A 57,671-nucleotide genomic window follows, 5' to 3' on the forward strand; every position below is an offset into this window, starting at 1 on the left:
GTACTGAAAGTAAAGCAGAATAGCAAGTATATCAACAAGTGCATTTACCTGGTTATTGGCCTGAAAAACGATGGACTGAAAGAAGTGTTGGGCATGTGGATGGCCGAAACGGAATCAGCTTCTTTCTGGATGAGTGTACTGACTGATCTGAAAGCCCGGGGTGTGGAAGATATCCTGATCGCCTGCACTGACAATCTCAAAGGTTTTACAGACGCCATCAAAGGAGTCTTCCCTCAGACCGTAACCCAGCTCTGTGTGGTGCACCAGATCCGCAACTCCTGTAAATATGTGGTGTGGAAAGACAGAAAACCCTTCTGCGCCGATTTAAAGGACGTTTATGGGGCTGTAAATCGGGATGGAGCAGAAACTGCACTGGAAAGACTTTCCGAAAAATGGGGCCATAAATACCGCCACGCCATTGAATCCTGGCGCAACAATTGGGATTGTCTTACCAGCTATTTTGACTTCCCACTGGAAATCCGCAAAATCATTTATACCACCAATACCATCGAAAATCTGAACCGGGGTATCCGAAAATACACAAAAACGAAAGTGCAGTTCCCCGATGATCAGGCAGCAACAAAGGCGGTTTACATGGCCATCACTAATATTGAAAAAAAATGGAGCATGCCCATCCAAAATTGGGGGTTCATACTTCATCAGTTCTTAACTATCTTTGACAACAGGTGCCGGCTCTAAATGCAGTTACTTAACCTATTTACACAATTTATTTTACACTCTCATTAATAGCTGTCTGAAATATGGGGTACTTACATATTTATTATTTCATCCAACTACAACCTACCACTGTAGCCACTGTAGCCCATTGCACTTTTTCAGGGGGACCCTACATATTATAGATATTCAATTATTATCATTCCAATAAAAGAGTGTGTATTACCGGTACGCTTAATATTCAATGTGCCATCCCAAACAGTCTCATCAACCAACAAGCTGTTCATCGACTTATCTATTGGGAGTGTTAAGGGTATTTCAATGCAACCACCTTTATTTGTTGCTGATAAGACTCCTAACTCTTTAACGCCAGCCGTCGTAATAGCCTCTATAGAAAACGTGGCAGCAATTTCCATATTAAAGGCATTTCGGATTATTATAACCTTATAAGGCCATGTCCCTATAGGCATTTTTACCTTTAATTCACCAGGATCAATGCCTGACCAAATACCTGTATTATAAACAGGCTTATAAACCATCTGTTTAGCAGCAACACCTCCAAAACCTGGCTGGTACTGATTAGTAGTATAATTCACCGGATTTATCACGTCGTTTGTTGACGTTAGAATATTACGAAACGCTCTAAAATCGTTTTCGGTCGGTATGTCCACCTGCATATTAGATGCCATACCAGCAGAACCATACTCAGGCGATGATGGTATATATCTCTTATATGTTAAACGGGGTGAATCCTTTATCGTAATTCTACCTAAATTATAATTCATCGTAACATTAGAAGTAATAGCTGCTCTAACATACATCACTTTGTTTAGCATGATATTTTCGAAATGATAGTTCATGCAACCTCCGGTTTTAGCAAATAATATTTCATCACTTCCTGTATAAGAATTGATAACACTCATTTCTCTTATACAAACATCAAAAGCATTAGAAATAACAATGGATGACGTTTCTGCATGATAGATAAGCGGAGTAGCTGAATTTCTATGTTCCACACGAACTCCATAAGAATTAAATTTAGAGGTTTCTTGAAAATCGTTTGCTCCTGTGACCTCAATATATAAATAAGGACCGGCGCCTATTATAGAGCCTCCAAAATGATTAACGAATGTTCCTCTTTTAAAATAAAAATGTTTCCATTTCTCGGAAATATCTGCTATTTCATCATTCTCTGAATCCGTTCCGATGAATTGATGATTGACAGACTGTATGTTTTCATAAACAAAACTCGTTTCGTTATTTTTGAACTTATTATGTAACCAAAGAACCTCTGATGTATGAGCATCATCGTTATAACTTGATGCACCTGCAATATGCGCTCCAATTTTGAACTGATTAACCCTGCAATTAAATACCCTCATTTTCCAGTGCGCTGGTTGTGAATTGATGCTTATCTTATCATAAAAGTAAAAACATGTGCAAGTTCGTACATTGGCATTAACCAACTCAACTCCTTCTATTGCAAAGTAACCCTGTGCTCCTGTTGCAAACGAAAACATAGGAGTATTAATTGTCGTATTGTAGAAATATAATGTAGTGAATACCGAACTGCCTGTACCTCTTAAGATGTACGGCTTAAATTCAACGAGGCTTATGTATGGGAAATTAAGTGTATTAGTTATCAGATATTTTTTTTGAGGGATAATAATATCCAATCCTAGTCTTGCGGCCCATGTTATACAATTTTGAAATGCCTCCGTATCATCGGTTGCCAGTGTAGTATACCCGCTATCAATATAGAGTTGATTGTTGGATGGATTCTTATAATTGGCATTACCAGTTGCACTAAACATCTCAGGTGTTAAATAATCATCTTTTGTTAAACACCTTTTTTTATATAGCTCTCCATCTTTTTTATAGATCACGCCATCTATTTTGCCATCGTCCATTGCGGATCCATCCCAATGTGTCTCAACAATTTCGTAGGTTACTGCTTTCTTTGAAATTGTATTGATCGCTAAAGTTATATCTGTTGCTGGTGTTGCCATATTTTTTTAATTAAAATCGTCATAAGTCAATATTAGAGAGCAGTGTTCACATTTTGGATCATCTCGTATATCGTCCATTATTTCATTGAGTATATCGGCTAACTCACCTTTCGTTATGCTATTAGCCTCTATCGCTTGATGTATTATGTTCTGTATTTCTGACTTAGTTATTGCCTTGTTCATAGATTTATGTTTAAATTTTATAGCAAAATTTCTTCCGTTAGTGTTGGATATGTATAGATTATATCACAATATTCAATTTTTGCATATTCAAATGTATGGAATGTATCCGCCAAACAAACCCGTATAATACGATCTCCGTCTATCCATAAGTGATTTCCTCTTAATTAAAGTTTATCGTACTATTTGGCGTACAGATAATAGGTTTTAGGTCACCATCTACTGTGACATAAAAAACAAATTTTTTACCTGTCAAATCTGGCATTATTCAATTACTTTAAAAATTTCTAACAAATCATAAATCATGTTAGGAGTATTAGGAAGCACTATAAATAATTTTTTCAGATTTAAAGCAAGAAGATAAGTCAATCCTTTTATACCTTGAATTCCTCCTTAAGGTCCTTTTGGCGTTTAAACTCATTGTTATCTGAAGAAGACATGGAGTGAAATTACCCAGCCCTCGTTAGCTTACAAGATACTACATAAACTAAATAATAACAAACAAAAGTAATAATTATTTGGAGATCATTTATTCCCTTAAATATTGTCTAAAAAGTGCACTATCAAAAATTGTTTTTTGTTGTATCTATAGGGACGACAATGAAATTTATATTGAATAGAACTTACGATAACCGTTTATAAACTATCATCCTCAGCATTATGATTTCATGTTACTTATGCCCGGTAAAATAACAGGCCTTACTTTAACGAGCCCTTTCTATAGATGCGTATAATTAGCCAGTAATGGATGCGCTTCCTGGAAACTTTTAATTCAAAGTCATAAGGGCACGGCTGAACTGCATCGTTAAGATGGTTTAATTGTTTTATTATTAGTATCTTTATTAAAACACCAAATTTGCACGGAACAGTTCACTTAAAGGTGAGGGGTGATTAGAAACATTTTTAAGAACTTTCTAATATATTTTTATGACTAGCAGCGAAGAACACACCAGCACACCAGGCCTTACAAACACGGCAGGGATGCCTAATACATTCAGTGAAGATGAAGCACCAGTTACTAATAATACAGATGAGCCGGAGCCGCCCGGTTTCCTGCTTTGGGAAGATGGCGGGCGGATAATGCTCGAAGATGGCAGTGGTTTTATTTTATTAGAAAATAGTTAAGAAATGGCAGACAAAAAAATTTCTGAGGGAAACAAAAGAAGTGCGGCGGAATTGACAGGTACCGACCGGATACCTCTTGTGGTACCTGGTAGTACGAATAATTTTTATGTAGAGTACGGGGATCTTCAATGTCAATGGTCGCTTCTTTTTGTTACAGAGATCTACAATGATAAAGCGTTAAAAAAGTTATTTGCTTATGTAGGCGGAACAGGAACAGCGCCTGATGCCCATATAGGAGAATATTTGAAAGCTGATGGAACATGGACTGCAGATAAGGACCAGGCCGGTAATTTTCCTGAGCTGATAGGGGTGGAATATGATGATGATTTTGATATTTAAATGATAAGATATGGGAACTATCGCAAAAGATATTATAAAAAATCAGAGGATTGGTATTGGCTTACAAATAGATTACAAAGAGACCGAGACCTGGTTTGACGGCACGGCTATCACAGATGAAAAATGTACCTTGACAAGTCCCATATATCGAAAAAAGGGAACAAAATATTATGTAGATACAAACTACTTAGCTGGCGGTACAGTGGCACCTGAGCGATTTGGTGCCGTTGGCAACAATATAACCGATGATACGATTGCTTTTAACAGAGCTATCACCTTTCTTGCAATCACAGCAGGAGGGCAATTGGTATGCGGAGCTGGGAAAAAATATAAGATAACTGGGACATTGCTACTTCCTTCTAATATAATAATAAACTTGAATGGGTCTTATTTGATTGGAGATGGAACTAATGTTATTTTAAAAACCGCTTATTTGAATGGCAATGTTGTTGAAGATAATACATCATCAATACCCAAAACACAGATTGTTCAAAATGCAGGTATTAAGAATGGTCACATACAGAATGCCGCAAGAGGGCTGCATCTTTACAATTTTGTAATGGGCTGCGTAGTTGAAAATATTAGATTTTTTAATGTTGAACAAAGTTGGTACTCAAAACGATGTTTTTATACAATATACAGGGGGTGCTGGTCAAGCGGGGCTAATACAGCATCTTATTGCTATCACTTCGATGAGCAGACAAATGCTGTGTTAATTGATCGCGTTACAGCCACAAAAAATTATTGTTTTTTATTTGAAAACGGTACAACTGCATTGACGATCGTATCTCCAACGACAGAAGGGGGAACGACTGGATTTAAATTCAAAGGAGACTGTCTGGGAATTACTATCAATGGGCATTATGCGGAGGCTATTAAGGATGTGTATGATTTCAGTGAGATATCCACAGGATTTTTTAAAATATCTGGAGGATATTACAACATTACAGATAGGGTGATTGTACCTGCACCCGCATCGGGCATACTATTTGGAACATTCGATGAGACAAATTCGATAGTGAATATCGGTTCTGTTTTGAACAGCTACACTTACCGGGGATTAATAGACCTTACGGGCGGAAGGACACTGATAAGAACCACTAAGCAAGCTTCACATGATAACACGCTCGATTTTCCGAGTAACTATATCACAGATGGTGTATCATTACTGGAAAGCATTGACAGAGTAAAGATAACGAGCACTTCAGTTGCGGGAGCTAATCTGCTAAGCAGAGGAACAATACCTTTGCGAAGATCAGGAGATACGGGGTTAGGATATGTTTCCTGGGTGTTAGGGGCTACATCAAGCCTGTACTCCGGCACATCAGCCGCATTTACAATAAAGATCCAAACAAAAATAAAGTATAGCCCATACACATTGTTTGCTAAGTTTTTAATAAGAGTAACTGTTAATTCTGCTAATTACGATTTTTACGGAGATATCTTCGGAGAGCATGTTAAGAGAAGTGATACCAATGGCAAAACGATGACGCTTTGGGCGGACGGCGATACGAATGTGTATTTTTTATTAGGTGATTTTAATGGATCTGATACGTCATTCACGGCTACCGGAAGTATTCAAATAGTGGGATAAATGAAAAAAATTATAAACATGATTGCTATTCATTTTTCTGCCCAGTTTTATTTGAGCTTTTGTTCCCGTTCAGCTTCATGTAAGTATTCTTTAAAAAACGGCAGTTTAAAATCAGAGGGAATTATTAATTTTTAACTATAAAAGAAGGAAAACGAAATAGCGGGAGGCTTACAAATGTCCATCTGTCCTAAAAACACGGAAGACTACACTAAGTATTGCGAATACTTTTAAATAAATGAATCATTTTATGAACTACAGAAACTTTCACAGAGCGTCAATTGCGGAGATAGGTTTGGGTACCTGGCAGCTGGGCAGCGCCGATTGGGGTATGGTGGATGAAGATAAAGCCTTTGAAATTTTAGAAACCTATACTGCCGGTGGCGGGAATTTTATAGATACTGCCGATGTATACGGCATGGGTGTAAGCGAAACAATCATCGGGCGCTATCTGAAGCAATCCGGCAAAAAACTGTTTGTTGCTACCAAGCTGGGACGCAGGCAGGATGCGCCTAACGGCTGGCCGCAAAATTTTACCTATGATGCTATGCGCCGTCATGTGGAAGACTCACTTCACCATTTGGATATGGACCAGTTGTTCCTGGAGCAGCTGCATTGCATACCTTCAGCCGAGCTGGAAAGAGGAAAGGTATTTGACTATCTGCGCCGCCTGCAGCAGGAGGGGCTGATCCGGCATTTTGGTGTAAGCGTGGAAACTGCCGACGAGGCGTTAATTTGTTTAAAGCATAAAGATGTGGCTTCCCTGCAGATCATATTTAATTTATTCAGGCAGCATTTGCCCGGTTTATTTTTTGAGCAGGCCAGGGAGCAGGGAACCGCGCTTATCGCAAGAGTACCCTTGGCCAGCGGCCTGTTGAGCGGGAAGTTTACGGCACGCACCGTATTTGATAAAAACGACCACAGGAATTATAATGCCAACGGGGAAGCATTTAATGCAGGCGAAACTTTCAGCGGTATCGAGTTTGGCAAAGCCCTGGAGCTTGTTGAAAAGATCAGCAACATATTACCTGCAGCTCACCTGGCGCAGTATAGTTTAAAATGGATTTTACAGCATCCCGAAATCACCACGGTTATACCGGGCGCTTCCAGTGCTGCACAGGTAAGCAGTAATGTGCAGGCCGCCACGCTTCCCCCTATAAGCCATGAAATCATGGCACAGCTAAACGACTTGTATAGCCAGGAGATTTATCCCTCCATTAGGGGCCGTTTTTAAAAGCCCGGTTACCTGACTGAGAAAAATTTTATGGACCTTTAATTTTTGCACCGGCAAAAGGATGTATGGCATCTTTGTTGTGCCTGCCTGTTGGGTAGCTCCCCTATACACACATCTCGAAGAGATGTCATATTTATAGTTTAAGCAATCATTCAGAAGGGTACGACCCCTACGGGGTCGAATCGTAAAATGGACATGATTGTCTATAAACATGTGAATCCTACAGATTCCATAATGATATTACAGACTTGTGTGTACAGCGTAGCTGTCGGGTAGACAGGGCTCTCACTTTTTTGTGTTACATGTCCCGGCCTGCATATTCGCAGCAAAATGGGTAATCAAAAAACCGTCAATAAAAAAGTACACGTATGTTTAACGATGCCACCCTACAACAGGTAGATGAATCTTTAAAAGCTGCATGGAATGCCTTTCACGTTTACAGAAAATGTTCGCTAAAAGAACGAGCCGGCTTTATGCGTTCCATTGCCAAACAAATAGATCGGTTAGGTGATGATCTGATAATAACAGCGGGCAAAGAAACCAACTTACCAGAGGCAAGGTTGAGAGAGGAGCGTGCAAGAACGGTATTCCAGTTAAACTCTTATGCAGATGCCTGCGAAAGAGGGGTGTGGCTCGAAGCTCGCATTGATACAGCAATTCCCGGTAAGTCGCCGCCCAGGCCGGATATCAGGAAAATGTTGGTTCCATTAGGGCCGGTAGCTGTTTTTGGTGCCTCCAATTTCCCGTTTGCTTATTCTACCGCTGGTGGTGATACGGCGACCGCTTTTGCGGCCGGGTGCCCGGTAATTGTAAAAGCACATCCTGCCCATGCCCAAACCAGCGAGCTGGTAGCAAATGCAATAGCAAAAGCCGTGGAAGCGTGTCAACTGCCTCAAGGTGTTTTTACCCATCTGCATGGCCGGTCGTTTGAAATAGGCAGGGCGTTGGTCACGCATCCCTATACAAAAGCAGTCGGATTTACGGGTTCCTTTGCCGGAGGCAGACAGTTGTTCGACTGGGCCAGCCGGAGCAAAGAACCGATCCCGGTTTTTGCAGAAATGAGCAGTATCAATCCTGTTTTTTTGCTTCCCCGAAAAATGAGCGCTTCGGCTGCAGCCATTGCAAAGGAATATGCGGGCTCCATTACATTAGGGATGGGGCAGTTTTGTACCAATCCCGGTTTACTGATTGGCCTGGAAGGAGCAGATCTTAACATATTTACAGCAACGCTGGCAGCCGAAATAAAAGCCATTGCTCCTGCAACTATGCTGCATGAGGGTATTTATAAGAATTATACAGAAAAAAGAAACCAGGCCTTGTCTCAGCCGGAAGTGGAAATAGTCGCTGTTTCGGAAATAGCACCGGAAGCACAACAGGGGCTTCCTACAATAGTTGCTGTTAATGCCGATACTTTTATCAATAACCCGCTGCTGCACCAGGAGGTGTTTGGCCCTTATTCCTTAATGATAAAGTGTAAAGATATGCGGCAAATGATCAATGTCGCCCAACATATCGAAGGCCAGCTGACCGCTACATTAATAGCAACAGCAGCAGATATACAAAACAACCAGGAACTGGTAGATGCTGTTCAGGATCTTTGTGGCCGCTTTATTTTAAATGGTGTGCCCACAGGTGTTGAAGTATGCCTGAGTATGCAGCATGGCGGTCCTTTCCCTTCTACAACTGATGCAAGGTTTTCTTCGGTAGGAGCCGATGGTATTAAAAGATTTGCCCGCCCGGTAGCATATCAGAACTGGAGTAATCAATTATTACCTCATGAGCTAAAAAATGAGAATCCTTTGGGTATCTGGAGAACGGTGAACGATGTGCTGACAAAAGAAGCAATCACCTGTTTTTTACCGTCACACTGACCGAAGTCCCGACAACTGTACGGGACGGAGCGGAAGTGTCTCCTGAAATTCTGGAGAGAGGTTACGATTGATAATCAGCCTGTAACAAACAGGTCATTGGTGTTAGAAGAGAGATGTTTTGAGCCCGACCACCGAAAAAAAACCTCCCAATGTTAACCACTAAATCGTACTCATTGTCTGGCGCCAGGCTGCCATTCTTTTGATACACCGTTTATTCTTATCCGCGGTATGCATATACAAAAAAGCCGACTGAAGATATCAGCCGGCTCTTTATAGCTAATTAGTAATTGCTCTTATTTTTTCAGAGAATCCACAGCAGCAGCAGCAGCAGAATCAACTGTAGCAGCAGCAGAATCAATTGTAGCATGTGCAGAATCTGCAACAGCTTCCACCTGAGCGTTTAAAGAATCTGCAGTAGCTTCAGCACCTTCTTCAGTTTTAGTTTCACCACTGTTACAAGCTGCGAAAGATACAGCGATCAGAGCAATTGCGAATAATTTTTTCATGATTGTCTTTTTTGTTTTAAAATTATAATTTGAAGATTAATACCTAAAAGACAAAGAGGTAACCCAGCGTATGGGATTTTTTTTTAAAAATTTGTTTTTTATAATCAGCTGATTACATATTTGTATAAAAAAAATATTATTTTTTCTCCAAAAATTCAGGACTTAACGCATCAAAAATGGTGTTTTTATTGTCATTTTCGGTTACCAGGTCTAGTAAAGTAATCCTTTCCAGTAAATTATTTACTGTTAGCTGAATCATTTGCCATAGCGATCGGGAAGAGCAATCTACAGAATTGGTGCAAAAGCGCATCACTGCACCATTTTCATCTGTAAATTCTTTATCCAGCGGAGTTCCTAAAGCTTCCAGAACGTTTTTAATAAAAATTTCATTTGCCGGACGGGCTAAAATGTAGCCGCCTTTATTACCTGGTGTACTACGGATTAAATGAGCCATGCGCAGCAGCCTGGTAAGCTTGGCAATATAATGCTGGCTGAGTTGCTCCGTTTCGCTTAATTGAGGGATGCTCATTCCGTCATGGTCTTTGCAGGACGCAATGCGTATCAAAATCCTTAAGCCGTATTCTTCCTGTGCGGTAATTTTCATTTTCGAGAATTCTTATTTAACGATAGTTATAGGTGGTATTTTTGATCCTGCATTTAAGCAGCCATCTTCAGGCTATTCCAATACCTGTTTATATTTTACAGGAACCCTAATTCTAACTGAGCAGCTTCGCTCATCATTGTTTTGTTCCATGGCGGGTCCCAGGTTACGGTAACCAATACGTCGTTAACGCCTTCTACCTTCCTTACTTTTTCATCCACTTCCAGGGGCAACGATTGTGCTGCCGGGCATCCTGGTGCTGTAAGGGTCATTAGCACAAAAACATTTCCCCCTTCGTTTACCTCTACTTTGTAGATCAATCCCAGCTCATAAATGTTTACAGGTAGCTCAGGGTCAAAAACGCTTTGCAGCACTTCAATTACCTTATCTCTTATTTGTTCCATGTTACTAGTTACTGGTTGCTGGTTATTCTGATTCGAAATTGTTCCAATTGCCTTCAACCCAGTCGATAAATTTGTTTATTTGTTTACTCAATTTTATGTAATCGTCCTTTGTCTCATTGTAACGAATTTTATCTTCAAGAGATTCTGTTTCAAATAAAAAATCAAGATGTTCAACCGTTTCATCACACTCCGATTAAGCATAAGTAAGAAATCTAAGAAAATCTGCCTTGTACTTTTTTCTACCGTAACCTTCTACAATAGCTGTTGATATAGCTTTTGAAGATCTTCTAATTTGACTTCCTTCTTCATACATTTCAAACCTGGGCAATAATAGACTAAGTGTATGTACAACGATCGCCAGGCGGTGAGCATCTTTATAAATATTCAAATCCCTGTAACTTTTCATTTTCAAGTTTTGTATTAACCTGTAATATGAAACCTGTAACGAGGAACTTGTAACAGCACCTCAACTTGCCATGGCCTTAAACGCCAGCGCATAATGCTTCATTTGCCTTACCATAGCCAGTAACCCGTTAGACCGTGTTTGCGCAAGATGGCTCGTCATACCTATTTTATTGATAAAATCCATTTGAGCGTTGATGATCTCATCGGGTGTATGACCACTTAGTACACGAATCAGCATACTGATCAGGCCTTTCACTATTACAGCATCACTTTCTGCTTTGTAATATACTTTTCCGTCGCTATAATCAGCTGTAAGCCAAACGGTAGATTGGCAGCCCTTTACTTTATTTTCCTCCGTTTTAAATGCATCGGGCAGGGGCGCCAGTTTTTTGCCCAGGTCAATAATATATTCATACTTATCATCCCAGCTGTCAAACAGCGAAAATTCATCTATTATTTCTGCTTCCGTTTGTTCTATAGTCTGTGTCATTATTTATTAATCATCCGGTTTGACATTAATTATTTGTTTATGAGGTGCATAACACTATCTCAAAATTTTTACGGCTCTATTCAATGCTCCTACCATGATATCCACTTCTTCAATGGTATTATACAAGGCAAAAGAAGCTCTTATGGTTCCGGGAATGCAAAAACGGTTCATTAATGGCTCTACGCAATGGTGGCCGGTACGCACTGCAATTCCTTTATTATCCAATAAGATCCCTACGTCCTGCGGGTGAACGCCTGCTATAACAAAAGATACTACGCTTACTTTATGGTCATTATCTCCAATAATTCTTAATCCGTCAATTTCTTTCAGTCTTTGCGTGGCATGTGCCAGCAGCAAGTCTTCCTGTTGGCGAATATTGGCCTTACCCGTTTTATTAATATATTCAATAGCTGGCTTTAAGGCAATCGCATCAGCAATATTGGGGGTGCCGGCTTCAAACTTGTAAGGTAGCTCGTTGTAGGTGGTTTTTTCAAAAGTGACTTCTTTAATCATTTCACCACCACCATTAAACACGGGCATCGCTTCTAATAAAGCTTTCCTGCCATATAAAATACCCATGCCGGTTGGTCCCAGCATTTTGTGCGATGAAAAAGCAAAGAAATCGCAATCCATATCCTGCACATCGATATCCAGGTGCATTGTGCTTTGTGCACCATCTATCAATACAATGGCTCCTTTTTCATGGGCCATTTGTGTAATATCTTTAACAGGATTTACGGTACCCATTGCGTTGGATACATGGTTTACGGCTACCAGCCGGGTACGGTCACTGAGCAGCTTTCTGTACTCATCCATCAGTAATTCACCATTGTCATTCACAGGAATTACTTTTAGCGTGGCATTCTTTTCTGCACCAACAATTTGCCACGGAACAATATTGGAATGATGCTCCATACCAGAAACAATGATCTCATCTCCTTCATTCAGGTTTTGCCGGGCCCAGGTGTAAGCCAGCAGGTTAATACTTTCGGTAGTACCTTTTGTATAGATGATTTCTTCCCTGGCTGCGGCATTAATGAAGTCTTTTACGGCATCGCGGGTAGCTTCAAAATCGGCCGTGGCCTCTTCCGCCAGCGTATGGATACCACGGTGCACATTGGCATTATTGAAACTATAATAATGCACCAGCGCATCGATAACCGTTTGCGGCTTTTGCGATGTGGCGGCATTATCAAAGTAAACCAGCCGGTGACCTTTTATCTCCCGGTTCAGGATGGGAAAGTCCCGGCGGATGGCTTCAACATCAAAAGTATGCTTTGTATTTAAAGTAGCTGTTTTCATGAACGTCCCATTATTTTTTTAAGCCCTTCATTGGGCGCTTTACAGGGCCAGCTTTTTTGTAATGAACGCTTCTACAAAAGTTCTTACTCTCTCGTGATGGATCTTTTCTAAAATATCCAAAGCAAAGCCGTGCAGCAGGAGGGAAGTGGCTGTTTTTTCTTCAATACCACGGGAGCGCATATAAAATAACGCGTCTTCATCAAGGCGTCCCACGGTACAGCCATGTGAGCATTTTACGTCATCTGCAAAAATTTCCAGCTGTGGTTTGGTATTAACACTTGCGTTCTCCGAAAGCAGGATGTTGCGGTTGCTTTGGTAAGCATTTGTTTTCTGAGCTACCTGGCGTACAAAAATTTTACCATTAAACACGCCGGTAGCGCTTCCATTCAGCACCCCTTTGTATAGTTCATTGCTCAGGCAGTTGGGTTGCCTGTTGTCTACCACCGTATGGTTATCAATATGAGTATGCCCGTCTCCTAAATATAAGCCGTACATATTGGCTTCGCAAAACTCTGCCGACATTACCATGTTCAGGTTATTGCGGATCAAACCGCCATTCAGCGAAACGGTTACTACATTGGCAACACTTTTCCCTACCTGATGAACATGTGTAGTGCTTACTACTTTTGAATTGGGTGCATCGTTCTGGATCTTATAGAAATCCAGAACCGCATCTTTTTCTACTATCAGCTCAATTACCTGGTTGGTAAAGCTCTCGTCTGCACCAATCGTTGCAAAGGTTTCTGCTATCTGCACCTGTGCATTTTGTGCTACATGTACCAGGCAACGGGGTTGTGCAAAAATATTACCATTACGGGCATCGGTAATATTGTATAAATAAACAGGGTGGCTGGTAGTACGGCTTTTAAACACATGTATAAACACGCCTTCCTGTATGAAAGCGGTGTTTAGTGCGTTAATGCCGTCTTTATGATAAGCGGCACTATGCCCCAGGTGTTCTTTTACAATAGCACTATATTGGGGATGTGCTGTGGCTTCCTGCAAAGAAATAATTGCTAATTCTTCTGAACGGGTATGCGATAGCTCAGGATGAAAATGGCCGTTCACAAAAACTACCAGGTTCGCCTCTTCATGCCCCGGAAGCTGTAAAAGCTCCAGGTCGGGTACAGTAAAAGCTTTTTCTTTCAGATCGGCAGTAAAATGATAGTCTTTACCGAAAAAGTCGTTAATGCGTGTATATTTCCACTCTTCATGCTTTACAGTAGGAATGCCGGTTTGCGTAAATTCGGTAAACGCTTCATCCCTTATCAGCTTAATATGCGGGTTTACAGGATTGGCCTGCAGCTGTTCAAAACGTTCTTTTAAATATGCGATTGTGTCCATTTGTTTAATGTGCTAATATGCTAATGTGATGATATGCTAATAGGATTACACCAAAGCGCTTTTGATAAAATCGTAGCCTTTTTCTTCCAGCTCGTACGCCAGTTCTTTAGTGCCCGATCTTACGATCTGCCCGTTATACAGCACATGTACAAAATCCGGAACAATATATTCCAGCAGGCGCTGGTAGTGCGTAATAACCAGTGTAGCGTTTTCCGGTGTGCGTAATTTATTGACACCATTAGCTACAATGCGTATGGCGTCGATATCCAGGCCTGAGTCTGTCTCATCGAGGATGGCCAGTTTAGGTTCCAGCATTGCCATCTGAAAGATCTCGTTGCGCTTTTTTTCACCACCCGAAAACCCTTCGTTCAGCGATCGGCTGAGCATGGACTGGTCAATTTCAACCAGGGCCATTTTTTCTTTCATTTTTTTAAGAAAGGTAACAGCGTCCAGCTCTTCTTCTCCACGGTATTTCCTGATCTCATTAACAGCCGTTTTCATGAAATTTGTGGTGCTTAAACCCGGAATTTCAACAGGATATTGAAAACTAAGAAATATCCCTTCTCCTGCACGCTCTTCCGGAGCCAGCTCCAGCAAATCTTTGCCCAGGAACTCAACTGAGCCGCCCAATACCTCATAATCTGCTTTTCCGGCTAAAACAGAAGCCAATGTACTTTTACCGGCTCCGTTAGGTCCCATGATAGCATGTACTTCTCCCGGATTTATCTGCAGGTTCACACCTTTTAATATTTCTCTGCCTTCAATACCTGCACGCAGGTCATTAATTGTTAACATAATTTATTTAAAATTTCTTATTTAATTTTAGTATTCTAAACTTTAATTTTATCCAACACTTCCTTCTAGGCTGATAGCCAATAATTTTTGTGCTTCAACAGCAAATTCCATTGGTAGCTGGTTCATCACTTCTTTAGCAAAGCCATTAATGATCAGTGCCACTGCTTTTTCGGTATCAATACCACGTTGGTTGCAGTAGAATATCTGGTCTTCACCTATTTTTGAAGTAGTAGCTTCATGTTCTACGATGCCGGTATTATTTTTCACCTCGATGTAAGGGAAGGTATGGGCGCCACACTTATCTCCTAACAAAAGGGAATCACATTGTGAGAAGTTCCGGGCATTGCTTGCATTTTTACCCACACGTACTAATCCTCTATAACTATTATTGCTGTAACCTGCTGATATTCCTTTACTTACTATCCTGCTTCTCGTATTTTTACCGAGGTGTATCATCTTCGTACCAGTATCGGCCTGCTGGTAGTTGTTGGTAACGGCAACCGAATAAAATTCACCATTGGAATTGTCACCCTGCAATATTACACTCGGGTATTTCCAGGTAATGGATGAGCCGGTTTCTACCTGCGTCCAGCTTATTTTAGAGTTCACACCTTTACATATTCCACGTTTGGTAACAAAATTGTAAATACCGCCTTTGCCTTCTTTATCTCCCGGATACCAGTTCTGAACAGTAGAATATTTCACTTCTGCATTATCTAAAGCGATTATTTCTACAACTGCTGCATGTAATTGATTTTCATCTCTCATTGGAGCTGTACATCCTTCCAGGTAGCTTACATAACTTGCTTCTTCTGCAACGATCAGTGTACGCTCAAACTGCCCTGTATTTTCTGCATTGATGCGGAAATAAGTGGAAAGTTCCATAGGACAACGCACCCCTTTGGGAATAAAACAGAAAGAACCATCGCTGAATACCGCTGAATTTAATGCTGAAAAGAAGTTATCGGTTACGGGTACAACGCTTCCCAGGTACTGCCGTACCAATTCCGGATGCTCCTGTATGGCTTCGCTCATAGAACAGAAGATGATACCCAATTCTGCCAGCTGTTCTTTAAAAGAGGTTCCTATAGAAATGCTGTCAATAACTGCATCTACAGCAACACCTGTAAGGCGCTTTTGCTCTTCCAGTGAAATACCCAGCTTTTCAAAAGTTTTGATTAGCTCAGGATCCACCTCGTCAAGACTTTTGGGCTTTATTTTTTGCTTGGGAGCCGAGTAATAAATTACATCCTGATAATCGATGGGGGGGAAGCTAATATTGGCCCAGCCCGGTTCTTTCATTTTTAACCAGTGATGGTAAGCTTTGAGCCTCCACTCGAGCATCCATTCCGGCTCATTTTTTTTAGCGGAAATGAACTTTATAATATCTTCATTAAGGCCTTTAGGAGCAGATTCTGACTCAATATCTGTGACAAAACCATATTTATATTCGCTATTAACATGACTTTCAATCGGGTCAAGCTCAACCTCCGGAACCTCCAGGTTATCTATTTGTGCAGTATCCGTATTCATTAAGCGAAGATACGCTATTTATACTAAAAAGTATAAATGAAAAGGGGGTTCATTTTATAAAATTTTCCGATCAGTCTATAGAAAAAAATGATAAAGCTGTTTTAATCTATTTGTATTCGAAAGCGTTACATTTCTTTGTTTATTCAGAAGTTATTGGCTTAATAATTGCGGATATCCTGATTGCCAGAAGGCAGCATTTTAGTTATACAACCGAAAACTATGGGATTTGATCAGTATCATGAACCACCGGAAGAGCTTTCACAGCCGGTAAGAACTTTTGCAAGAATGGTCCGTTCTTTAATTGAAGAAGCAGAAGCAATCGATTGGTATGAACAGCGTATTTACGTGGAGAAAGACCAGGATGCAAAGAAAATCATGACACAGGCCCAAAAAGAAGAATTCATTCATTTTGCCATGGACCTTGAATTTCTGCTGCGGAAGAAAAAAGAATGGCGTATCGTTATGCAAAATGTATTATTTAAACCGGGCGATATTGTAGAAAATGGGGAAAAAGCAGAAGACAAGATAGAGTAGGAGTTATATCTCATAGTTATTACATATTACAATAAGAAAAAGGGCGATTACCTGGTTCTTATTTCCCAGAGTTGCGCATTGCTTTTATCTTTTTGACATCCGGAGCTGCTACCAGTTTTTTATATTCCTCTGTTTCCATGGCATATAAGGCTATTTTCCCTTTTTCATCTGCATGTATGCCAAAAATAGCGCTTGGTTAACGGCGAAGCCCTGAAACAAGGTTGGCCTTTGGAAAAAATAGCTCCCGTTCTTTATGGGCTGCTTCGCTGAGGCCATTTTCTTTGCATATACAAGAAACAATATATCGTCAGACGTATATTTCCTGGCCGCGCCGGTTCACATCCTACACAAGATGTTAAAATGAAATCCCCGCTCGGAAGGGGGAGCACTACCTTAAGCTTTTGCCCTTCCTGTTTACAGGCAAAAAAGAAGCTGCCCTGGAGGGACAGCTTTGGTTAAAAGAGTTGTCATTATAAAACTTTAATAATGCCATCTAACAAAGGCTTCTATTGCGGCATAATGAGTAAGCCCGAGATCTGCATAGATTTTTGCCGTGGCCGCGTTGCGCTCTTCTGCGCGCTGCCAGAATTCGCGGTCATCGCTTCCCTGGAAAGGCACGCTGTCTTTTTGAGACTGGTGAATAAAAATACCAAAACGTTTTTTTAAAACCTGCGACGGGCTCATCGGAATAGCCATTTCAATATCCTCAATATCCCATTCCTGCCATGCGCCTTTATACAGCCATAACCAGCAGTCGTTGATCCACTCATCACCATCGGCTTTTATCCGCTGTAATGCCTTCAATACTGCATTAAAGCAAACCAGGTGGGTTCCATGCGGATCGGCAAAATCTCCGGCGCAATAAACCTGGTGCGGTTTTATTTCGCGCAACAGGTCAACAGTAAGTTGTATATCTTCTTCTCCCAAAGGATTTTTTTCAATAGTGCCTGTTTCATAAAAAGGCAGGTTTTGAAAATGTATATTCTGAGGATGGATGCCCACATAATTACAGGTGGCTTTAGCCTCGCCTCTTCTTATCAGTCCCTTAATGGCACGAATAGCGGCTGTATCAACCTGACCGGGCTTTTTGTCAGCGATAAACTTCTGGGCTTCACTGAGCATCTTTCCGGGTATATCTGAATGGATATGGGCTATTTCATTAAAACCTACGGCAAAATCTAAAAAGCGGGTGACGAACTCATCGGTTACAGCAATATTGCCCGATGTTTGATAAGCTACATGAACATCATGCCCCTGGTCGTGCAGGCGCAGGAAGGTACCCCCCATACTGATGATATCATCGTCCGGGTGGGGAGAGAAGATCACCACTCTTTTGGGATAGGGCTCAGACCTTTCAGGGTGTGTAGGGATTACAGCATTAGGTTTGCCGCCGGGCCAGCCGGTAATGCTATCGCGAAGCATATAATATACTTCGAGATTTATTTCATATGCATCGCCTTTTTCTACTAAAAGATCGCTTAACCCGTTATCATTATAATCTTCATTGGTGAGGCTTAAAACAGTTTTGCCCAGCTGAAGCGCCATATTGATTACCGCCTTTTTTACCATTTTAGGCGTCCATTCGCATTCACCTGTAAGCCAGGGCGATTTAAAGCGGGTGAGTTGCGCAGCTGCAGCTTGATCAATAACAAAGCTTACATTATCGTGGTTTTGCAGAAACGATGCCGGAACCAATTCAGAGTCCTCATCTTCCACTGCTTTTTTTACTGCCATTGCTTTTGCAGGTCCCCAGGCCATCAATATGATCTGTTTTGACTTTATGATGGTACCAATGCCCATAGTAATAGCCATGCGCGGCACTTCAGATACTTTTGCAAACTCATAGGCATTGGCCAGCCGGGTACTGTTACTAAGGTTTACCAGGCGTGTTCTGGTATAAATGCCCGAGCCGGGCTCATTGAAACCAATATGTCCATTGTTGCCGATACCTAATATCTGAAGGTCAATGCCACCGGCTGTCTCTATCTGTTTTTCGTATTCGGAGCAGGCTGTTTTAATATCATCTTTTGCTATTTCACCATTGGGTATATGAATATTTTCAGGGTTAATATCAACATGGCTGAACAAGTGCGTGTGCATAAAGCTGTTATAACTTTGAGGAGCCGTTTTGCTTATCGGGTAATATTCATCCAGATTAAAAGTAACTACATTCTTAAAGCTTAACCCTTCTTCTTTATGCATACGAACCAGCTCGGCATACAGGGTTTTAGGACTGGAGCCTGTTGCCAGGCCTAAAACACATGGCTGATTCTTGGATTGCTTTTTTCGTATAAGATCAGCAATGGTTTGGGCAATAGCCAGCGAGCCCTTTTTAACATCAGGATAGATATTCACACTGATCTTTTCAAGGCTGTCCAGCTTACCTGTAGAATCCTGTTTTTTGCTCATAAGATATATAGATTTTTTGTTATCAGCTTAGGTAATAGTAATTGAATCTTATTGTTTGGTTTATGGTGCAATTAGACGTTATTATTTGCCATAATAACTGGCTCCCCAGAGATCATAGCGTTTTTTTTGTATGTCCAGCCTTTTGCTAAAATCGTTCCAGTCTCTTTTGTCCTGGGGCGACCATAAAGATTCACAAAGTGCTGCTACACGGGGGAAGATCATATATTCAACTTTTGAAGGATTGGAAATATATTCAGTCCATAAATTGGCCTGACCACCCTGTATATATTGCCGGTATTCTGCTCCAAGCTTTTCTGGCATTAATTGCCAGCCATATACTTTTTCAACAGGCAGGAAGCCTCCTTCATTATTGGTAATGGTGAGTGAATCGTCCTTTTTTACCTGTTGGTAGTCAAAGTACGCATAAGTATTTGGTGTCATAATCACATTGTGCTTCTGGCTTGCAGCCTCAATGCCACCCTTTTCGCCACGCCAGCTCATTACCCAGGCATTAGGAGCCAGACCACCTTCAAGTATCTCATCCCAGCCTAAGAGTGTTCTGCCCTTGCTGTTAAGGTATTTTTCCATTCTTTGTACAAAATAGCTTTGCAGGTAGTGCTCTGCTTTATGTTGCCTGTCGCCTTTTATATTCAGTTCTTTAATTCTCTTCTGGCAATTAGGGCATTGCTCCCAGTTGTCTTTGGGAGCCTCATCGCCGCCTATATGTATGATTTTGGATGGGAAAAGTAGTAGTACTTCATCCAATACATTCTGTAAAAACTCAAAAGTACTTTCTTTACCGGCGCAGAAGATATCATCATATACTCCCCAGCTTTGGATTACGGCTTTCCCTGTAGTATCACCAGCCCAGTTTGCAGCTTTATTACCTTCTCTCATAAAAAACTCAAAGGAAGATTTTTCAGGAAAGCAGCTTAAAAACGGATAGGCTGCAATAGCTGCGCTTCCATGTCCGGGCATCTCTATTTCCGGAATAACCGTAATAAACCGGTCTGCTGCATATTTAACTATTTCTTTTACCTGCTCCTGAGTATAAAAGTCCCCATACCGTTGGTTTGTATTGCCTGTGCCAGGGAATTTTCCAATGATGGTACCACTGCGCCATGCCCCTACTGATGTGAGTTTAGGGTACTTTTTGATTTCTATACGCCATCCCTGATCTTCAGTCAGGTGCCAGTGAAATGTATTCATTTTATGCAGCGCGATATAATCTATATATTTCTTCACAAAGCTCACCGGGAAAAAATGGCGGGCTACATCCAGGTGCAGGCCCCGGTACTGGGTAGCGGGAGCATCGGTAATGGTTACTGCAGGAACTTTAAGTACTGTTGACTTTTGTACAGGAAGCAACTGTATAAGCGTTTGTATGCCATAAAAAGCACCCGGCCCCGTGCTGCCTTTTATAATAACTGCATTTTTATCGGCATTTAAGGTATAGCCGTCTTTGCCGGTGTTTGCAGCAGTAATAATAATACCTTTGCTACCGGCTGATTTTACAGGAAGCTTAAAACCATAGATGTTCTTTAAATAATCGTTTAAGAAGTTTGCTGATTTTATTTCATCTTTGGTTCTGGCAACAATAACCGTTTTATTGTTTATAGTAAAGGTGCCGGTTTTTTCGCTAATACTGGTTGGTTGAGGGATGATATTTACGTTTTGCGCTGTTAAAAACTGATAGCTCAATAACATAGCAAGTAAAAACGGAACTGACTTAAGCATAGCAAAGATTGTTTTATGAAATGCCAAGATAGGTATTTTTACAATACCGAAATATCAGAAATACAGTGCAAACGATTGCTTTTTAAAAAAAACGTATATGACAAATAAGCAGATAGTTGAAAATTTTTATGAGGCATTCAGCCGCAGGGATTTTGAGGCAATGAATAGTTTCTATGCCGATGATATTGTTTTTAGTGACCCGGTGTTTGGATTGCTGGAGGGCTATGAAGTGAGGGCCATGTGGCAAATGTTATGTACTGGAGCCACAGACCTTATACTGACCTTCGATGATATTACAGAAATAGATCATGAATATATCACCTGCAAATGGGTAGCTTCTTATACGTTTAGCAGCACAGGTAAAAAGGTGGTGAACCATGTAAAGGCATTCATGAAAATTAACGATGGAAAGATCATTGAGCATAGCGATGGTTTCAGGCTTAGTACATGGCTGGCCCAGGCCTTGGGGCTAAAGGGAAAGCTGCTGGGCTGGACTAACTTCATGAAGCGGAAAGTGCAGAAGAACGCCAGGAAGAATCTGGATGGATTTATTGAAAGAATGAATAAAAATAAAGGGTGATGAGTAGTGAATTATGGCCGGATATATTAAGAACAAAGCACCGGCTATTTGATGCCACCGAAAGCTGAAAAGCACAGATTTTTGTGTAATACTTCTATTTTACTGAATCCTACCCGCTGCATAAGGCCCAACTGGTAAGTTACAGAGCGGGGAGAGTCTTCTTTATCAATATATTCCAGTACTTTTTCCCGGTAATCTTTCCCTCCCAGGCTCTCAAGATAGTTGGCGTATTGACCCCAGATATAGCTGTTCAGTTTTTCATCATCCTGCGTTACGAGATCGCTTATCATTAAACAGCCACCGGGCTTAAGAATATGATACAGTTTTTGAAAAACGAACCCCCAATCAGCATCATTACGTAAATGGTGCAAAACAGCTCCTGCTAAAATGATATCAAAATGGTTTTCGGGTAAAGATATTTCCCTGATATCCCCCTGGTATGTTTGCACCAAATTACCTGTTTGAGCAGTTACTCTTTCAAAAGCTTTATCCAGCATAGGCTGGCTAAGATCTGCCAGTGTGCAGTTGAGGTTTGGCAGCTTGCTCAGCATTTTTAAAGTATAATTGCCGGCGCCGCATCCTATATCTAATAACTGCGTTGCGCCGGGAACGATACATTTGGCCGCTTCTGTTATCAGTTCCAGAGAAATAGTCGCATCGATGGTTGATTGCTGGCCGGTTTCGAGGTTTGAAAAGCGTGCTACGTCATTATCAAAGCGTTTTCGTATTTCTTCAATGGTTGATTTCATATACACGGTCATTATTAATGAGAAAAACAGGTAAAGTGATGTTGCTACTGCTTGGCGATTCTTTCGGCCAGCCACAAATATTCTGATGCAAAATTATGAATGCTTTTTTCAAAAGCAGGATCTGTTAAATCCCCGTTTTCGTCAATTTTTTTGTCAATAGCGGGTATTACAAGCATTTGCGGGCAAACTACTGTAAATAATCCCGCACCTAATAAAATTAATTGCTGGGCCGCCCTCATACCTCCAAAACCACCATTAGATGCCGTAACCACACCCAGTGTTTTATGCAATTGTTTCGGGAAATGGTCTACCAGGTTTTTAAGGGACGGCGAATAGCTGCCATTATACTCGGGTGTAACAAAAATGAATGCGTCTGCTTTAAAAACGCGTTCAAACAGGGGTTTCCATTCATCCGGCGTATTATCAATAGAATTGAATACCCGCTCTACCCAGGGTAACTGGTATTCTCTGCAATCAATGATGCCTACATGATGCGATGAGTTTTTCTGAAACCATTTTTGAACCGCGTAAGCTGCGCGCACTGTCAGGCTTTCTTTCCTGGGGCTACCGGATATTATTTCGATATTCATTTAGTAAAGTTTAAAAAATAACAGCGAAATAAAACATTTGTTTTTAAAAGTTCTGAACTTATTAAAAATCGGGTTGCAGGCTTATATTTAAAATCTTATTTTCGATTGATAAACCCCATGACGATGAATCGTAGACGTTTTTTACAAACAGGAGCTTTAACCGGTATAGCTGCTGCTATTACAGAAAAAGCCCGTTCACAGCATTTTTCTAAAGTAAGCGGGCCTGTTGTGGTTTCAACCTGGGATGCGGGGCTAAGAGCTAATAAAGGGGCATGGGAGGTGTTGAGTAAAGGTGGCAGCGCTCTGGATGCGGTAGAAAAGGGTGTAATGGTTACAGAGAATGAGCTCAACTGTTGTGTGGGCCTGGGCGCTAATCCCGACAGGGATGGATTTGTTACATTAGATGCCTGCATTATGGATCATCAGTTCAATTGCGGAAGCGTGGCTTTTTTGGAACGTATAAAGCATCCGGTTTCTGTGGCCCGGCGCGTGATGGAAAAAACACCACATGTAATGCTGGTTGGAAGCGGCGCCCAGCAGTTTGCTCTGGCCGAGGGTTTTCAGCTGGAACCGCAGGAGCTTTCTCCTGATGCCCAAAAGGCGTATGACGAATGGAAAAAAAACTCGAAGTACGAGCCCAAAATTAACAGGGAGAATACAGGGAACAGCGCGCACGGACCTTTTGCCCCCGCACAGATCAATGGAGAATGGAACCACGATACCATAGGTATGGTGGCGTTAGATGCTCACGGACATTTGAGCGGAAGCTGTACTACCAGCGGTATGGGATTTAAAATGCGCGGCCGCCTGGGCGATTCTCCTATTATCGGTGCAGGGCTTTATGTAGATGGTGAGGTAGGTGCCTGTACTGCAACCGGGCAGGGTGAGGATGTTATAAGAGTGGCCGGTTCACACAGTGTAGTAGAATATATGCGTCAGGGTTTTGGGCCCGAAATAGCCTGCCAGAAAGTAATAGAGCGTATCGTGAAAATTAAAGGTGATGATGTGAAAAAGATACAGGTGGCTTTCCTGGCAATTAACAAGAACGGGGTAGTAGGTGCCTGTGCTATTCATAAAGGATTTAACTATGCATTAAAGACCGCTACTGCTGAAAGACTGGTGGAAGCAAAGAGCTGGTTTAGCTAGGCAGGATGGAAATAATCAATATATCAATGTTCATTTTAAGGGAAACCATTACAAATTGGAACAAGTAATAAAGTAATACCTTTTGTAAAAGTATATATTCATTTTGTGCTCCAGAAAAGGGATATTTATAGATTTTGTGAATGGATATACAGACCATTGTCATTGTTTGGTTTCTATGGGAGTTGATCAAACTATTCAAGAAGTGATGCAATTAATTAAAGGCGAATCCTCTTTTTGGATAAACAATCAAGGTGTGCTTGCTGAATTACCTCCTGACTTAAGAATAGAAAAGTTTGAATGGCAGGATGAATACTTTGCTGTGTCTGTTTCAGAATCAATGATAGATAAGGTAAGAAACTATATAAAAGAACAGGAAGAACACCACTACAAAAAAACATTTTCTGAAGAATATGAAGAATTTATCAGCAAATATGGATTTGAGAAACATAAAGAATAATATTGTTTGGCTAAAGCCAATATTGAAATTGAATTTATTAGTCCTCCAGATAAATCTGGAGGCAATTCAAAAATGAGAAAACAGTTGTGAATAGGGATGTGGCTTAATCCCATCTCCGCAGAAATATAACAGCCATTGGCTTTATCCAAAAGCAGGAACAAATTACAATCACCTTTACAACATCATACAACTTGGGCCAGACATTTACCTTAGAAATTGCAACATCTGATTTTGAATCGACCAAAAGTGCAGTTGCCGGTGGCGCCGACCGGATAGAGCTTTGTGCGAATCTGGGAGAAGGAGGCACCACACAGTCGTATGGCGTTATAAAGAAATGCCGCGAAAGTTTTAATGTAAAAATATATCCTATCATCCGGGTAAGAGGTGGCGATTTTTTTTATACCGATGAGGAATATGATTGTATGTACCAGGACGCTTTGATGTGTAAGGAGCTGGGCTGCGATGGTGTAGTGATCGGCTTTCTGAATAAAGATGCTACTATTGATATAGAGCGAACGGAAAAGATTGTAGAAGCGGTAAGCCCACTGGGCGTAACTTTTCACCGGGCTTTTGACAGGTGCGCTGCACCCTTTAAGGCGCTGGAAGATTTAATACATATTGGCTGCGAAAGAATACTAACGAGTGGGCAGGAGCTGACTGCTACAGATGGTGCGGGGCTGATAGCTGAATTGAATCTAATAGCCAACGGGCGGATTGTAATCATGCCTGGTAGCGGTGTAAGGGATAACAATATACTGTCTCTCGCTGCTCAAACAAAATGTCATGAGTTCCATGCTTCATTACGCGAGCTTAAAAAAAGCGTTATGAGCTTTTTCCCGCCTGCATTTGAGCAGAATGCAGAAAATGATCATTACAGCATAGACGAAGAGAAGGTCAGGCAATTAAAAAACAGGCTGGCCTCAGGGCTTTAAGCGATCATTTGATCTCGAAGGTAGTTTCGGCATAGCAGGGAGAGCCCTTTTCCGATAAGCCATTAAATACCACCCTGTATCTTCCTTTAAAATCGGAGGAAGTGGTTTCAATAAGGTTGGTACTGTTTTCTTTCAAAGCAACATCCGGCTTCCATAGTAGTGTAGTTCTGTAATCGGGAATCCGTAGATCGCCTTTATTACCGTTTTCATAGCGGGGTATGAAAAATTCCCTGTTAAGCTGGAGTCCGTCGTATTCTACCGGCACCACAGCAGGATCAAGATCAAAGGCATCAAATCTGGAATTATAGGTTTCAAAACTTGCAATACCTGAAAAAGCAGTGTTTCCTACCAGGTATCTTCTGGGGACAACGTCCAGCTTTTTAATTTTCAGAGGGTCGTACCGGAAAATGTTATTATAATCTGAAAGCGGTACACCGTTAAGTAAAACCAGGATATTCTCATCGTATATACGCTGAAACTTTTCATCGAGGATCGTCATACGGAGTTTCGAATTCCGGAGGTTTACATTAATATTGGTTACGTATTCTCTCAGAACCTCTTCCATTGTGGAAAACCGCTTATAATCATCTAAAAGATAACTAAACTCGGCTTTACCAAAAAAGGGTAATGTATCGTTAAAAACCGGCGTTTGAAATGCATTAACCTGTTCCGGATAATAGCTGTTGGTAACCTGCATTGCGATGCTTCTTCTTATAAGTTCAGCACTATCTGCTTTGTTCAGCCATACTTTGTTAGCAGAAGCATGACAGGTCGCAAAATTTGCAAAGGGATCTATTACTTCCATTTTGTAGCTGGCGGTATTTTTTTCAGGAAAAACCTTCATAATCAGATCACCGGCCCCATAGTATTTCTTTACGTTAAATCTTACAAAACCGTTTGAGTCACTGGTACCCATGTAAAAACCAAACGGGATAGCAGATGGTACGGATAGTACGCATCTTATGCCTGCTGCAGGCTGCCCGTTCCACGAGCTGGTTACCCGGGCTGTTACAATATGCCCGTCATACTCTGGTACAAAATCATCATTAGTGCTGACGCCGGCCTTAATATTGTTTGAACCATATACCAAAAGTAAATTTTCCATTTCTGTTGCACTGTAAGAATTCCTGCTATCAGTTAGTGCGGTTGTCCAATCTTCATTGGGAGTTATACCAGCTTCCGGAAAATAGCTAACTGAGAGGGAACCTTTAATCCTGTCTGAGGTATTATTGTTCCCGATGCTAATATTAATTTTTTCCCGGGAGGAGTAAACAGTTTTATCTGTGCTAAGCTGTAATTTTTGTACTGAAGCGTTTCCGGGACTGAAAATTAAGCGTTCGGCAACGGTTTCGTTATGATTATCCATTAATATCAAACGGGTAAATCCGCTTTCGAGCCTGGATTTTGCGATGTCAATACTTTTTTTATTTGAATGAATCGTAAAACTGTCTGAAAAACTTAAGCCACTCTCCGCTGACACGACCAGGAGTGAAACCTTGCCGGCAACAATGTTAGCTGATGTGATATTTATCCTGAACAGGTCTGTTTCTTCAGTTACCGACAGGTGGTACCCTGCATTTTTAACTGCGGGCAACATTTGCACAGTGCTTACTGTTCCTGCGTAACTTATGATACCCTCATATTGCTTATCTGCCCGGGGCATGAACATAAATTGCCCGAGCCCGAGCTGGCCTGTTAAAAAACGGGCAACAGTATCTTTTTTGTTTTCGATAATATATCCGTTAGTGTTTTCAAGAGGGTGGCCTGTGTTGGTTTCTGTAACCTGCACACCTACTTTTGTCAGTACATTGTTCAGTATAACGCCACTTTCAGGAAAGAATTGGATGCGGGCTGTTTCATCTGATAAAGAATCCGTTGGAGGGCTGTTTCTGATAGTATTGATAACCGTTATTTTTTTGTAGAAGAAATATCCCGAACCGGCATTTTTAAGCTTTGAGCTATATGCAGCGAGAGTATAAACTCCGGTAGAAACATTTAAGGGTAAATAAAAGCTGCCTTCTCCACCACCATTGGTAAGACCAATTTTTGCCTGTGAAACAGGTTTCCCTGCATCATTTAGCAATTCAACATATAGTATACGGCTGCTATTAAAGTTGGTTGTAACGGTATCTGTTTTCAGCAGGGCACCAAACCATAATATTTCACCTGCCAGGTAAGAGGATTTATCTGTATATACTAATATACTTTCTTCTTTAACCGGCTCAAATGATGAAGTGGTTTGCGCACTGCTATCGGTACATACTATTATAAGTATGCATAAAAATATGCTACTTAACCACCATTTCATATATGCCAATTTATTCAACATGCTGTTTTAAATCATTTTTAGTTACCAATAAGCAGGTTGCTGAAGATTGCCTCCTCTCTGCCGGCAGTCCACGCATGCCGCCGTTGAAGAGGCATAGTCCAAAATTGTAGGAGCATTTTCCCTAGGCTCTTCCCATAAAGGGATGAACGCTCCATTGGCAAAATAAGCGACTATACTATCCCGGTTGGGAGGCACTAACTTAATATCACAAAGCTGCCTGAAATTCCATCCTTCAGGACGGCTGATAAATATGCGCTTACGGGTAACTGTACTCGCTGATATATACCCGATCACTATTTCGTCCGGATCAGTAATACACTTAATATTTCCTCTTATTTCAGAAGGCTGAGCGTCAAAAACACTACCTAATGATTCTGTATTTTTTTTCATAAGGTCAAAAAATTCATAAGCATCTTTATCCATGGCATGTTGTTTTAAAAGAATGCTATACCTTACTGATAAGCGTTCATCACCATTTGGTATCATGTTTAGCGGTTGTTCAAAAATAATGTCAGAAGTAAGTTTTGCAGAGCTTCCAAAGAGGATCCTGTTGGATTTACTATATTTCCAACATCTGAATATAAGATCAGACGGTGTTCTTTCCCTTACTAATTTGGGATGATCTTTATCGTAAATAAGTGTGGAGTTATAGTAGCTATTAATTTCCCAGGTTTCCTCATAGCTCCATTTATAGTAACGGGTATTATTTGCCGGGTCGTGCGTATTTACATATAGCTGCATGTCGCCATCCAGGCGCTTATAGGTGACGCTATCAATTTCGGGCGAAGTCTTCACTTTTACATAGCTGGAAAGATATTCTTTGCCATCAATGGTTTTGATCCTTAGCCTGTATTCATTATTTGCTGACAAAAACAGGTTGTCGCTTTGATAAGTTCCCGGGCTGATCATAGTTAATGGCCTGCTTGAATTGTCGTTGCTTTCAACGGTTACTATAGCATTGGGTTCCCCCCTTAAATTACCTGTATTCTTATCTATATCATACGTTCTAGTAATTGTTATAGTAGTAGGCTCATTTCCTGCATTTAAAACTCCTTCCACAACCAGGAAGTTAGTTGCACTTGATGGAATTTCGGGTAAATAAATGTCCTTACAGCCTGTAAAAAAAACTGGCAGCAGGAATATCCAGATCATGCTAAATATTTTATACATTTTAAAAACGGATATTATAATTAATAAAAGGTATAGCGCTTCCGAAAATAGAGAGCTGGTACCCGTTTACACGTCCACTTTCTGTGACGAAGTATACTGAATACGGATTTCTTCTACCCAGCATGTTATACACACCAAGGGTCCATGAATTATGTGTTTTTTGATGCACTTTATGGTTGCCCTCTATATTTATTGCAAAATCAGTACGGTAATAATCGGGGATACGGTATTGGTTCCTGTCAGAATATAAAACACGTTCCGCACCTTCATAATAAAACTTACCTATCGGATAGGTTATCGGCCGTCCGGTGCTGTAAGTTGAATTTAAAGAGAGACTAAAGCGATGGTTTACACGAAAATTGCCCGCAAGAACAAAATCATGCGGTTTGTCATAATTAGCAGGATAAAAGTCACCATCGTTTATTATATTTCCCAAACCTGCTTCAGCTGATCTTAACAAAATACGGGAATAGGTATATCCCAGCCATCCGTTAAGTTTACCCACCGGCTTTTTAATTAACAGCTCAATACCATACGCCTTGCCCTTTGTTCTTATAACGTCTGTTTCAATATTATGATTCATAAGCAAAGTAGCGCCCGGCTTATAATCGAGATAATCTTTAATATTTTTATAATAAGCTTCTACAGATGTTTCAATGGTATTGGAACGGAAGTTTTTATAGAAGCCCAGGGATAGCTGATCGCCTTGCTGCGGCCTTATATTAGGATCGCTTAGCTTCCATACATCGGTGGGAGAGATGGCGGTTGTATTAGACAACAGGTGGATGTATTGCCTTTGCGTATTGTAACCGGCTTTTACCGAAAAATCGTGTGTGAATGCATATCTTACAGTGAACCTTAGCTCTGGCCCGTGATAATTATTGATGATTTTGCCTTTACCATAATTGACTATGCTTTGCCTGGTATCATCGGTTACAGGCTGGCCTTCGGTATAATAGGCAACTGATTGAGGGCCCATATAAGAATACAAGGAATAACGCAAACCGGTGGTAAACGACAGCTTATTGGTAGGAGTAAAGCGGTGGGTAAAGTATAAGGCATTTTCGAGCGCCCTTTCAGTACTTACGGTATCGGGCTTTACAAATGAGCTGGAATTTAGAGGTTCAAAAGTGCCGGGCTGCAACCTGTAAACAATAGTGTTCAATCCAAAATCAAAGCCATGCTTTTGGCTATGATAATATACAAAGTTGATCTTCCCAAAATACTGTCTGATGTCAAAGAATAGTTTAAAGGCATTTACATAGTTCTCGCCGCTTTTTATATCATATTTATAATAATCATAACCTCCTATTATTTCGCCCTGTAATCTTCTTGAAAAACGGTGCTGCCATTTTAAAGAAAAGTTACGGTTGGTATAGCCATAAGTGGTATCCTCGTTCAGCTTAAACTGATCGCGGCTATAATATCCGTTCAGGTAGATGTTGTCATTGCTGTCTATATGGTGTGTAACGCCCAAATTAAGATCCTGGAATGAGGCCCTGCTTTTATCATAATTATCAGGTAACAGGTCGATAAGCCAGTTGGCGTAGGTAGTACGGCCCCCGAAAATGAAAGATGTTTTATCTTTTGCAATAGGCCCTTCGAGCTGCAACCTGCTGGTAACAAGTCCTATGCCTGCGGATCCGGATATTTTCTTTTTATTTCCTTCCCTGCTGTTGATATCTAAAACCGATGAAAGCCTTCCGCCGTATTTTGCCGGAACAGAGCTTTTATAGAGCTCTACATCTTTTACAATTTCTGGGTTAAAAGCCGAGAACATGCCAAAAAAGTGTGAAGGATTGTAAATGGTGTTTTCGTTAAACAATATAAGGTTCTGATCGGCCGATCCCCCACGTACATTAAATCCTGTACTGGCTTCGCCTACTGTTTTCACACCGGGTAAAGTAGTAATAACCCGTAAAATATCGGTTTCGCCAAAAACAGTGGGTACCTTTTTTATTTCGTCAATAGATAAGCGGGAAACGCCCATCTGTGCAACTCTTATATTTCTTGTTCTGGCAGATGACACCACTACTTCTTTAAGAGTAGGTATTTGCTCCTGCATATCAATATCCATTCTTCCGTCTGAGTAAACCATCAGGTTTAAGTTAGTCTCTCTTATCCCAAATCCAACAATATTAAGCAGGTGTTTGCCAGGCGGTATATTTAAAGAGTAGTTACCGTAAGTGTCAGATATGGCAGAATATTTATCATCTACCAAGACTGAAACATTAGGAAAGGGCTCGCCGGTCCTTGAACTTCTTATCGTTCCATTTAAAAGTACCGTAGCTTGCATGGGGGCATTTTTATTACCTATTTCATGTATTTTATTCTCTGCTGTCACTTTGTGGTCTTTACCCTCAAAACCGTAATCAGCAATAGCTTCAGCAGCTGATACCGGAACGTTTTTTTTGTCATAGAACCCGGTGGGCAGCGTAGTAAGCAGTTTTATTTGCGTTGTTATATATATTTTTTGCTCTGCTACATCTATACCAAATTTTAAAAGCGTGGATTGCAGTGCCCTGTTTAACGCCCTATCCAGCGGTTCTTTTTCTATCAATACATCTATATGTAAAGAATCCAGCTGTGTTGTATCGTAGTAAAAATAAAAACCAGTCTGCTTTTCGAGGTCTTTAAAAAAATCTTCGGCTTCTGTTTTTTCATATTTGCCCGAAACCAATGGCAGTTCTTGTCCTTTTGCAGAACTAAAGCACAACATTGCAGTTAGAAGTGATACAAAAAGATATACTGTTATACGCATTTATGGTTGCTGGTTGTAAATATAAATACCGGTTGTTATAAAGTCCTCGAAGTTTTTCTTAAACGTCAGGTTTTGAGATCTTAGCTGCTTTGCAATAGCCTGTTTTTTTTCCTTAACCAGCTTATAGAATGCTCTTTTTGAGGTTACAGGATAATATTGATCATTTTTTAATATGTAAAACCTATCTGTAACTATAAAATTGCGTTCAACGGTCATGCCGTCTATAGTTTCTTTTATTACTTTTTGCCGTTTACAAAACAGCGATAAGGCTCCACGCTCAATTATTTGATAAAATCCGGTTGGAACAGCGTTACTGTCGATTCTTATAAAATAATAATTTTTGAATGTAAAGGCGGATATCCTGTTACTGAACAGAAGATATGGCAAATTATCATTATTTCGTACAATCAGCTCATCGGTGTAGATGTCGTAAATAAGCGGCAGGTCTTTATATGCTACCCCATCATAAACAATGGTTCCGATTTCTCTTTGTACATCATTGAAAAATGCCGTGCCTTTAATATTGGATGAGTAGCCACCGAAAAGGCGGCCGTTATATATGGGTAAATCCTGGCCAAATGTTTTATAGAAGACCGAAGGTAAATAGGTCGGTGCTTCAGCAAAAACAGCTTGCTGCCCCAATACTTTACCACGAAAAAACAGGAGTACCCAAAGGAATACCAGATATTTAATTTTGAACAGCACTGTCATGGTTGGATAAAGATAGGAAACAGAAGCATCTACGCAAAAAAGCTTTACGTTTCTTAATAATCCAGGGCGATTTTAATGGCTGTACCTTCTTCTGATGCACTTTTAAGCTCATAGCTGGCACCGATGGTTTTTGCCCTGCTCTTCATATTGATCAAACCGATACCAGGCGCCTGCATGTTTTCGGGGAAGAAGCCCTTCCCATTATCTTTGATCGATACCGTAAGGGCGCCGGGTTTGGGCTCTATACTAATTTCGATATGGCAACCGGGTGCATGTTTGGTGGCATTACTGATGGCTTCCTGGATGATCCTGAATAAAATGATTTCTTTTTTAGGATCCAGGCACACCGGCTGGTCTGTGGTTTGAAGTGTGGCAGTGCATATTCCCAATTTATTTATTTTATCAATTTCCAGCTGAACAGAATGGATAATACCGCTTGTTCTTACTTTTTCGCCTAACAAGGTTTGAGATATATGCCTCAGATCCTGCAGGCTGTCTGTAATAATATCCCGGCATGACCGGAGTTTTTCATTGCCGGCATTTTCTTTTTCCTGTAGTAAAAGATTCAGATAGATGGATGCAGCAGACAACTGCTGACCAATATTGTCATGCAGTTCCCTGCTGATTTCATCAAAAGCTTTTTCCTGTATTTCAATGGTACTCTTTAACAGATCTTCATTAAATTTTGTTTGTAATAAATGTTTTTCTTTTGCGTTTTCCTGCTGCTTTTTATAGTATGTAATGATAAAGAAGATAATAAATCCTGCAAGAATTCCAAACAAAAGAATACCTGTTATAATAAAAACATATATTTCAGAAATATTATCCTGCATTTATAGTTCTTTTGTTGCGCCTGCTATTCATATAAATTGCAATGCCCACGATAATATAGTTTTGCAATGTCAGATAATAAATAATACTGTATACTGCACCAGCTTTATCACTCTTTAAGAGTACATTAAAAAAACTCCAGCAAAGAAAAGTAAACAAATACAGAAATAGGCAGGAAGCGTTGTACCAAAACAGTTCCTGTTTGAACAAAGATTCCTCTTCAATTTTTAATAACATATTTCTGAACACCAGCAGTGCGCATAAAACATATACAGGACTTGATATAAGTATATTGTTAGACGGGAACTGCCAGATGTTTTGAAAGAAAACAGCATTGAGAAAAAATGCTACAACAAATATCGGCCACGACCAGGCAATAACTGGCCTGCTTTTTTTGAGATAAAAACTGTAAAAAGCTGTAAGAAAAAAGTATTGCAAGGAAAAATAGACAGGATATACCGGGGAACTATTACGGTATTCTTTTGCAAAGAGGCGGCTTAAGCATTCACTTATGAATGTTACCACGATAAATATAGTTAAAAGCTTAAAAGGGCTGTTTAATTTTCTGAATTTAAACAGCCCAATAAGAATAATTATAAATAAGATAGTAAGATATATTAAAAATCTTGTAGACATAAAACTAAATAGGCGATTCTTCTCCACAACGTGTGGGGCAGGGGTCTACTGTATCGAAGTAACCACCTTCATCTTTGATATCGCTGAGCGGGCGTCCAGCTATATTATCTACTTTCTGCACACTATTGGTTTCTTCTTTTTTAGCCGGAACTGTACCTCTTACAACAAGGTTAAGCGCCTGTCTTTTATCTTGAGAGTAGGAGTTTACTTTACCAAAGTAAATGCTGTACCCTACGATATTAGCATCTTTATCTGATTTTTTTATTACACTATCAATACTCTCCAGCGTTTTCTTAGAAAGCCAGAAGCCGCGTAGCGTTTCTCCTTTTTCGGTAATTAATTTATAGGCCTCACCAAGAGAATCTTGCGAGGCAATGTAGTTGTTCAGGTACTCTTTAGCGAGTTTCTCTGGTATGGGGCCGGCCTTTGTAGGTAACGTTGGAGCATTACCGCTATTCTTACTTCTTACCATATCAAAAACATAGAATAGTAAAAACCCTAATAAAATAAGGAATAAGTAAAAAGGAATTTTTTTTACAGAGAGAGATTCGTTAGCTGCCATAATTTTTCAGTTTTACTATAATAAATATTAAATGTATATGCAATCTTACAATTTTACAAATTCTTTTCTCAGCGCTTCAAGACAAAGCCCTACACGACTTAGCACATTAAATTTTTTAAATAATGATTCACGATAGCCATCTATAGTCCGCTCACTTAAATTCATTTCAGCAGCAATTTGCTTATAGGTAAGATCGCTACAGGCGTATTGCAGGAAGATCATTTCTTTAGACGTAATCTGTATCTCTTCTTTCTCTCCTGCTTTCATCAAAATACGCCTGAAGCTGATATTGCCGGTATCTGCGTTGTAATAGCCTTTCCTGTTGATTTCATCTAATGCTTTTTCAAGCTCGTTGGGATGGGTATCTTTAAGCAGATACCCGCAGCATCCTGCCTTAAACATAGAAATGATCGCATAATCATCTGCATTCATTGAAAGCGCCACGGGTTTTATCTGAGGATAATTTTTAGTTAGCCATTTTGCGGTCTCAATGCCATTCATTACCGGCATGTTAACATCTATTAATATAATTTCGGGAAGCGCTTTTGTTTTTCCAAGCTTTTCCTGCATGTCCTTCCCGTTTGAAGCCTCCAGCATTACTTCGTACACCTTAAAGCTTTGGAGCATGAGGCTGAGCGATTTTAAAAAAAGCTGATGATCATCAACAAGGCCAATTCTGGTTTTCATCTTTTTCTGATTTATCGGGTATAAATATAGTTACTATTGTACCGTTTTCTGAAGATTTATATACAATATGCCCTCCTAATAGCTTAGCACGGTATAACATATTGGTCAGCCCCATTCCTTTTTTTATAATGTTCGGTTTCATTTCCCGTCCGTTATCCGATATACTGATTTCGACGTATTTCCTGTTTCTGTTAATGCAAATGTCAAGGGTATTACAGCCACTATGCCTGAGTGAATTTTGTATAGCTTCCTGTATGATCCGGAAAAGAATGATTTGTTTGGAGGAAGAGAAAAAGGGGTCAAGTTGAATATAGAGGGCTGCATGGATTACCCCGGCGGCATTTATCCGCGCAACCTCCATTTTAAGGTTTTCAAGCAGGTTGAACTGAGACAGCCATTCTTTATCAAGAAATTTAGATAGCGACCTTATTTCATGTATGGCTTTACCGAGTGTGGCATTAGCTGTAATCAGGGCATCCGGCGGAGTTTTTAGGCTGCGCTCTGCAAGTCCCATCAGCATCCGGGAAGTGCTGAGTAGTTGTCCTACATTATCGTGAAGCTCTTTGCCGATTTGGGAAAATGTCTGCTCCCGGACTTCTATCTGCGAACGCAGTAGTTGTTGGTCAAATTCTGCTTTTAACAGCTTCTTTTCTTTTGAATGCTTGTGATCTATGCGTTTATAGGCCATTAGAAGAGTGACAATAAATAAAGTGATCAATAAAAGAAATACAGATGCACCGAGTATTACAACAATATTGTTCGATAATTCTTGCATAAAACACCGTAACTTATATACAGGCTGCAGATGAATAATAAAACATTATGAAAGCGCCATAGCACAGCAATAGTATTGCTATCTGTATGGATGAGATATTTATAAGATATAAATATAAAGAACGCTCCTGCATAATAAGTGAAAATGCCTACGATGCACCAAAATATACTTGTCTCAGGAATACTTACTTCTTCAGATGTATTAATAAGTTGTCTGTAGAAGAAATAAACACAGAGCACAACAATTATAAAATTTTCAAGAGCTGCACTGATACTGTTAAAATAGGATACGCCACCACCATTTTTTACAAGAAAAAAAGAAATGAACGAATAAAGAAGAAGCAGGATATAAAAAAAAGCAGATTTTAAATGTACCAGCTTTTTTGCAAAAAGGTATAACAGTACTAAAAAACAGGCGGTAAAATTTATTTTGTAAACCCAATAGTTATTGCCGTCAATTACTCTTTCAATGATTGTTGCGACAGTATTACAGTATAGTTGTACCGAACAAAATACTAATATCAGCAGCATTTCATCTGAAAGGCTTTTTTTATAGGCCATTAAAAGGCTTACTGCTATTGCCGGACCAATACTATCCAGTATATTTAATATTTCTGCTAAACCTTTCATGTTTTTCTTTTAGGTACAAAAATTAAGAATTGACCGATTCAAACTAACATCCGGGAGATTGGGACATCCGTCAATGCTTGTTAAATGAGAACGCGTCCTGGCTGATGCATTATTCGCGCTGGCTTTTATTGCTATAATATCTATGGTATCATTATCAGCCGTACGCCTGACCTTAATTTTCTGGCTGATGATGATTGCTTTGGTCTTAGTATTTTCCTTTGGCAGCTTTTCCATGGTCTCCCGGGTAAAATAAAATTCAATTTTGCATTGTTCGTTTTTTGCCATGGCGATACCTGTCAATTTAGGCAGGCAAAATTAGATGTGTGCCAATAACGCTGGTACGGGAAAATTCCCGTATTAAAACCGTATTTTTCCCGTTGTCTGTATATGAACCGGATCATACTTTTGAACGATAAAGCAACCGATATTAAGTATGCTAATTTATGAAAGCACCACTTACGACCTATGAGTCATCTGAATGGCAGGAAATAGGATCTTTATAATAATAACTTTCCTATCCTGCCATTATTTTCTGCAAGGCAAACTGCTTTTTCTGTACATACAGTTATTCAAGCCCCTTTCGCTGAAAGTTTCCCCGCTTTCGCCGCCTTTACCGGTGATTACGCTGTAACAACTTACCGGAATACGAACAGCCTCTTGATCCATTAACCGGAAAAGCAGCAAGGGGAATACCATTAAGGCCTTGTAGTCTTTACTTTTATTCACTCCCTTTTTGTAAATATTTTTCTTTTGAAAATAAAAAAATATATTTTATGCAATCGATTACATTTTTTGTTTAATATTGCATCTTGTATTGTTTACACGATTAAAGCCTGCATTTCTTTTTTGAAATATTTTTTACACATATATAAAAACATAACCAATTATGAATGTCCTTTTAGGAGATAAGGAATATTTTCGGGGTATTCCGCAGATTAGATACGAAGGTTTAGAAAGCGATAATCCCCTGGCCTTTCGCTGGTATGATGCAACCAGGGTAGTGGCAGGTAAGACCTTACAAGACCATTTCCGTTTTGCCTGTGCTTACTGGCACTCGTTCTGTAATGATGGCAATGATCCATTTGGTCCCGGTACCCATGTGTTTAACTGGAACGCGAAAGCTGATCCTGTAGAACGGGCCAAAGACAAGATGGACGCTGCTTTTGAGTTCATTACCAAAATGAACCTTCCTTTTTACTGTTTTCACGATGTGGACCTGGTGGACTATGGCCGCGATATAAAAGAAAATGATCATCGTTTACAGGTACTGACAGACTATGCCAAACAGAAACAAGCCGCCAGCGGGGTAAAGCTGCTGTGGGGAACAGCTAATGTATTTTCCAATCCGCGTTACATGAACGGAGCCTCTACCAACCCTGATTTTCATGTATTATCGCATGCAGCAGCTCAGGTAAAGGCGGCCATAGATGCTACCATTGAGCTGGGAGGAGAGGGCTATGTATTCTGGGGCGGACGGGAAGGGTATATGACGCTCCTGAACACCGATATGAAACGTGAGAAAGAGCATTTGGCCCGTTTCCTGCATACAGCGAAGGATTATGCAAGAAAAAATGGATTTAAAGGAACTTTTTTGATCGAACCGAAGCCAATGGAGCCGACCAAGCACCAATATGACTATGATTGTGAAACGGTGATCGGCTTTTTACGGCAGTGGGATTTATTGGGCGATTTTAAAATAAATATAGAAGTGAATCATGCTACGCTGGCGGGCCATACCTTCCAGCACGAACTGCAGGTATCTGCCGATGCAGGTGTATTAGGCTCTTTAGATGCTAACCGCGGCGATTATCAGAACGGCTGGGATACTGACCAGTTTCCGAATAATTTAAACGAGCTTACCGAGGCTATGCTGATATTTCTGGAAACAGGTGGCCTGCAGGGCGGCGGTGTTAACTTCGATGCCAAGATCCGCAGGACTTCTACTGATCCTAAAGACCTGTTTTATGCGCATATTGGAGGCATGGATACTTTTGCAAGAGCATTGATTACAGCCGATGCTATATTACGCCAATCCGACTATAAGCAATTTCGTAAAGATCGTTATAACTCCTTCGATAGTGGAAAGGGCAAAGAGTTTGAAGAAGGCAAATTATCATTGGAAGACCTTCGTTCATACGCCATTGAAACCGGTGAACCCGACAGCGCCAGCGGCAAACAGGAATACCTGGAGAACATTATCAACAGGTTTATTTAGTTCATAGATCATGTTTGATGGTTTATAGCTTTCATCTGTTCATGAGTCATGATCTATAAACTATAAGCCATGTATTATTAAAAAAGAAAAGTAATGCTACTGCTAGGTATAGATGTCGGAACATCATCTGTTAAGGTTTCGGTAGTAGATGGGGCTACGCAGCAAACGGTGGCTTCGGCCCAGTACCCTGAAACTGAAAGAGAGATCATATCGCTCCAACCAGGCTGGGCCGAGCAATCGCCGGAGCGCTGGTGGAATGATGTAAAAGAAGCTATAAAAAAGGCGCACCATACAGGTACATATAATAAGAACGATATCGGTGCCATCGGCATATCATACCAGATGCACGGGTTGGTGCTGTTAGACAAAGAAGGCAATGTGCTCCGCAACAGTATCATCTGGTGCGACAGTCGTGCTGTACCTTATGGTAACAGGGCTTTTGAGTCGATAGGTACAGACCAATGCCTTCAGCACCTTTTAAACGCCCCCGGTAATTTTACAGCAGCCAAACTGGCATGGGTTAAGGAAAACGAGCCGGATATTTTTGAAAAGATTGATAAAGTGATGCTACCGGGCGATTTTATAGCTCAGCGCCTCACCGGTCATATTACCACAACGCCTTCAGCATTATCAGAAGGTATCTTCTGGGATTTCTCAAAAAATGCCATTTCGCAGGAAGTAATGCAATATTTCGGTTTTGATAATCTTATTATCCCTGAAATAAAAACGGTTTTTGAAGATCATGGCAGGCTGTCTCAGGCTGTAGCAGATGAGCTTTCTCTTAAAGGAGGCATACCGGTTTCCTATAAAGCCGGGGATCAGCCTAATAATGCACTTTCCCTAAATGTGCTGGAGCCCGGGGATGTAGCAGCAACTGCCGGTACCTCAGGGGTCATTTATGGAGTGAGTGATGCGCTTACTTACGATCCTCAAAGCCGTGTTAATAGCTTTGCGCATGTTAATTACAGCAATGAGCTCACTCGCGTAGGGGTGCTGCTGTGTATTAACGGTACCGGTATTCTTAACCGGTGGGTTAAAAACTTAAGTGGTGCTATTTCATACCCCGAAATGAACGAGCTGGCATCTGGCATAAAGCCGGGCTGCGATGGATTGAATGTATTGCCTTTTGGTAATGGTGCAGAGCGTATGCTGAACAATAAAATTGTAGGGGCACATCTTTATCATATTGATCTGAACAAGCACAGTAATGCCCATATATTACGGGCTGCACAGGAAGGAATTGCCTTTGCTTTCAGGTACGGGCTGGACATCATGCGCAGTAATGGCATGCGCCCATCAGTGATACGTGCCGGCAAGGCCAATATGTTTTTAAGTAATGTTTTTAGTGAAGCTTTTGTAAATGCCACCAATGTTCCGGTAGAGTTGTATAACTGCGACGGAAGCGTAGGTGCTGCGCTAGGTGCAGGCATCGGATCGGGCTATTTTAAGCACTCTTCGGAAGCTTTTCAAAAGCGTGAGGTGCTGAGCATTATACAGCCGGTACAAACCGACCTCTACGAAGAATTGTATAACAATTGGAAAAGAATGCTGGAAAGGCAGCTGACGCTATAATACATTCCTGTGCCGTTTGTGTTACAGACAGCTCTTAAAAATTAAATATTTGATAGCTGCCTAAGGTAATAGTAAAGCTTTTTGGTATTTTTACCCGGTCTAATTATTAAATGGTTTATGCCTAAGGGAAAAGAAATAACGATATACGACCTCGCCAATGAGCTAAATATATCTGTGGCCACTGTTAGCCGCGCGCTGAAAGATGATCCGGTTGTAAGTAAGAAAACCAAAAAGAAAATTTTTGAGCTGGCCGAAAAAATGGGTTATCGTACCAACCACTTCGCCCGTAGTCTCCGTACCCAGGAAACTAAAACGATCGGCTTTATGATCCATGAACTGAACAGTAATTTTGCCAATTCAGTTTTATTGGGTGTAGAAAAAGTAACAACAGAAGAAGGATATGATCTGATCATTGCGCATTCTTCCGAAAGCTATGAGAAAGAGGTAGCTAATGCCAAAAACCTTTTTAATAAACGAGTAGACGGACTGATTGCAGCTTTATCGTTCGATACTAAAAAATATGATCATTTTTTACAGTTCAGGAAAAAAGGAGTGCCCGTAGTATTTTTTGACCGGGTAGAAAAAGGTAATGACAATACAGTTGTTGTAATCGATAACTATAAATGCGGATACGAAGCTACCAAACACCTGATTGAACAGGGCTGTAAACGTATTGCTCATATTACCTCCAACCTGACCAGGAATGTGTATGCCGAGCGGTACCGGGGATACAAAGATGCACTTACAGATAACGGTCTGACATTAGATGAAACTATAGTAATCGTGGATGACCTGAGTGAAAAAGCAGGTATCGACGCAGCGCACAAGCTTTTGAAGCAAAAACAGATACCAGATGGCGCTTTTATTACAAACGATTTTGTTGCTGCTGCATTTATAAAAACGCTAAAACAGCATAACATCGCCGTTCCTGGAGACATAGCTGTAGTAGGATTTAATAATGATGCCATTGCTCACCTAATAGAACCTTCACTAACCACTGTCAATTATCCTGGTAATCAAATGGGAGAGGTGGCTGCAAGAACCCTAATCAACCATATTAAAGGGATCAGCAAACTCGACCAGATCAATACTGTCATCATCAATTCAGAATTAATAATACGCCAGTCTTCTTTAAAAAAGGGAAAGTGAACAGGTACGTTCTCATCTTCTTTAATAAGAGCAAATACTGCTGCTAAACCGGCGTGTTCAGGAGCGCCGGCCAAATAAAAGGGAAATAACAAATAAAACCAGAAATATAAAGAATAACACTTTTGCGATACCAGCTGCAGTTGAAGCCACACCACCGAAACCAAATACTGCCGCAACTATTGCCACAATTAAAAAAATGATAGACCACCTGAGCATAATTAAATAATTTAAAAGTTTAAAAAAAGGTTACCTTCTTAAATAAAGGCAATAACTATTCCAGTATTTACCGTAAGTAATAACTTGCCCTATTTTTTTAAAAATGAATACCGGGATAACATCATATTATCGGCCATCGCTCGATTTAGTGATGGCCGATATGAGAAGTATTTTTGGTAACAGCATCAATATACTCTAAATTCGATTCAGATAACAAACACCGGTTATTAGCATATAATTTATAATATTTTAATTACCCAAAGCCCAGCTATTATACCTGACACCAGCTTCAGATTATATTATTAGCGAAAGAAAAGGTTATTGCGTTTGCTGTAGTTCAGTAATAATGCGGGTGGATTTTATTTAGTGATGATCCAGGAAGCAATTTCTTTTTTGAAAAAAGAGCTGAATAGTTATTTCAATCAGAAGCTGGGTAATCCCTCTCTGGAAAAAGTAATATGTGGAAATATTGCCAAAGCTTTTGACGGCGGGGATGATGGAAGTCTGTTAGCCGGGAAAACTGTGGTATCGCTGATAAATGTTGAGGAAGATAATACATACAAGCAGCAGGAAAAGTTTACACGCAACAGCAATGGTATTGTGTACAGGAACCCTAAAATACACCTCAACCTGTATGTTTTGTTTGCTGTAAATACCACACAGGCCAATTATGAAGATGGGTTGCGCAGGTTATCGCTGATTATCCAGTTCTTTCAGCACCGGTCTGTTTTTGATGCGGCTACAAGTCCTGAGCTCGACCCAAAAATAGAAAAGCTGATGCTGAATATGCACACCATTTCCTTTGAACAGTTGAATCACTTATGGGGTGTACTGGGCGGTAAATACCTGCCATCTGTTATGTATAAGGTAAGACAGGTAGTAATAGATGAAGGAGCCACCCTTTCAGAAGGAGCGCTTATCAAAGAAATTCAAATTAACGACCGGGTTAAAACAGTTACGTCCTCATGACCAGCCGCTATAAGATATTATGCAGCGTTCAGGTTTTAAATGAATACTTCCAGGATGGGTTCTGTCCTGATCTTGATATAATCCCATCGGAGCCTACCCGGGCTATTTTGAAAAATGCACGCCTGCAATATAAAATGTTCGGTCATCAGCTGATCATATTTACAGAAACTGAAGCTTCCGGTTTGCCTGTTGCCCCTGTAAACCTTTCCGGATCACTGATATTTTATATCAATCTGAAGAACCCGGCATTTCTCAATTATACCAGTATTAACCTGGAAGCACTGCAGTCCCGGCGTTTTTATTTTACCAATCTGTATCAGAACGGTGCTGACGCAAACTTAAATCTTTCGCGGGCAATAAGTACTTATGATAATGCTGCCGTTTATGACCCCGGCGATTTTGCCAGTACTGCTTCGGGCGATGTTTTTGAGTGTATCAGATCCACCACCGGAAACGATACTGCAACCGGCTTTTGGGCTGCGAGGGGGAAAAACCAATTTGTATCTGAGACAGATATGATAAACAGGAGCGGGCAGATACTGAATTATAAAGCACCGGTACCGGCAGCTGATTTCAGAGTTTCTGTATGGGGCGTTGATCAAAGCTCTGGTATATATAATAAGGTATTGAAAACACAGCGCATGAAGTTTGAAAGCGATGTTGACCAGGTACAGGTTGACTTAAGGGGAATACCACCTGGAAAATATCTTGTTAAAATAAATGAAGGTGCATTTCTTGTGTGGATAGACGAAGCCTTTATCGGCAGTGGCCATATAGGAGTACTCGAATTGTTTTCCCATTTAGACAGTTCCAGCCTGTTTTCATTTTATAAACCGGCACCGGAATATGATAATGCAATTAGCTATACGCCTGGACAGCTTGTAGCAGCGGGGAATAAAATGTACCAGTGTATAGCTGCAATCTCGGGAACTCCGCCACCCGATATGGAATTCTGGAAAGAGAGAGCGGAACCCGGTTTGCTGCGGCAGGTTCATTACACATTACATTTTGCAAACAGGACGGCTTACTGGAAATATATATCATCTCTTAAAAAAATAGATGATATACGGGTAAAAGACGCGCATGATCCGGTGGTGCTACCCTTTAAGCCTTATCCGGCTTCCGGACCGAAAGAGTATTTTGTTTCTGAACAACCAATATTCATCAAACAAAAAGATGAGACCAGCATTTTTGAGTTACTGTTATCGGCCCCGCTTAATGGTATCACCCCGGTAGCGCCACAGCCCGATTTTACAAGACCCGGTACCCTCAGCCGCGAAAACGGCAGTTATTATTGCAATATGTATTTGAATTATTAAACTTATAAACCTGTAAATATGGCAACTACGTACAAGACACCCGGTGTATATGTGGAGGAAATTCCGAAACTGCCACCATCTGTAGCCCAGGTAGAAACTGCTCTGCCCGCATTCATAGGCTACACGCAAAGATCAACCGATGGCGTTGAGGAATTTTATAAAAGACCCAAACGCATTACTTCCCTCGTAGAATTTGAGCTTTATTTCGGTGGTGGGCCGGCGCCCGATATTGCCGAGATAAACGTGGACAGCAATAACAATTTTGTTTCCGCAAAAGTGGGCAATAGGTTCTTTATGTATGATGCGTTACGCATGTTTTATGCAAATGGCGGCGGTGATTGCTATATTGTTTCTATAGGGAAGAGTTTACCGGAAACAACGATTAGCCTAGGCGATTTTACTTCGGGTATGACAGAGCTGGAAAAAGAGGATGAGCCTACCATCCTGCTGTTTCCTGACGCTGTTGGATTAAATGATACCGATTTTGGAGCGGTACAGCAGGCTGCGCTGCGGCAGTGCTCCAATTTACAGGATAGGGTAGGCTTGTTCGATGTGAAGCAAAACGACCCGCTTGGAACCAAATTCCGTAATAATATCAGCATCAATAACCTGCGTTATGGCGCCGTATATACGCCCTGGTTAAAAGTGGCCCTTCCCAAAAATATACGCTTTACAGATGTGAAGGATAAGATCAAAAGGGCCGGTATAGCGGTAAGCCTGGATGGTTTAACAACTGATGCTGATATCAAAGGCAGTATTACCGGATTAAACCAGGCTTATGATGACCTGAAATTGATCACAGATAAAACCAACCTGCTGAATCCTCCCAATGGCGTATTAGCCGATAAGTTCGGTGCGTTGCTGGCCGCTTTCAATGCCATTGACGGGAATACAGATAGTAATTTGCAGGCGCTGTTCGATTTTGTTTTAAGCATCGGAAAGCGGATAGACGATTATATAAGTGTGGCAGCTCCTGGTGGATTGTCCAACGCTGACTTTAAGGAGAAGCTGACTGCTAAGATTACTTCCAATTTTGATCCTGTTTTTGCCGAAGTGGTGGCCCTGAATCTTGAAGCAGACGATGGTATTCCCACGTATGCGGCAACTTCCTTTGGTGCTATGATCACTGCTGCCTCATGGCCTCAGGCTTCTGCGGCTGTTCTTTCAACCGATATTGATGAAACAAGTGATGAAAACAGGCGCATAGCGGCAGTAAATTTATTGCAGCCCCTGTTTGACGAGATCAATACCGCCTATATCAATTTAATTGTCAACGCTGCCGTTGCTAATGCCAAAACGCTCGATGATTCGCTGGCGCTTTCTTTTCCTGTGTATAAGAATATAATCAGTGGTGCAGGCAATACTATGACGGTGATGCCTCCAAGCGGAGCGGTAGCGGGTGTTTATGCTTCGGTAGACCGCACGCGGGGGGTATGGAAAGCCCCGGCAAATGTGAGTCTTAATAATGTAATAAGTCCTGTTACCATTTTTACGGCATCTCAGCTGGATAGTTTAAATGTAGACGCGGTAGCCGGCAAATCTGTCAACGCCATCCGTGCCTTTACAGGGAAAGGTACATTGGTTTTTGGTGCCAGAACACTGGCGGGGAACGATAATGAATGGCGCTATGTAAGCGTTCGGCGATTTTTCAATATGGTAGAAGAAAGCTGCAAAAAATCTACAGAGCCTTTTGTGTTTGAGCCCAACGATGCCAATACCTGGGTAAAAGTGCAGGGCATGATCGAAAACTTCCTGATCACCTTATGGAGGCAGGGCGCGCTTCAGGGCGCCAAGCCGGAACATGCTTTTTATGTTGCCGTGGGATTAGGCAAAACCATGACGGCGCTCGACATCCTGGAAGGCCGTATGATAGTAGAAATAGGCATGGCTGTAGTTCGCCCGGCCGAGTTCATTATCCTTCGTTTCTCTCACAAGCTGGCCGAAAGCTGAGCTCATTAAACCCTTTACATTTAAAAGCAAAAAATTAATACGATGGCAACATATCCAATACCAAAATTTCATTTCCAGGTGCAATGGGGCGGCAGCCGCGTTGGCTTTACCGAAGTTACAGGCCTTGACATACAAAGCGAGGCTATTGAATACCGTGAAGGCAGCAGCCCTGAATTTCATAAGATCAAGATGCCGGGGCTACAGAAATTCAGCAATATCACCCTGAAACGTGGAAATATAGCTAATGATAATGAGTTTTACGACTGGATGAACAGTATCAGCATGAATACGGTGGAGCGCAGGGATATTGTGATCAGCCTGCTTAACGAAACGCATGAACCGGTAATGAGCTGGAAAGCCAAAAATGCTTTTCCTGTTAAAATACAGGCCAGCGATCTGAAGGCCGATGGTAACGAAGTAGCTATCGAAACCCTGGAACTGGCGCATGAAGGGCTGAGCCTGGTGAAGTAAGTGTTAGTAATAATCAAATAGGATAGCTATGGCTGAAACAGGAGCAGGGGGCTACTACCCTCCCGTTGGTTTTCATTTTAAGGTAGAATTTGTACAGATCGGCAATAATAATGATACCCGATTTCAATCTGTTTCCGGGTTAAGTGTAGAGTACGATACCGAAACTTTTAAAGAAGGAGGGGAAAACAGGTTTGAACATAAATTACCGGTAAGGACCAAGTACCCCGATCTGTCCTTAAAAAGAGGAATGCTGAAAGATTCGGAAGTGATCAAATGGTGCCAGGATGCTTTCCAAAACCGTAAATTTTCTCCGGCTCACATTATTGTAACCTTACTCAACGAAAAACATGAGCCCTTGCGTGCCTGGAATATCTATAATGCCTGGCCTAAAAAATGGAGTGTCAGCGACCTTAATGCACAGGAGAACTCCATCGTGGTAGAAACGCTGGATCTGAGCTATAGTTATTTCACCCTTGCTTAACTGATTAATATGCCGCTGGAAATTAGAGAGCTTCATATAAAAGTAACTGTCAACCAGCCACAGGGTGCATCATCCGGGCAACCGTCATCTGATAGCAGGAAAGATGGAGAAAAAGAATCGCTTATCAGTCAATGTGTAGAACAGGTAATGGAACTCATCAATAATAAAAAAGAGCGCTAATGGCATCTATACCCGATACATCGGTAGCCCGCGGAGAGCTTGTAAAGATGAAAATATATGCCTACACGCATGTGGATATGGCAGATAGCCATCTGGCCAGTATTGCGGGTGTGGATAATCCATATACTGCATTGATCAATCCGGAGACTTATACGGTCGATATCAAGTATGAATTCGAAAATGCCCAGGGACAGGGAACCACAGGCGGGCACCAGCAATTTAAAGTGAAGTACCCTGAGGAAATGGCTTTTGAATTTTTATTTGATAACACAGGCATAATTGATGGCAAGTGGAAAGAAGATGTTGCAAGGGATATAGAAGGGTTCAAAAAGCTGCTGATGGAGTATGATGGTAATTCACACGAACCCAGGTTTTTCAAATTTGTATGGGGTACCGATCTGTTCAAAGGCCGTTGTTCAGGTTTAAATATTACTTACAAGCTCTTTAATCCTGATGGAGCGCCGCTCAGGGCTATATGTAAGGTAACATTAAAGCAGGCAACAGAAGAGGAGCTAAGGGTTATTCAGCAAAACGACCGCTCACCGGATCTTACGCATTACCGGATGGTAAGTAAAGGCGATACCTTACCCCTGATGTGCTACAAAATTTATGGCCATTCCAGGTATTATTTAGAAGTGGCAAGAGTAAATAAGCTCAGCAATTTCAGGAACCTCGAAGCGGGCAGCGAAATATTTTTTCCACCTCTTCAAAAAGGAGAAAGTGTATAATGCCGAACGAAAGGACCATACCGTCAGATGCACCTAAAACAGTGGCTACCTTCACCATCTATTCCGGTGGCAGGGCGGTTTCAAAAGCTTTTCATGTGTTGTCGGTAATAATAAATAAAGAGGTAAACCGGCTGCCATCCGCAACTATTATGTTATTGGATGGTGAAGCTTCGCAGCAAACTTTTCATATAAGCAGCCAGCCTGATTTTGAGCCCGGGAAAGAAATAGAGATCAAGGCAGGGTATCGGTCAGATGAAGAAACGATCTATAAAGGAGTGGTAATAAAACATAGCATTAAGGTAAGAAAGAAAAACTCGGTGCTGGTAGTTGAATGCCGGGACAAGGCAGTAAAAATGACCGTAACCTGTAACAGCCGCTACTTTAAAGATGTAAAAGACAGCGACATCATGGAAGAGCTGATTGACCATTATGGCATCGACAAGCAGATAGCTGTCACCAGCCTGCAGCATCAGCAAATGGTTCAGTACAATTGTACCGATTGGGATTTCATGCTTTCCCGTTGTGATGCTTTGGGACTGTTGTGTATGACCAATGATAATAAAATAACCATTGATAAACCTCAGTTTGGCGGCAATGCAGCATTAATTATACAATATGGTGCAACGGTTTTAGACCTGGATGCCGAAATTGATGCACGGCTACAATTTAAAAACATAAAAGGCAGCAGCTGGGATTATACCGGCCAGGAACTGCTGGACACCGTAGAAGCGGAAGAATCCGGTGTACCGCATGCTGGCAACCTTTCTTCTTCAGACCTGGCGGCAGTTACAGGAAACGATGGCTTTACCCTGGTCAACAGCGTCAAAATGCAGGAGCCTGAGCTGCAGGCCTGGGTGAATATGAAAATGCTGAAACACCAGCTGGCAAGGATAAGGGGCAGTGTGCGCACCGATGGAACGGCAGCTGTAATCCCGGGGCAGCTGATAGAGCTAAAGGGTGTGGGAGACAGGTTCGAAGGAAAATTATACGTAACCGGTGTGCGACATGAAATACAGGAAGGCAGCTGGCAAACGGTTTTCCAGTTTGGTATTGATCCCGGATGGTTTGCTGAAACTTATAAAATACAGCAGCCATTGGCCGGGGCGGTTATACCGCCTATAAATGGGTTGCAAATAGGTATCGTAACACAGTTACAGGATGATCCTGATGGTGAAAACCGCATCCTGGTCCGAGTTCCGGTAATTCATAAAGAAGATGAAGGTGCCTGGTGCAGGGTATCAACGCTTGATGCCGGTAATGAAAGGGGCACTTTTTTTCTTCCCGAAATAGAAGACGAGGTTATTGTGGGGTTTATCAATAATGATCCCCGTCATGGTATTGTATTAGGTATGTTAAACAGCAGTTCAAAGCCCGCGCCTTTAACTGCCAGCGATGATAATCATGAAAAGGGCTACCAGAGCCGCAGCAAGATGAAATGGCTTTTTAACGATGATAAGAAAAGTCTGAACATAGAAACCCCGGCGGGAAACAAGATCATTCTTACAGAAGAAGATAAGAAGATCTTACTGGAAGATCAGAACGGGAATAAAATATTGATGAATGAAGAGGGTATCACCATAGAGAGCATCAAGGACGTGATATTAAAAGCTTCCGGTGATATTAAAATGGAAGGAACCAATATCAATGTAAAAGGCAGCGCCCAGACAAAGGTAGAAGGCAGCTCAGGAGCTGAGCTTTCTTCAGGCGCTACTACTATTGTTAAGGGAAGTATGGTGCAGATCAATTAATTGGGGTGTACAACATTTTTACATTCAGAATGGATAACAATAATAACACGATGAATTAATGTCCCCCTCCTGGAGGGGGTGGCCGAAGGCCGGGGGAGGATTTTCCTACCCTTCAGCCAGCCGGCGAATACTCCTGCCAGCGGGAGATATGCGGTCTTTAAAAATGTTATACACGTATTAAGAATGAAACGTATAAATATATTAATATGCCATTAGCCGCAAGAGTAGGAGATATGCACAGCTGCCCGATGGTAACAGGTACTGTGCCTCATGTAGGAGGACCCGTATTACCACCGGGCTGCGCTACGGTAATGATCGGTGGAATGCCTGCTGCAAAAGTGGGCGATATGCTGGTTTGCACTGGTCCCCCGGACAGCATTATAATGGGATCAACCACCGTATTAATAGGCGGTATGCCTGCAGCGAGGCAGGGAGATAGCACAGCGCATGGAGGCAGTATTACTATGGGTTGTGCTACGGTAACCATCGGCGGCTGATAAATTAAACATAAAAATATGATCAAGGGTTTTGAACAGGACGATTTTTTAGGAAAGGGATGGAGTTTTCCCCCAGCCTTTAACCGCTCGCTGCAGGGGGTTGAGGTTACCGAAAAAAATGATGATATCCGTAAGAGCCTGCAAATACTGCTTACTACCGCGGTTGGCGAGCGGGTAATGCAGCCTAAATATGGCTGTAATATGGATGAAATGATCTTTGAGTCATTGAATACCTCCACGAAAACGATCATTAAGGACAAGATTAAAACGGCTATACTTTATTTTGAACCCAGGATCGAGGTAACCGATATAGCTATGAATACCACCGGTGAGCTGGAGGGAGAGGTTTTGATAGAAATTGAATATATCGTAAGGGCTACCAATACCCGTTTCAATTTCGTATTCCCCTACTATATCCATGAAGGAACAGAACTTAATTTTTTAACCACAGATAAATCACTGTAAAGCTAATGGCCTGTAACGAGCATAAACATCCTTTACAGCATGGGGGAACCGGCAGGGCTCAAAGATCTGTAAAAGCCCTGGCGCCCGGCTATGCCGGGGTTGACGAAAGAACCGAGGCGGACTGGATCGTATTTGCTCATGAATTTGCAGGCTTCCTGAATTATTTTGATGAGAACAATGATGTAGCGGGGAACTGGAAAGTATTTTTCGGTTCAGATATTTCAGCTGTCCTGGGAACAATTGTTATACAGGATATTGATTCTTACAAACAACGGATCAAGGAAGAATTTGATTTTTTAAGAGATGATGACAATAATGCGGATATTTTGGCCCTGAAAAAAAGGCTGAATCAGCTCTTTAGCATATTGTTCACTTTATGCCTTGCATTAGACAGCCAATATACAAAGCTGCCCGACAACCTGTTATTGAAGAATATCCTGCTCAATCTTATAAAAAGTAAGCTTGCTCCTGCATTAAAGAGGCTGATGGGTTATTATAAGGCAGCCCATCTTACGGGTTTATCTATAGCGGATTTAGGTGGCCTGAAAGTTTTGGGTATGCCGGTTATCAATGCAGCAGCTTTTATGACTGACGATACCGGGCGCATGGACCTTGAAGCTATCTGGATTCATGATGACAGCTCCATGGCATGGAAAACCTACAGGGATAGTATAGCCGGGGACGACAGCATTTTCATTAACCAGCCAGGTGATGATGAATACCACCAGGTACGATATGCCGCCCACCACAACCTGTTTACAGGTATCTTTGATCAATATCTTTTTGCATTATCCAGGTTTGTGAGCGCTGCCCATACAGAGTTTGAACAAACACTTCATAACTGGGATAGCCATCAGCCTCATTATGCTTTATTCCTTGCATTTTTAAAGCTGTTCAGGTATGCCCGGCAACACATCAATACCATTACAGGCAGGCACCTTGACTTTTATTATAAAAAAGTGTTGGGGTTAAAACCGGCGCCGGAACAACCTAATCAGGTGCATGTACTCATTGAGCTGGCCAAACAAATAGAATCCTACCTTTTAACAAAAGCAACTGCATTAAAAGCCGGCAAAGACAGCAAGGGTAAAGAGGTTACTTATACACTGGATAGGGCTACCACTTTCAATAAAGCAAAAATACATTCCTTAAAAAGTTTATACATCGCTGCCGCTGATGAGTCTTTACCCGAACAACTTAATGATAAAAGGATCTTTGCCTCTCCTGTTACCAACAGTGCGGATGGGTTAGGAGAAGCGCTTTCAGGTGCCTATAAGGAATGGCATCCGTTTGTAAACAAATCGTATGGAAACGGCAGCTTTGAGGGCATTAAAATGCCCGTGGCGCAAATAGGTTTTGCTGTTGCATCGCATTACCTGTACCTTAATGAAGGACAAAGAAAAGTAATGGTAAGCATTGCATCTGCTGCTTATCTGCAGCTGCATAATAAAAAAGTAGTTTGTTTTCTTACTACAGAAAAGGGTTGGTTCCAGGTGCCGGGAGATGTGGTGTTTACAGCTACGGACAGTACCCGGTTTTCCGATAATACTACTCCATGTGCCCGGCTCTCTTTTACATTAGCAGGCGATGTGCCTCCAATCGTAAACTATAACGCTTCCATACATGGCGGGACTTACAATGTAGCGGTTCCGTTATTAAAAATATACCTGGTACAGGATTTTTCAACAGATTACCAATACGAATCGCTTAAGAATATAACCGTTACTAAAATTGAAGTTAGGGTAGAAGTAGGCGCTATGGAAAGCTATCAGCAACTGGGCCTGAAAAATCTTTTACTGTCCAATGACTATGGACCTGTAGATGCTTCAAAACCATTTTTACCCTTTGGACCTCAGCCTAAAAAAGATGCCGGTTTCGTGCTGGGCCATAAAGAGATTTTTAGTAAGAAAAATCTTGCGCTAAGATTAGATATAGAGTGGGCAGAACTTCCGGACGACAGCTCAAAAATAAAATACATAACCGACAGCAGCAGCACCAATGTTCCTGTTCCTCCAAAGGCTGTAACCCATATTTTAAAAGATGGCGCCTGGCAGAGCAGTAATATGCCAGCCTCTGTAAATCTTTTTGACGGGATCCAACCAAAGGTTAAGATTTTTGATACCAGCGGAGAGGTTTTTTCCCTTAGCGATAGTGGCCTGGCTTATCCCGATAATTATGTGCCGCTCAATGCAGCTACCACCGAAGGGTTTATCCGGCTTTCTCTAAAAGGGAGTTTTGGGCATAGTGAGTACATCAGGGACCTTGCCAAGTATTATATTGAAAAAACCCCGGATATCAGCGATACGATCACTGTAGAGCGCTACGAGCCATATACGCCGAAAATAAAATCGTTATACGCTGATTATACCGCGTGGCAAACGGTAGATATAGCTTCCGTTAATGCGCTGAATTTTGAGCAAAAAGAAATACTGTTCTTCCACATGTATCCTTTTGGCGAAGCAGAGCAGCACCAGTACCTAAACCAGCAGTATAATGCCGGAAGTTCAGTGTATCTGCTCCCGCGGTTTGGGCATTATGATGAGATAAATGCAGTTACAGTGTCACACCAGGGCGAGTTTTATATAGGTATTGAAAGCCTGGAGGCCAATCAGTCTGTAAATATTTTATTCCAGGTACTGGAAGGTTCTGCGCATCCGCTTATATTAAAACCTGCCGATCATATTCATTGGAGCTATCTGAGTCATAATAACTGGGTAGCCTTCAAGCCGCAGGAGGTAAGCGATGGTACATTAGGTCTTTTGCAGTCGGGTATCATTTCCTTTGCTATACCTGAAAAAGCGTCAGCTGACAATACCTTAATGCCTTCGGGTTTTATATGGGTCAGGGCTGCTGTAGCAGGTGCATCCGAAGCGGTTTGTGCCATACTGTCTGTTCAGGCGCAGGCTGCACTGGTAAGTTTCCAGCCTGGAAATAATGCAGCCGATTTCCTGGAAAACCCATTGCTGCCGGGTACTATATCTAAATTGAAAATGCCGGATGCGGCTGTTAAAAAAGCAGACCAGCCGTATCCCTCTTTTGGCGGCCGGCCACAGGAAGATGAATCTCATTTTTATATGAGAGCAAGCGAACGGCTGCGCCATAAGAACCGGGCCATTACTATCTGGGATTATGAGCATCTTGTATTAGAAGCTTTCCCCGAAATATACAGGGTGCAATGCTTAAGCCATACCAGCGTGAAGGAGTCAGGAGGCAAGAACGTGTATAACGAGTCAGCTCCGGGGCATGTGCTGCTGGTTACGATTCCTGTTCTTACTGGCCGCAACGATACCAACCCGTTGAAACCTTATACGAACCGGGATCTGCTTACAAGAATCGAAAATTATATAAAAGAGCGGGTTTCCTGTTTTGTTACCGTAAAAACCAGCCAGCCGCAGTTTGAGGAAATAAGGCTGAGCTTTTCGCTGAAGTTGTATGACAGCTACCAAGATTTTACCTATTTCTCTAATCTGCTAAAAGAAGCTGTTACAGGCTTTCTAACACCATGGACAACCAATGCAGATACAGATATAGCTTTTGGGGGAACCATCACCAAATCAGCGCTGATCAATTTTGTAGAAGAGCAATATTATGTAGATTATATAACCGATGTAAAGATGTTTGTAGCCATTCCTGATCCCGGATTGGGAATGGTTACAGAAAGCGAGGACAGGGAAGAAATAACAGCTTCCACTGCAAGGAGCATCCTGGTTTCAGCTCCGCCAGATAAGCATATCATTAACAAGATCACAATAGTAACAGCAGCGGCTGATGATAAATGTGTTGACGTGAACCTGCTTTAAATTATATAATAGAACAAAATAACCTGTTTATAAATGCCAGAAGGTATTACCATACAAAAAGACCCGGTGTTGCAGGGCAGTTGCAATTATGAGCTGCTGCGCGAAAAGGGCATGGTGTATATACAGCAACTGGGCAGCAAGTTATGGACGGATTATAATATTCATGATCCGGGTATTACCCTGCTCGAAGCGCTTTGTTATGCCATTACTGATCTGGGTTACAGAACTTCATTTGATATAGAAAACCTGCTGGCGGCTCCTCCCGGAGAAATAATGAACAACGATGAACAGGCTTTTTTTACAGCCAGGAATATACTTACCGTAAACCCCTGGACCATCAGCGATTTCAGAAGGCTGCTGATAGATATTGACGGTGTTAAAAATGGCTGGCTCTATTGCCGTAGCTGCCCCTGCAATGATCTTTACCTTTATGCCAATTGTGAAAAAAGTGTGCTGCAATACGAACCGGTTGACAAAGAAAAGCAGGTTATTATAAAGGGATTGTATGATGTGCTGGTAGAGTTTGAAGATGATGAAACATCGGGTAATCTTAACAGCGGAAAAGTAAAGCAGCATTTCAATTTTTATGCAGGTGAGAGGCTTACAACTGCAACGCTTGAAATGCGCCTTCCTTCATGGCAAATGCTGCAACAGGCCGGGGAGAAATATGAAGGTATCAGGAAAGCCGGTACTACTATCCGGGAAATAGCGGTATTATTTATTTCAGGCAACAAACAGGACGATACCGATATACCGCTTAATGAACTTACCAACCGGATCAAGCATGTATTATTTGCCACTTTTGCCATTGTATATGCTCCTGATCCAGCGGACACAACCATTACTGAAGTATTGGTGCTGGAAGATATTCCTGTTAAAGTGTGGTATAAAAGTTCGGAGCGGCAATACATCACCTTAGAGAAGCTAAAAGAAACGATAAGCAATATTTCCAAAGCCGGGATGATACCACGCTACCTTGAAAAAATTAAGGTGGCGGATAAGATCATTGCAGATACTAAAATGAAGCTGCACGCGCACCGCAATCTATGCGAAGATTTTTGCAGCATTCAGGCGGTTGAAGTAGAGGACATTGCGGTATGCGCCGATATGGAAATAGAGGCATCGGCAGACAGGGAGGCTGTATTGGCAGAGGCTTATTATTTGATAGACCAGTATTTCAGTCCTGATATCAGGTTCTATTCCCTTCAGCAGTTGCTGAATGAAGGGGCCGCTGTGGAATCCGTTTTCGATGGGCCGGCGCTTACCAACGGGTTTATTAAAGATGAAGAATTAAAAAGATCGGGCCTTAAAAAATTTTTGTATGTATCAGATATCATCAATCTTTTGATGGATATTAAAGATACCTCGGGAAGGAACCTTATTAAAAGTATCAGAAATTTTACTTTATTGCGCTACGATAAGGAAGGAAAGATTATGGCGCCTGTGGAACCCTGGCAGCTGAAGGTAAGCGCCAATCAGCAACCACGTTTATACATAGAAGCATCTAAAATAGTAATATACCAGGGAGGGCTGCCTTTTCACCCTGTGATTTCTGAACTGAACGATACCCTGCAGGTATTAAAAGGGAAGAATGCCCAACCAAAATTTCCGATTGCTCAAAACGACCTTCCCGTGCCTGAGGGTACTTATTATGATCTGAACAGCTATTTTCCTGTACAGTATAGTCTACCTCAAACTTACGGGGTTAGCTATACAGGACTGCCCGATGCTGCCGCGCCCCAAAGAAAAGCCCAGGCTAAGCAATTAAGAGCTTACCTGATGTTTTTTGAACAGGTACTGGTGAATTATCTTTCGCAATTATCTCATATTAAAGACCTTTTTGCTGTTAACGATACCATAATTCATTCTTATTTCAGCCGTTTTATTGAGCATGCAGAAATAGAAGGCATCAGTGATATTTACAATGGTATTACAACAGGTGCGCTTCAACAACTTTCTGAAACCAATGCTACTTTTCTTGACCGGCGCAACCGTTTCCTCGATCACCTGCTGGCCAGGTTTGCCGAGTCGTTCAACGATTATGCCCTGATGTTGTATAGTTATACAAACAGTAAAGCTATTGCCGAAACAGAGCTGATCAAAAGCAAAGTAGATTTTATAAAGGAATATCCCTTTATGAGCGCTAACCGCGGACGGGGCCTGAATTATAAAGATCCCTCGCTGGTATGTAACAATATCAATATTGCGGGTCTTCAAAAAAGGATCGAGCTTTTATTGGGGCTGAATAACTCGGGCTATCTTAATTATTTTGAGCTGTATGAAGAAAAAGATGAAGACGGCAAATTGTATGAACGCCGCTGGCGGCTGGTAGATGCCGGTGGTAATATTTACCTGAGCAGCAGCACCCGCTATAATGACACGGACTTTAAAGAAGCACAGAAAAAAGCCCTGAAAGAAATAGCAAGTGTAATGGACTTTATAACAGACGAAGCTTCTTACCAGGTGAAAAAAGAAAAAAAATGGGTGCTTAACCTGCTCAATACCGAAGGGGAAATTATAGCCACGCGCAAGCAGGCTTTTTCAACAAAGACAAGCGCCATTGCTGCCCGTGATGAGATCATTGCATTTGCTGAATATATTAAAAAAACCGAGAAGCTCTTCGTGGTAGAACATTTGCTGCTGAGGCCGCGAAATACAAAGAACCTTAGTTTGTTTTTTGAGGTCTATGAAGAGAAGGATGAAGATGGCGTTATCTTCGAAAGGAGATGGCGTTTTATTGATGCGCAACGGCATATTTATTTGAGCAGCAGTACCCGTTATACTGATAGCGATGCCGCCATAGCTTTGGAAAAAGCCAAAAAAGAAATAAGGGAAGTGGTCCGGCTGATGCGTTACAAGCCATCCTGGCAGATCAGGAAAAAGAAAAAATGGGTGCTCAATCTCATTGACGAAACCGGCGAAGTAATCGCCACCCGCAAAGAACATTTTAATGCGCCTTATGAAGCCGAGCAGGCAAGAAATGAACTGATGCAGTTGGGAGCGCTTCTTTATAGTGGCAGTAATAGTGTGAATGTAGACGACCTGCTGATATATGCCGATGATTTCCCTGAATTTGTTTTGCCACAGGGCGATCCCTTGCTGCCGGTTTGCCTTTCCCAAAACTGCGAAACCTGTACCGATAAGGATCCTTACTCCTTCAGGTTTACCGTTGTGGTAAATGGTGAGGACGGCATGGCCGGGGGCGATATGGATTTCAGGCGGTTTGCGGAACAAACCATCCGCAAAGAAGCACCTGCGCACCTGGGACTTAAAATTTGCTGG

The 57,671-nt window shown here is 41.4% G+C and carries 51 protein-coding genes and 1 pseudogene (1 of these 52 running past the window's edge); 26 read left to right on the forward strand and 26 right to left on the reverse strand.

The genetic code is table 11. From position 1 onward, the window contains the following. Positions 1-699, forward strand: a 699-nt coding sequence (locus ACYVBM_RS10760) for an IS256 family transposase (protein WP_460685658.1), incomplete at its 5' end; no start/stop codon positions are given. A gap of 155 nt (positions 700-854) precedes the next feature. Here the strand turns inward: ACYVBM_RS10760 and ACYVBM_RS10765 are convergent. Next, a complete protein-coding gene (locus tag ACYVBM_RS10765) occupies positions 855-2,684 on the reverse strand; it encodes a hypothetical protein (RefSeq protein WP_460685659.1) in 1,830 nt (609 codons plus the stop codon). Positions 2,685-3,791: 1,107 nt separating this feature from the next. On the opposite strand from ACYVBM_RS10765, the gene ACYVBM_RS10770 reads away from it, so the two are divergent. The 5 genes from ACYVBM_RS10770 to ACYVBM_RS10790 all read left to right on the forward strand — a co-directional run bounded on the left by ACYVBM_RS10770 (position 3,792) and on the right by ACYVBM_RS10790 (position 9,024). Beyond that, on the forward strand, positions 3,792-3,989 hold the full coding sequence (locus ACYVBM_RS10770; RefSeq protein ID WP_460685660.1) for a hypothetical protein: 198 nt from the start codon (positions 3,792-3,794) through the stop codon (positions 3,987-3,989). A gap of 3 nt (positions 3,990-3,992) precedes the next feature. Continuing rightward, the gene (locus tag ACYVBM_RS10775; protein WP_460685661.1) at positions 3,993-4,328 is read left to right on the forward strand and encodes a hypothetical protein; all 336 of its coding nucleotides are present in this window, start codon (positions 3,993-3,995) and stop codon (positions 4,326-4,328) included. Between the two features lie 10 nt (positions 4,329-4,338). Continuing rightward, positions 4,339-5,922, forward strand: coding sequence for a pectate lyase family protein (locus tag ACYVBM_RS10780; RefSeq protein WP_460685662.1), 1,584 nt, complete (start codon positions 4,339-4,341; stop codon positions 5,920-5,922). Between the two features lie 247 nt (positions 5,923-6,169). Beyond that, entirely contained in the window at positions 6,170-7,153 is a 984-nt protein-coding gene (locus tag ACYVBM_RS10785) for an aldo/keto reductase (RefSeq protein ID WP_460685663.1), read from the forward strand. A 368-nt stretch (positions 7,154-7,521) separates the two neighbouring features. Then, positions 7,522-9,024 (forward strand): aldehyde dehydrogenase (NADP(+)), encoded by a 1,503-nt coding sequence (locus tag ACYVBM_RS10790; protein WP_460685664.1) that lies wholly within the window; start codon positions 7,522-7,524, stop codon positions 9,022-9,024. 293 nt (positions 9,025-9,317) lie between these two features. Here ACYVBM_RS10790 and ACYVBM_RS10795 read toward each other — a convergent pair whose 3' ends face one another. The 9 genes from ACYVBM_RS10795 to sufB all read right to left on the reverse strand — a co-directional run bounded on the left by ACYVBM_RS10795 (position 9,318) and on the right by sufB (position 16,404). Next, a complete protein-coding gene (locus ACYVBM_RS10795; protein ID WP_460685665.1) occupies positions 9,318-9,530 on the reverse strand; it encodes a hypothetical protein in 213 nt (70 codons plus the stop codon). A 136-nt stretch (positions 9,531-9,666) separates the two neighbouring features. Beyond that, positions 9,667-10,134 (reverse strand): RrF2 family transcriptional regulator, encoded by a 468-nt coding sequence (locus tag ACYVBM_RS10800; protein ID WP_460685666.1) that lies wholly within the window; start codon positions 10,132-10,134, stop codon positions 9,667-9,669. Between the two features lie 95 nt (positions 10,135-10,229). Further along, entirely contained in the window at positions 10,230-10,535 is a 306-nt protein-coding gene (locus ACYVBM_RS10805; RefSeq protein ID WP_460685667.1) for an SUF system Fe-S cluster assembly protein, read from the reverse strand. A 193-nt stretch (positions 10,536-10,728) separates the two neighbouring features. After that, entirely contained in the window at positions 10,729-10,941 is a 213-nt protein-coding gene (locus tag ACYVBM_RS10810) for a four helix bundle protein (RefSeq protein WP_460685668.1), read from the reverse strand. A gap of 60 nt (positions 10,942-11,001) precedes the next feature. Continuing rightward, positions 11,002-11,430 (reverse strand): SufE family protein, encoded by a 429-nt coding sequence (locus tag ACYVBM_RS10815; RefSeq protein WP_460685669.1) that lies wholly within the window; start codon positions 11,428-11,430, stop codon positions 11,002-11,004. 54 nt (positions 11,431-11,484) lie between these two features. Beyond that, positions 11,485-12,732: a SufS family cysteine desulfurase gene (locus ACYVBM_RS10820; protein ID WP_460685670.1), complete on the reverse strand. Its 1,248-nt coding sequence runs from the start codon at positions 12,730-12,732 to the stop codon at positions 11,485-11,487. A 39-nt stretch (positions 12,733-12,771) separates the two neighbouring features. After that, positions 12,772-14,076, reverse strand: a complete 1,305-nt coding sequence (sufD, locus tag ACYVBM_RS10825; protein WP_460685671.1) for a Fe-S cluster assembly protein SufD — start codon at positions 14,074-14,076, stop codon at positions 12,772-12,774. A gap of 45 nt (positions 14,077-14,121) precedes the next feature. After that, positions 14,122-14,871: a Fe-S cluster assembly ATPase SufC gene (sufC, locus tag ACYVBM_RS10830; protein WP_460685672.1), complete on the reverse strand. Its 750-nt coding sequence runs from the start codon at positions 14,869-14,871 to the stop codon at positions 14,122-14,124. Positions 14,872-14,919: 48 nt separating this feature from the next. After that, positions 14,920-16,404 carry a Fe-S cluster assembly protein SufB gene (sufB, locus tag ACYVBM_RS10835; RefSeq protein WP_460685673.1) on the reverse strand — a complete coding sequence of 495 codons (1,485 nt, stop codon included), beginning with the start codon at positions 16,402-16,404 and terminating at the stop codon, positions 14,920-14,922. 219 nt (positions 16,405-16,623) lie between these two features. Between sufB and ACYVBM_RS10840 the strand changes: the two genes are divergently transcribed. Then, positions 16,624-16,938, forward strand: coding sequence for a ferritin family protein (locus ACYVBM_RS10840; RefSeq protein WP_460685674.1), 315 nt, complete (start codon positions 16,624-16,626; stop codon positions 16,936-16,938). A gap of 58 nt (positions 16,939-16,996) precedes the next feature. Here ACYVBM_RS10840 and ACYVBM_RS10845 read toward each other — a convergent pair. The 3 genes and pseudogenes from ACYVBM_RS10845 to ACYVBM_RS10855 all read right to left on the reverse strand — a co-directional run bounded on the left by ACYVBM_RS10845 (position 16,997) and on the right by ACYVBM_RS10855 (position 21,084). Further along, positions 16,997-17,177, reverse strand: a pseudogene (locus ACYVBM_RS10845) (DUF6157 family protein). 241 nt (positions 17,178-17,418) lie between these two features. Then, entirely contained in the window at positions 17,419-19,347 is a 1,929-nt protein-coding gene (gene nagB, locus ACYVBM_RS10850) for a glucosamine-6-phosphate deaminase (RefSeq protein ID WP_460685675.1), read from the reverse strand. Between the two features lie 81 nt (positions 19,348-19,428). Beyond that, the gene (locus tag ACYVBM_RS10855; protein WP_460685676.1) at positions 19,429-21,084 is read right to left on the reverse strand and encodes a beta-N-acetylhexosaminidase; all 1,656 of its coding nucleotides are present in this window, start codon (positions 21,082-21,084) and stop codon (positions 19,429-19,431) included. Positions 21,085-21,181: 97 nt separating this feature from the next. Between ACYVBM_RS10855 and ACYVBM_RS10860 the strand changes: the two genes are divergently transcribed. Beyond that, positions 21,182-21,664: a nuclear transport factor 2 family protein gene (locus ACYVBM_RS10860; protein WP_460685677.1), complete on the forward strand. Its 483-nt coding sequence runs from the start codon at positions 21,182-21,184 to the stop codon at positions 21,662-21,664. A 44-nt stretch (positions 21,665-21,708) separates the two neighbouring features. On the opposite strand, the gene ACYVBM_RS10865 is transcribed toward ACYVBM_RS10860, so the two are convergent. Beyond that, the gene (locus tag ACYVBM_RS10865) at positions 21,709-22,413 is read right to left on the reverse strand and encodes a class I SAM-dependent methyltransferase (RefSeq protein ID WP_460685678.1); all 705 of its coding nucleotides are present in this window, start codon (positions 22,411-22,413) and stop codon (positions 21,709-21,711) included. Between the two features lie 44 nt (positions 22,414-22,457). Further along, positions 22,458-23,003 (reverse strand): NADPH-dependent FMN reductase, encoded by a 546-nt coding sequence (locus ACYVBM_RS10870; RefSeq protein WP_460685679.1) that lies wholly within the window; start codon positions 23,001-23,003, stop codon positions 22,458-22,460. A gap of 123 nt (positions 23,004-23,126) precedes the next feature. On the opposite strand from ACYVBM_RS10870, the gene ACYVBM_RS10875 reads away from it, so the two are divergent. The 3 genes from ACYVBM_RS10875 to ACYVBM_RS10885 all read left to right on the forward strand — a co-directional run bounded on the left by ACYVBM_RS10875 (position 23,127) and on the right by ACYVBM_RS10885 (position 25,538). Further along, positions 23,127-24,149 (forward strand): isoaspartyl peptidase/L-asparaginase family protein, encoded by a 1,023-nt coding sequence (locus tag ACYVBM_RS10875; RefSeq protein ID WP_460685680.1) that lies wholly within the window; start codon positions 23,127-23,129, stop codon positions 24,147-24,149. A gap of 103 nt (positions 24,150-24,252) precedes the next feature. Beyond that, the gene (locus ACYVBM_RS10880) at positions 24,253-24,606 is read left to right on the forward strand and encodes an IS200/IS605 family transposase (RefSeq protein ID WP_460685681.1); all 354 of its coding nucleotides are present in this window, start codon (positions 24,253-24,255) and stop codon (positions 24,604-24,606) included. Positions 24,607-24,797: 191 nt separating this feature from the next. Continuing rightward, a complete protein-coding gene (locus ACYVBM_RS10885; protein WP_460685682.1) occupies positions 24,798-25,538 on the forward strand; it encodes a copper homeostasis protein CutC in 741 nt (246 codons plus the stop codon). Positions 25,539-25,542: 4 nt separating this feature from the next. Here the strand turns inward: ACYVBM_RS10885 and ACYVBM_RS10890 are convergent, their stop codons facing one another. The 10 genes from ACYVBM_RS10890 to ACYVBM_RS10935 form a co-directional block, all read right to left on the reverse strand. Then, positions 25,543-27,846: a hypothetical protein gene (locus ACYVBM_RS10890; protein WP_460685683.1), complete on the reverse strand. Its 2,304-nt coding sequence runs from the start codon at positions 27,844-27,846 to the stop codon at positions 25,543-25,545. 42 nt (positions 27,847-27,888) lie between these two features. Further along, positions 27,889-29,019: a DUF4249 domain-containing protein gene (locus ACYVBM_RS10895; protein WP_460685684.1), complete on the reverse strand. Its 1,131-nt coding sequence runs from the start codon at positions 29,017-29,019 to the stop codon at positions 27,889-27,891. Between the two features lie 19 nt (positions 29,020-29,038). Continuing rightward, entirely contained in the window at positions 29,039-31,798 is a 2,760-nt protein-coding gene (locus ACYVBM_RS10900) for a TonB-dependent receptor (protein ID WP_460685685.1), read from the reverse strand. Beyond that, the gene (locus tag ACYVBM_RS10905) at positions 31,799-32,509 is read right to left on the reverse strand and encodes a hypothetical protein (RefSeq protein ID WP_460685686.1); all 711 of its coding nucleotides are present in this window, start codon (positions 32,507-32,509) and stop codon (positions 31,799-31,801) included. A gap of 53 nt (positions 32,510-32,562) precedes the next feature. Continuing rightward, entirely contained in the window at positions 32,563-33,342 is a 780-nt protein-coding gene (locus ACYVBM_RS10910) for a sensor histidine kinase (RefSeq protein ID WP_460685687.1), read from the reverse strand. Positions 33,343-33,980: 638 nt separating this feature from the next. After that, positions 33,981-34,538: a hypothetical protein gene (locus ACYVBM_RS10915; RefSeq protein ID WP_460685688.1), complete on the reverse strand. Its 558-nt coding sequence runs from the start codon at positions 34,536-34,538 to the stop codon at positions 33,981-33,983. Between the two features lie 45 nt (positions 34,539-34,583). Further along, positions 34,584-35,225 carry a response regulator gene (locus ACYVBM_RS10920; protein ID WP_460685689.1) on the reverse strand — a complete coding sequence of 214 codons (642 nt, stop codon included), beginning with the start codon at positions 35,223-35,225 and terminating at the stop codon, positions 34,584-34,586. Further along, positions 35,200-36,000: a sensor histidine kinase gene (locus ACYVBM_RS10925; RefSeq protein ID WP_460685690.1), complete on the reverse strand. Its 801-nt coding sequence runs from the start codon at positions 35,998-36,000 to the stop codon at positions 35,200-35,202. The genes ACYVBM_RS10920 and ACYVBM_RS10925 overlap by 26 nt, the downstream gene beginning before the upstream one ends. Then, a complete protein-coding gene (locus ACYVBM_RS10930; RefSeq protein WP_460685691.1) occupies positions 35,970-36,629 on the reverse strand; it encodes a hypothetical protein in 660 nt (219 codons plus the stop codon). The genes ACYVBM_RS10925 and ACYVBM_RS10930 overlap by 31 nt, the downstream gene beginning before the upstream one ends. A 9-nt stretch (positions 36,630-36,638) precedes the next feature. Continuing rightward, the gene (locus ACYVBM_RS10935; protein ID WP_460685692.1) at positions 36,639-36,914 is read right to left on the reverse strand and encodes a hypothetical protein; all 276 of its coding nucleotides are present in this window, start codon (positions 36,912-36,914) and stop codon (positions 36,639-36,641) included. Positions 36,915-37,515: 601 nt separating this feature from the next. Here ACYVBM_RS10935 and xylA point away from each other — a divergent pair. From xylA to ACYVBM_RS10950, 3 genes are all read left to right on the forward strand, one after another. Then, complete coding sequence (gene xylA / locus ACYVBM_RS10940) at positions 37,516-38,844, forward strand: xylose isomerase (RefSeq protein ID WP_460685693.1); 1,329 nt, start codon at positions 37,516-37,518, stop codon at positions 38,842-38,844. A 93-nt stretch (positions 38,845-38,937) separates the two neighbouring features. Then, positions 38,938-40,416: a xylulokinase gene (locus tag ACYVBM_RS10945; RefSeq protein ID WP_460685694.1), complete on the forward strand. Its 1,479-nt coding sequence runs from the start codon at positions 38,938-38,940 to the stop codon at positions 40,414-40,416. 117 nt (positions 40,417-40,533) lie between these two features. Next, positions 40,534-41,565, forward strand: coding sequence for a LacI family DNA-binding transcriptional regulator (locus ACYVBM_RS10950; RefSeq protein ID WP_460685695.1), 1,032 nt, complete (start codon positions 40,534-40,536; stop codon positions 41,563-41,565). A 57-nt stretch (positions 41,566-41,622) separates the two neighbouring features. Here ACYVBM_RS10950 and ACYVBM_RS10955 read toward each other — a convergent pair whose 3' ends face one another. Beyond that, entirely contained in the window at positions 41,623-41,781 is a 159-nt protein-coding gene (locus ACYVBM_RS10955) for a DUF1328 domain-containing protein (protein WP_460685696.1), read from the reverse strand. A gap of 369 nt (positions 41,782-42,150) precedes the next feature. On the opposite strand from ACYVBM_RS10955, the gene ACYVBM_RS10960 reads away from it, so the two are divergent. The 12 genes from ACYVBM_RS10960 to ACYVBM_RS11015 form a co-directional block, all read left to right on the forward strand. After that, the gene (locus tag ACYVBM_RS10960; protein ID WP_460685697.1) at positions 42,151-42,750 is read left to right on the forward strand and encodes a Pvc16 family protein; all 600 of its coding nucleotides are present in this window, start codon (positions 42,151-42,153) and stop codon (positions 42,748-42,750) included. Then, positions 42,747-44,069, forward strand: coding sequence for a hypothetical protein (locus tag ACYVBM_RS10965; protein WP_460685698.1), 1,323 nt, complete (start codon positions 42,747-42,749; stop codon positions 44,067-44,069). The genes ACYVBM_RS10960 and ACYVBM_RS10965 overlap by 4 nt, the downstream gene beginning before the upstream one ends. A gap of 18 nt (positions 44,070-44,087) precedes the next feature. Further along, positions 44,088-46,019 (forward strand): phage tail sheath family protein, encoded by a 1,932-nt coding sequence (locus tag ACYVBM_RS10970; RefSeq protein WP_460685699.1) that lies wholly within the window; start codon positions 44,088-44,090, stop codon positions 46,017-46,019. A 42-nt stretch (positions 46,020-46,061) separates the two neighbouring features. Beyond that, positions 46,062-46,490: a phage tail protein gene (locus tag ACYVBM_RS10975; protein ID WP_460685700.1), complete on the forward strand. Its 429-nt coding sequence runs from the start codon at positions 46,062-46,064 to the stop codon at positions 46,488-46,490. Positions 46,491-46,518: 28 nt separating this feature from the next. Beyond that, positions 46,519-46,971, forward strand: a complete 453-nt coding sequence (locus ACYVBM_RS10980) for a phage tail protein (RefSeq protein WP_460685701.1) — start codon at positions 46,519-46,521, stop codon at positions 46,969-46,971. A 9-nt stretch (positions 46,972-46,980) separates the two neighbouring features. Continuing rightward, on the forward strand, positions 46,981-47,151 hold the full coding sequence (locus ACYVBM_RS10985; protein WP_460685702.1) for a DUF5908 family protein: 171 nt from the start codon (positions 46,981-46,983) through the stop codon (positions 47,149-47,151). After that, complete coding sequence (locus tag ACYVBM_RS10990; RefSeq protein ID WP_460685703.1) at positions 47,151-47,879, forward strand: CIS tube protein; 729 nt, start codon at positions 47,151-47,153, stop codon at positions 47,877-47,879. Before ACYVBM_RS10985 ends, ACYVBM_RS10990 begins: the two co-directional genes overlap by 1 nt. Beyond that, positions 47,879-49,627: a type VI secretion system tip protein VgrG gene (gene vgrG, locus ACYVBM_RS10995; RefSeq protein ID WP_460685704.1), complete on the forward strand. Its 1,749-nt coding sequence runs from the start codon at positions 47,879-47,881 to the stop codon at positions 49,625-49,627. Before ACYVBM_RS10990 ends, vgrG begins: the two co-directional genes overlap by 1 nt. 206 nt (positions 49,628-49,833) lie before the next feature. Beyond that, the gene (locus tag ACYVBM_RS11000; protein WP_460685705.1) at positions 49,834-50,124 is read left to right on the forward strand and encodes a PAAR domain-containing protein; all 291 of its coding nucleotides are present in this window, start codon (positions 49,834-49,836) and stop codon (positions 50,122-50,124) included. 18 nt (positions 50,125-50,142) lie between these two features. Continuing rightward, the gene (locus ACYVBM_RS11005; protein ID WP_460685706.1) at positions 50,143-50,589 is read left to right on the forward strand and encodes a GPW/gp25 family protein; all 447 of its coding nucleotides are present in this window, start codon (positions 50,143-50,145) and stop codon (positions 50,587-50,589) included. A 5-nt stretch (positions 50,590-50,594) separates the two neighbouring features. Further along, the gene (locus ACYVBM_RS11010) at positions 50,595-54,389 is read left to right on the forward strand and encodes a hypothetical protein (protein WP_460685707.1); all 3,795 of its coding nucleotides are present in this window, start codon (positions 50,595-50,597) and stop codon (positions 54,387-54,389) included. Positions 54,390-54,422: 33 nt separating this feature from the next. Then, positions 54,423-57,671, forward strand: partial view of a hypothetical protein gene (locus tag ACYVBM_RS11015; protein WP_460685708.1) — the 5' portion only. Its footprint extends 219 nt past the window's final position; 3,249 of the gene's 3,468 nt are visible here — the first part of the coding sequence; the start codon lies at positions 54,423-54,425; the stop codon falls past the right edge of the window.

It is taken from the genome of Niabella aquatica (assembly GCF_054779315.1).

What these genes read in the sequence shown, in the direction of transcription:
- ACYVBM_RS10910 (WP_460685687.1), bottom strand. Translation starts at nt 33,342, where the DNA reads ATGCAGGATAATATTTCTGAAATATATGTTTTTATTATAACAGGTATT.
- ACYVBM_RS10785 (WP_460685663.1), top strand. Translation starts at nt 6,170, where the DNA reads ATGAACTACAGAAACTTTCACAGAGCGTCAATTGCGGAGATAGGTTTG.
- ACYVBM_RS10820 (WP_460685670.1), bottom strand. Translation starts at nt 12,732, where the DNA reads ATGAAAACAGCTACTTTAAATACAAAGCATACTTTTGATGTTGAAGCC.
- ACYVBM_RS10985 (WP_460685702.1), top strand. Translation starts at nt 46,981, where the DNA reads ATGCCGCTGGAAATTAGAGAGCTTCATATAAAAGTAACTGTCAACCAG.
- ACYVBM_RS10770 (WP_460685660.1), top strand. Translation starts at nt 3,792, where the DNA reads ATGACTAGCAGCGAAGAACACACCAGCACACCAGGCCTTACAAACACG.
- ACYVBM_RS10815 (WP_460685669.1), bottom strand. Translation starts at nt 11,430, where the DNA reads ATGACACAGACTATAGAACAAACGGAAGCAGAAATAATAGATGAATTT.
- ACYVBM_RS10860 (WP_460685677.1), top strand. Translation starts at nt 21,182, where the DNA reads ATGACAAATAAGCAGATAGTTGAAAATTTTTATGAGGCATTCAGCCGC.
- ACYVBM_RS10865 (WP_460685678.1), bottom strand. Translation starts at nt 22,413, where the DNA reads ATGAAATCAACCATTGAAGAAATACGAAAACGCTTTGATAATGACGTA.
- sufD (WP_460685671.1), bottom strand. Translation starts at nt 14,076, where the DNA reads ATGGACACAATCGCATATTTAAAAGAACGTTTTGAACAGCTGCAGGCC.
- ACYVBM_RS10955 (WP_460685696.1), bottom strand. Translation starts at nt 41,781, where the DNA reads ATGCTCAGGTGGTCTATCATTTTTTTAATTGTGGCAATAGTTGCGGCA.
- ACYVBM_RS10950 (WP_460685695.1), top strand. Translation starts at nt 40,534, where the DNA reads ATGCCTAAGGGAAAAGAAATAACGATATACGACCTCGCCAATGAGCTA.
- ACYVBM_RS10915 (WP_460685688.1), bottom strand. Translation starts at nt 34,538, where the DNA reads ATGGCAGCTAACGAATCTCTCTCTGTAAAAAAAATTCCTTTTTACTTA.
- xylA (WP_460685693.1), top strand. Translation starts at nt 37,516, where the DNA reads ATGAATGTCCTTTTAGGAGATAAGGAATATTTTCGGGGTATTCCGCAG.
- ACYVBM_RS11010 (WP_460685707.1), top strand. Translation starts at nt 50,595, where the DNA reads ATGGCCTGTAACGAGCATAAACATCCTTTACAGCATGGGGGAACCGGC.
- ACYVBM_RS10810 (WP_460685668.1), bottom strand. Translation starts at nt 10,941, where the DNA reads ATGAAAAGTTACAGGGATTTGAATATTTATAAAGATGCTCACCGCCTG.
- ACYVBM_RS10795 (WP_460685665.1), bottom strand. Translation starts at nt 9,530, where the DNA reads ATGAAAAAATTATTCGCAATTGCTCTGATCGCTGTATCTTTCGCAGCT.
- ACYVBM_RS10925 (WP_460685690.1), bottom strand. Translation starts at nt 36,000, where the DNA reads ATGCAAGAATTATCGAACAATATTGTTGTAATACTCGGTGCATCTGTA.
- ACYVBM_RS10775 (WP_460685661.1), top strand. Translation starts at nt 3,993, where the DNA reads ATGGCAGACAAAAAAATTTCTGAGGGAAACAAAAGAAGTGCGGCGGAA.
- ACYVBM_RS10990 (WP_460685703.1), top strand. Translation starts at nt 47,151, where the DNA reads ATGGCATCTATACCCGATACATCGGTAGCCCGCGGAGAGCTTGTAAAG.
- ACYVBM_RS10870 (WP_460685679.1), bottom strand. Translation starts at nt 23,003, where the DNA reads ATGAATATCGAAATAATATCCGGTAGCCCCAGGAAAGAAAGCCTGACA.
- ACYVBM_RS10895 (WP_460685684.1), bottom strand. Translation starts at nt 29,019, where the DNA reads ATGATCTGGATATTCCTGCTGCCAGTTTTTTTTACAGGCTGTAAGGAC.
- ACYVBM_RS10765 (WP_460685659.1), bottom strand. Translation starts at nt 2,684, where the DNA reads ATGGCAACACCAGCAACAGATATAACTTTAGCGATCAATACAATTTCA.
- ACYVBM_RS10970 (WP_460685699.1), top strand. Translation starts at nt 44,088, where the DNA reads ATGGCAACTACGTACAAGACACCCGGTGTATATGTGGAGGAAATTCCG.
- ACYVBM_RS10960 (WP_460685697.1), top strand. Translation starts at nt 42,151, where the DNA reads ATGATCCAGGAAGCAATTTCTTTTTTGAAAAAAGAGCTGAATAGTTAT.
- ACYVBM_RS10790 (WP_460685664.1), top strand. Translation starts at nt 7,522, where the DNA reads ATGTTTAACGATGCCACCCTACAACAGGTAGATGAATCTTTAAAAGCT.
- ACYVBM_RS10905 (WP_460685686.1), bottom strand. Translation starts at nt 32,509, where the DNA reads ATGACAGTGCTGTTCAAAATTAAATATCTGGTATTCCTTTGGGTACTC.
- ACYVBM_RS10890 (WP_460685683.1), bottom strand. Translation starts at nt 27,846, where the DNA reads ATGAAATGGTGGTTAAGTAGCATATTTTTATGCATACTTATAATAGTA.
- ACYVBM_RS10875 (WP_460685680.1), top strand. Translation starts at nt 23,127, where the DNA reads ATGAATCGTAGACGTTTTTTACAAACAGGAGCTTTAACCGGTATAGCT.
- ACYVBM_RS10920 (WP_460685689.1), bottom strand. Translation starts at nt 35,225, where the DNA reads ATGAAAACCAGAATTGGCCTTGTTGATGATCATCAGCTTTTTTTAAAA.
- sufB (WP_460685673.1), bottom strand. Translation starts at nt 16,404, where the DNA reads ATGAATACGGATACTGCACAAATAGATAACCTGGAGGTTCCGGAGGTT.
- sufC (WP_460685672.1), bottom strand. Translation starts at nt 14,871, where the DNA reads ATGTTAACAATTAATGACCTGCGTGCAGGTATTGAAGGCAGAGAAATA.
- ACYVBM_RS10980 (WP_460685701.1), top strand. Translation starts at nt 46,519, where the DNA reads ATGGCTGAAACAGGAGCAGGGGGCTACTACCCTCCCGTTGGTTTTCAT.
- ACYVBM_RS11000 (WP_460685705.1), top strand. Translation starts at nt 49,834, where the DNA reads ATGCCATTAGCCGCAAGAGTAGGAGATATGCACAGCTGCCCGATGGTA.
- ACYVBM_RS10800 (WP_460685666.1), bottom strand. Translation starts at nt 10,134, where the DNA reads ATGAAAATTACCGCACAGGAAGAATACGGCTTAAGGATTTTGATACGC.
- ACYVBM_RS10930 (WP_460685691.1), bottom strand. Translation starts at nt 36,629, where the DNA reads ATGAAAGGTTTAGCAGAAATATTAAATATACTGGATAGTATTGGTCCG.
- ACYVBM_RS10840 (WP_460685674.1), top strand. Translation starts at nt 16,624, where the DNA reads ATGGGATTTGATCAGTATCATGAACCACCGGAAGAGCTTTCACAGCCG.
- nagB (WP_460685675.1), bottom strand. Translation starts at nt 19,347, where the DNA reads ATGAGCAAAAAACAGGATTCTACAGGTAAGCTGGACAGCCTTGAAAAG.
- ACYVBM_RS11005 (WP_460685706.1), top strand. Translation starts at nt 50,143, where the DNA reads ATGATCAAGGGTTTTGAACAGGACGATTTTTTAGGAAAGGGATGGAGT.
- ACYVBM_RS10855 (WP_460685676.1), bottom strand. Translation starts at nt 21,084, where the DNA reads ATGCTTAAGTCAGTTCCGTTTTTACTTGCTATGTTATTGAGCTATCAG.
- ACYVBM_RS10935 (WP_460685692.1), bottom strand. Translation starts at nt 36,914, where the DNA reads ATGGCAAAAAACGAACAATGCAAAATTGAATTTTATTTTACCCGGGAG.
- vgrG (WP_460685704.1), top strand. Translation starts at nt 47,879, where the DNA reads ATGCCGAACGAAAGGACCATACCGTCAGATGCACCTAAAACAGTGGCT.
- ACYVBM_RS10805 (WP_460685667.1), bottom strand. Translation starts at nt 10,535, where the DNA reads ATGGAACAAATAAGAGATAAGGTAATTGAAGTGCTGCAAAGCGTTTTT.
- ACYVBM_RS10975 (WP_460685700.1), top strand. Translation starts at nt 46,062, where the DNA reads ATGGCAACATATCCAATACCAAAATTTCATTTCCAGGTGCAATGGGGC.
- ACYVBM_RS10945 (WP_460685694.1), top strand. Translation starts at nt 38,938, where the DNA reads ATGCTACTGCTAGGTATAGATGTCGGAACATCATCTGTTAAGGTTTCG.
- ACYVBM_RS10965 (WP_460685698.1), top strand. Translation starts at nt 42,747, where the DNA reads ATGACCAGCCGCTATAAGATATTATGCAGCGTTCAGGTTTTAAATGAA.
- ACYVBM_RS10900 (WP_460685685.1), bottom strand. Translation starts at nt 31,798, where the DNA reads ATGCGTATAACAGTATATCTTTTTGTATCACTTCTAACTGCAATGTTG.
- ACYVBM_RS10780 (WP_460685662.1), top strand. Translation starts at nt 4,339, where the DNA reads ATGGGAACTATCGCAAAAGATATTATAAAAAATCAGAGGATTGGTATT.